Source organism: Bacillus cereus group sp. N31, from assembly GCF_016483245.1.
Lineage (GTDB): Bacteria > Bacillota > Bacilli > Bacillales > Bacillaceae_G > Bacillus_A > Bacillus_A toyonensis.
On sequence record NZ_JAEHCH010000003.1, the window covers coordinates 115,343 to 173,013 of the forward strand.

Genomic DNA, 57,671 nt, shown 5'->3' on the forward strand with positions numbered 1-57,671 from the left:
GCTCAGTATCCTTTGAAATATTTAAAGCAATCTTTCGGTGTAATAGGGGAAGAATTACATTTACATAGTAACGGGATTGATTTTAGCAGAATAGCAGAGAAATACGTTCCAGCGACAACATCTATAGCGAAAAGCCAAATATTATTACGGGATTATTCGATAGGAGAGTTCGTAGTTATTTTATTAGAGCATATAGAAGAAGTTTGTTATAGGTTGAGAAGAGAAAAGAAATATGCACAAACAATTCATTTTTCAATTGGGTATAGCAAGGAATACGGTGGGGGAATAAAAAAGGCGCATACGTTAAATCGGGCAACAAATGTAACGATGGATATTTACAATGTTTGTACATATTTTTTATATGAGCGCTATACAGGAGAACCGATTAGATCGTTAAGTGTCTCATTAACAAATCTTATTAATGAAGGTGAAGAGCAAATTTCGCTTTTCGATAACATTGTACAAAGGGAAAAAGAAATCCGATTAACGAAAGTTATGGATGAAATTCGAACACGGTTTGGTAAGAACAGTATTTTACGTGGGATTTCCTACACAAGCGTCGCAACAGCAAGATATAGAAACACATTATTAGGAGGACATAAATCGTGAAGAATGCTAATATGCCAAAAGGAAGAGGGATGGTAAAGTGGCAACCGTTCGCTAGTATGCCAGAGCAATTCGCAGTTATTAAAGAAATGATACATGCGAAAACGAAAGTCACGCGTCCGATCTTAACAGAGGATGCAAAAGAAGTGCTTGAAAATAAGTTGTTATGTTCCTATTTAGGTGAGGAAGAGATTTTACTTACATATTATAAAGGTGGCTACTTATATAAAAATTACATAACAGTAGTTGATATTAATCCATTAAGAGAGGTGATTGTGTGTACTGATGCTTTTAGTACTAAGCGTACTTTTAAGTTTGTTGATGTAATTGAGATTAATTAAAGTATGTTTCTATGCAGTAGGATTATTTTTTAGCCTACTGCATAGAAAGGTCAGTTACAGTACTACACTTATACTAAAATATCTTATCCTTAACGTCCTACTGCTTTTATCCCGTAAACGCCCGATTGGTGAAGGCTAATAATCAGTGGGGTATGAACAAAACCCCCACTGATTAAAGTTTCACTTTATTACCGTTAAGGATGATACGATAATGTGGAAAAATGATGAACTCTCTAAACGATAGAATTAGTACTACCAGAAGTTAAAGGGTTTCTTGAAATTACGAATACGAGCTGTTAGGTAGTACTATATTCATTTAGAAAAGGCCGTTTTAAATAATAGTAGACATAATCAAGGCAATACTTAATAACTAAAGAAAATAAGTAATTTAAACTTCAATTATGATAGGAAGGATCATTGGCTTTCTTTTTGTATGTGAGTATATAAAATGGCCAAGTGTTTCTCTTATTTCTCTTTTTAGAACATTCCATTGGTAAATATGTGCTTTTTGTAATTTGTTGATAGTTTCCACAACTAATTGATTAATTTTCTTTAAGAAATCTTCTGAATCGCGAACATATACAAACCCACGAGAAATTGTGTCTGGGCCAGAAATTATTTTTTCTTCCGTTTTACTTAAGGTGATAACTATTACAAGCATGCCATCTTCAGAAAGTTGTTTACGATCGCGCAATAAGGCGTTCCCAACATCTCCAATACCTAATCCATCTACATATATATTACCGGCAGGTATACGCCTAGTTTGCATGGCGGTTTGATTTTTAATATCAACAACATCTCCATTGCCGATAACATAAATATTATCTTTCTTGACACCAACGGATTCGGCCAATTGACGGTGATGATGTAGCATTCTAAATTCACCGTGTATTGGAATGAAATATTTAGGTTTCATTAAAGTAAGCATCAATTTTAATTCCTCTTGATATGCATGTCCAGAAACATGCATTCCCGTTGAACTTCCAGATCCATAAATAACATTTGCTCCTAATAGGAATAGGTTATCTATAATACGTGAAACATTACGTTCATTTCCTGGTATAGGGGATGCAGACAAAATGACTGTGTCACCCGGTAAAATATCAACTTGTCGATAATTTCCACTAGCCAACCGGGCCAGAGCGGCCATAGGTTCACCTTGACTACCAGTGCAAAGTATAGCGACTTTCTCGGGCTCTAACTGGTTAATTTCATTTGCTTCGATTAACATTCCTTCAGGGATATTCAAATAGCCTTGTTCTAAGGCAACAGAAACTACATTTACCATGCTTCTTCCAAGGAGGGCAAGCTTTCTATTTGTTTTCAAAGCGGCATCTACTATTTGCTGTACACGATTCACATTAGACGCAAAGGTAGATATAATAACTTTTCTATGAGCCTTGATAAATGCTTCTTCAATTTTTTCACCTACTAATCGCTCTGATGGAGTAAATCCAGAACGTTCGGCATTTGTACTTTCTGAGAGGAGAGCTAAAACACCGTTACTTCCGATATTAGCCATTTTGTGGATGTCTGGATATTGATTGTTTACAGGAGTTAAATCAAATTTAAAATCACCTGTATGGACTACTGTACCCTCTGGTGTATGAAAAGCAATCCCAAGACAATCGGGAATACTATGATTTGTTTTGAAAAAGGATAAATTTATTTGTCCAAACTCAATTAAAGACTCAGAGTCAATAATAGTTAATTGTGTCGAATCTTGAAGTTTATGTTCTTTTAATTTAATACCGATTAAGCCTAAAGTTAATTTTGTTGCGTAAATTGGCACATTCAATTGCTTTAAAAAATACGGAATACCTCCAATGTGATCTTCGTGTCCGTGTGTAACAATTAAGCCTCGAATTTTATCTTTATTTTCTTGCAAATATGTAATGTCAGGAATTATTAAATCTATTCCTAATAAACTCTCATCAGGAAATTTAGAACCACAATCAATGATTACAATGTCATTTGAATATTGTATGACATACATATTCTTACCAATTTCATTAACACCACCTAAAGCAAAAATAGATAGTTTTTCATTTATTGTACTCAAATGAATATCCTCCTTTTTAAAACAAGTTTACTTGAAGCTATGTAAAGGGTTATGACCAACCATTGATAAATAATTGGTCATAATTATCTTAAAGATCCATATCTTTTAATCCGGGACTATGCTCATTTGGCATTTCAGGAAGTTCTGGTACAGGAAAACCTTTTGGTGGGTCAGTTACTGTTAATGTTCCTTTGTTTCTACTTGGTGATTCACCTTGGAAAATTTCTCCCATTCTTGTTGGATCTAATCTAAAATTAAATTGTGCATTATGAAATCCCATATCTACATACTTTCTGCACTCTGGGTACTTATTAATATCATAGTTCGGCACAGGGAAAAGTTTCCCCCACTCAACACCCAATGTCTCTAATGCTTTTGCAAAGGCGTTTTGATGTGCATTATCACGTACAATTAAAAATGCAAGTGTCTCTCTAAAAGTTTGATTTGAACTCATTTCATAAATTCTAGTCTTTTGAAGTACACCTGTTGATTCAAGTACTACATTATCTAGTAAATCACTAATTAAATTTCCATGACTGTATACCCAAGATCCATTCCATGGGTTTCCAGCCGCATCCACTGGCAATTAACTTTGAGCACCTACAATAAAGTGATGTGGGTTTGCGTGCTTAACTGCCTCATCAAGAGGTGCTTTGTCAATACCAGCATTCCCTGGTGTAGGTTCACCAGCTCCATTTAATAGTTGATTAATTGTATTTTGTACAAGTTCTACATGGCTTATTTCTTCTAAAAAAACACCTCGAAGTAAATCACGATATTGCTTCTCTTTACCTCTGAAATTTGAGCTTTGGAAGAAATATTGCATCATTGTACGCATTTCACCATAATGCCCACCTAATATTTCTTGTAGAACTTTTGCAGCAGCTGGATCTGGTTTATCTGGCTTAATAATATTAATAAGTTCTTCTTTATAATAAAACATGAAGTACACCTCTTTTTATGATAGTCAACATTGTTATGATGTCCGCGATGTGGTTATTAAATACTGTAATTCATTTTTTTTCCATATGAGGGCTATCTCAAAATGCGTAGATTTAAAATAATCATTTTAGGTGTGAGAGGAAGGGGGAAGTTATAAAGGAAAGTATGTTGTAATCAAAGTTAACTACTAGAATTTAATAAAAGAGAAGATAATTATTAGGCTAGCCCTGAGAACGTGGATTTGTTAAGTCAAACTGAAATGTATATTTGAAAAATTAAAAAAGATAAGACATGGAATCTTATCTTTATCATTAATAATAATGAATTAAAAAGGATATAGCCTCAAGGCTTCAGAATGACTTTTATACAATCATCTTCACGATTATTAAAAATTTGATAACCGTAGCTCGCTTCTTCAAGGGGAATTTTGTGTGTAATAATCTCTTTTGGATCAAATTCTTTATTTGTTATTTTTTCAAATAGTTCTGGCATAAAATGAATGACAGGTGCTTGTCCCATTTTAAGATTAATATTTCTAACCCAAAATGCACCGAGTGGAAATGCATTATAGTTGCCACCATAAACGCCTGTCATTTGAACCGTTCCATATTTTTTTACTGCTTTCGTAGCGATTTGAATAGGGCCGAGGGTTCCACCTTGTAATTTTAATTTTTGTTCCAAAAACTCTAAAGGTGATTTTTTTCCATCCATTCCTACGCAATCAATGACTACATCGGCACCACCATGTGTAATTTCCTTTAAATGTTCTCCCATATCAGGAAATTTTGTAAACTCAAACACCTCAACATTGTTAATCTTTTTTGCATAATTTATTCGGTAATCTAAGTAATCGACTGCGATTACGCGCTTAGCGCCTTGCATCCAAGCAAATTTTTGTGTCATTAATCCAACAGGTCCACAACCGAGGACGATAACAGTATCACCTCGCTTGACACCTGCATTTATTACACTCCAATAGGCTGTTGGTAAAACATCTGATAAAAACAGTAGGGATTCATCTTCAAGTTCGCAGGATTCTGGTATAACAAATGGAGTGAAATTTCCAAAAGGAACTTTTAAATATTCAGCTTGTCCACCAGGATGGTTACCAAATTTTTCTGTATAACCAAAGTATCCACCAGAATCATAATGAGGATTGGAGTTGTCACATTGGCTTTCCATTTCATGTTGGCAATAGAAACAATGTCCACAAGCAACGTTAAAGGGAATCACAACACGATCGCCTTTTTTCACTTTAGTGACATCTGGCCCGACCTCTTCAACGATTCCCATTGGTTCATGGCCGATAATGTATCCTGGAGGTAAAGGCATGTTACCTTGATATAAATGTAAATCAGAACCACAAATAGCGGTTGAAGTAATTTTTACAATAATATCATCTTTTTTTTCTAATTTTGCATCATCAACTTGTTTAACCTGTACTTGGTTTGGTCCTTGATAGGTCACAGCTTTCATAATTTCATATCTCATTTTGAATCATTTCTCAAAACATACTGTATATGTATCCTTTGGCAAAGCAGAAATCTTTATTAAACGGAGGTCTATACCTAGTGTTGTTATGAAAGTACGTTATAGCAGCTTTTCTTTCTTAAGTCTTTTGTCCTATTTTAAGAAGAAAATCAACATTTATACATAATCTACTTTCCATAAAAAGGATAACTATTATTTCATAGTTCGTAGCATATTAAAAACATCGGAGGTGAAACAATATGGCAAACAATAATAGTGGAAGTCGTAATGAATTATTAGTTCGAGGAGCTGAACAAGCTCTTGATCAAATGAAATATGAAATTGCACAAGAGTTTGGTGTACAACTTGGTGCAGATGCAACAGCTCGTTCAAATGGATCTGTTGGTGGTGAAATTACAAAACGTTTAGTAGCAATGGCTGAACAACAACTTGGTGGTAGAGCTAACCGCTAAGTGAATTAGTGAAAAATATAGCAAATCTTTAAATCAATTTCTTTTGTATATTTATAAAAAATAAACCCATATAGTAAGTGGATTCTCACTCAAAGATTATCGATAATTTTCTTTCATAATCTTTGGGTATTTTATTTGTAAACTACTTTCCTAAACAATAAACACGCAGTGTTGGAAAGGTGTTTTCCATGCATAGTAGAAAATCTTTTGCAGGAAAAAGCATACTTAAAAATTTGATTTCAATATTGAAATCAATATTCATTATGATATTTTCGAAAGGGAGGAATTTAAAAATGGGTATATTAAGTGGAAATCCTCAAAATGAGCCTTTACATTACGGAGAGGTATTTGACATTTGGAGCTATCTTCTTGCTGCACAAGGTGCCATTGCAAGTCATCAAGTATTTATGAATCATACAGGTGATGAAGACTTGAAGAAGTTTTTAGAAAGCCTAATTGAAAATGATATGAATTCGGAAATAGAAGAATTAAAGGCGCTTTTAAAAGTTAATGGGGTCGCTTTACCGCCTGCTCCTCCAGAACGACCAGTTGCATCTATTGAAGACATTCCTCCGGGAGCACGTATTAATGATGTTGAAATTGCAGCTGCTGTTTCTACAGGGTTAGCAGCTGGCCTTGTGACATGTAGTCAAGTAATGGGAAAATGTCTTCGAGAAGATGTAGGCATGCTATTCGGACAATTCCATATGAAAAAAACGCAGGCAGGTGTAACGTTGCTACGTTTAAGTAAGAAAAAAGGCTGGGTAGTTCCACCGCCATTACATGTAAGAAATTCTGATCAAGCTTAATAAACAAAAATAAAAAGTGGCCAACGCCACTTTTTATTTTTGTTTATCAGATTTATCCTCAAGTTTGGATTTATTTATTGTGGAAGAATTTATATATTCATCTGACATCTCCATAGCATATTTATCATGGTGAATAGGATTATGTTCTCTTAATTCATTGTCTTTATGCAGTACTAACTTCTGCATATAAATGTGGAAAAAAACTTCTATTCCGCCAATAATTAAAGCGGCTATAAATGAAGAAAATCCAATGTTACGAGTGGAATCTAAATCAGTAAACAACGATGTTAGCAACCAAATTCCAAAGAAGGTTAAGCCAAAATCTGCAATGGTGGCAATCATATTTCCGTATTTAGGTAAAATAAAGAGATCTCCGATTAAATAGGCAGCTCCTGTAAGAAGAAGAGAAATCAGTAATATTCTAGGAATTGAAATATCTTGAAAAATACCGAGTATGATTAATAATACTGCAGTTATAGCTGTATATTTAATTAATAAAGCAACAATATGTTTCATCATTTTCCTCCATTGTTTAAAGGTATATAGAATAAAATATTTCATTGAAAACGGGTTATGCTTTTATATAGCGTAACCCGTTTCATTTTGTGATGGAGGCATATTTATGATATCCCATGGCACGTATGTTGCATTTCGGTCTCCTACACACTACTATTTTTGGATAAAAGTGCATGAATTATACCTTCGAATGCGTGGTCATAATTACCAGTTAATTAGATATATATTTTGGCATGCAATTTAACATATTAAAGAAAGAAGGGGGTGAAATAACATGTCAAACAATAATAGTGGAAGCAACAATCAATTATTAGTACGTGGCGCTGAGCAAGCTCTTGATCAAATGAAATATGAAATTGCTCAAGAATTTGGTGTACAACTTGGTGCAGATGCAACAGCTCGTGCAAACGGATCTGTCGGTGGTGAAATTACAAAACGCCTAGTATCATTAGCTGAGCAACAACTTGGCGGTGGGGTTACTCGTTAATTTTATATGTTGAATGGATATAGAGGAGAGGCATATGGCCTCTCCTTTTTCATACATTTCTTTTTCAATTTATATTTAATATTTACAACTATAAAATATTAGAATTTGAAAATCTGAAATCTTATTTATATAGGTACTACTTTTAGCTATTGATGCCTTAAATATTTAACTGAAGAGGATTAAATCTTTTATGAAACTAGAAGCTCATTTAAAAAAATGAATTTTTAGTACATGGTTAAAGATATATAGTGTTGTATAAGTTTTAAGAATTATAAATAAAAAGCAGTTAGCAAAAGCTAACTGCAATGAGAAAGTTACATCCATGAATTTAAGGAGTATAACCATTTTATGGGTTAAATATAGTATGAATAAAGAAACTAATTTTATGTAAAAAATTAAAAAAGAGCAGTTATTTATAATGACCGCTCTTTACTGGTAAGAAGTACAACCTGGGTAAGAAGCAGATTATACTCCAGATATTATTTGTAGAGTATCGAGTTTTATTCACAAAGGTAGGATGAGTCAACATCTAAAAATAGGTTGCAATTTTTCAAAGAACAAGATTTTGATTTTTTATTACATTTTAGTTCTTGAATGTGAAAAGTATACAAAATATTTCTTTGTTTAATACATCTTTCGGTCCACATATTTTCCGTAATCAGGTACAGCAATTTTATCAAATTCTTGAACGAGTGTTTTGAGGTTTGTTGATAGCACTTCACCTGACATCGGTAGCCCATGTCCAGTAACAGCGACCAGAGGCTTTAATTCTTCTAATTTAATGACGGATTCTTTAGCAGCTTTCCAGTCTGTTGTTAAATAACGAGGCGGACCGCTTATTTCCTGTTCCTGAGTAATTACCTTATATAGATATTCCTGTTTCACTGTAACAAAAGCATCGCCAGCAATTAAAATTCGGTCTTTTTCGCGGAATAACGAAATATGCCCAGGGGTATGACCTGGTGTATGAATCCATTTAAACCCTGGCATATGTGGAACAGTTCCATCAGCAGGTAGCGTTTTTACGTTATTCCCTAAATCGATTGGTTCGTTAGGGAACAGAGGGGATATTTTCGCTATCATACCACCTTCAACTGTAGGATCTGGTTCAGGGTAGCTTTGTTGTCCAGTCAGGAACGGTATCTCCATTTGATGAGCATAGACTGGAACATCCCAATGTTTGACGAGTTCAATTATTCCTCCAACATGATCAAAATGTCCATGAGTTAAAATAATTACTTTTGGGCGGCTATTTGCACCAAAGCGATCTTCAGCGACAGAGATAATTTCATCTGCAGATTTAGGCATTCCAGCATCTACTAAAACAAAATCATTTGCTTGCGGACTTCCGAATAAGCAGATGTTGACGATTTGAGTAGTGTAACAAAATAAATCAGGTAATACCTCGATGCCATGACCACTTCCAATTGAAGTTGCCGGAATAAACTTGTAATCACTTCCATAATTCATTTCATTATCCAATTGTTATCCCCCTAAAGTTATTTTAATACCACATTATAGTTCCCTAATTTTGAAAATCCATTTGTGGGGATTTGGTAAAAGGGATTTAGTGTTACAAAAGTCAATTATTTTAGTTTTAGAATAAGAGGAGAGACTTTAACAAATATATATCACCTTATATAAAGTAAAAATAAAAGTTTATTGATTTTAAAGTCGCAGTTGCTACTATTTTTTGAGGAAAGCCATAATCAATTCCACTAAAATAAAAGATAACGGCATTTTTATAACGGAAGGAAAAATTTTGGCATGCGCCGAGGCTAATTATGAAAAAATTAAGGCTGGAATGAAATAACTCATCGGATGCTTTAGAACAAAGTAATGTATGTTATACGATTAAGAGTGTGGACTTCAAGAAATAAAAAGAAAAGATCTCATTGACAATGATAATGAAAATCATTATCATTTATTTGAGAGATAATTTATTTGTATAAAGGGAGATATTGCTTTGAAAAAACATAATATGAGAGCGTTAGTAGTAGCTACAACATTAGCTATTCCTTTTGCTGTTTATTCTAGCCCAGTGCAAGCAACGGAAAAAATAGCAGAAAATAAAGCAGGAGTTATGGTAACAGATCGTGTATATAATGTTGAAATCAAAATATATAAAGATCAAAAAGATGAGCCATCCATGGTGTCTCAATACATAAAAGATCCCAAAGTTAAGATTGAAAATGGGAAAAAAGTTGTTACTGCAACAGTACAAGATAGCGATTATTTCCAATATCTTAGAATAGAAGATAGAAATCAACCAGGTGTATTTCACGATGTGAAAGTATTGTCAGAAGATAAGAGGAAAAATGGGACGAAAGTAGTTCAGTTTGAAATAGGAGAATTTTCGAAGAGATATAATATGCAAATGCAAATGCATATTCTCATTCCTGCTATTGGATATGATCATAAATATCAAGTTCAATTTGAAATTTCAGATTCGACAGTAAATAACAAAGAAACTGAGAAACCAGATGATAATTCTAATGCAGGTGATAAGGAAACGGATCATCAAATTGATAGTCAAAATATGATAACGGACAAAAAATTAAGGGAACTTGTTAATAAAAAAGTATTTAATAGAAAAGATTTAAATACACCAATTACGAAAGAAGAGTTATTACAAGTAAAAAACTTATTTTTAAATACGAATGAGATCCTCGACTATAGTGGATTGAAATATATGCCAAATTTAAAGTCTTTAACAGTTGCTAATGCAAAGATAACAGATCCGTCGTTCTTTGCGAACTTAAAACAATTGAACCATTTAGCTTTGCGCGGTAATGAAATTGTAGATGTAACACCGCTTATTAAAATGGATAATTTAGAATCTCTTGATTTAAGTAATAATAAAATTACGAACGTTGCACCACTAACTGAAATGAAGAATGTGAAAAGTTTATATGTAGCAGGCAATCAAATTGAAGATGTAACAGCATTAGCAAAAATGGGACAATTAGATTACTTGAATTTAGCAAATAATAAAATTACGAACGTTGCTCCATTAAGCTCGTTAAAAAATGTAACATACTTAACTTTAGCGGGTAATCAAGTTGAAGATATTACACCGTTATATGCATTACCTTTAAAAGATTTAGTATTAACGCGTAATAAGGTTAAAGATGTATCGGGCATTGACCAATTGAATCAATTAGATGAATTATGGATTGGGAAAAATCAAATTGAAGACGTGACACCACTTACTAAAATGACTCATCTTAAAGTATTAGATGTACCTAATAATGAGTTAAAGGATATTACTCCATTATCAAATTTAGTAAACTTGCAAAAACTTGATTTAGAGGCAAATTATATTTCTGATTTATCACCAATTAGTCAGTTGAAAAAACTAACGTTTTTAAGCCTTGTAGCGAATGAAATTCGTGACGTTAGACCTGTTATCGAATTAAGTAAGCAAGCATACATTAATATTCAAAATCAAAAAGTCTTTTTAGAGGACGTAGAAGTACATAAAGCAGTGAAAGTACCTATTTATGAAAAAGACGGTGAAATCTCTACAAAAATCCGTTTAAAAAGTGATGGCGGCACTTACAATAATGGTGTAATTACATGGAATACGTTAGGTGAGAAAGTATATGAGTTTGGAGTAAAAGATCCATTTGCTGATACAGGCATCTTTTACACTGGTACAGTAATACAAAATATTGTGGATAAAGTATCGGGAGAAGTGCCAGAACCAAAAGGAGAAGTGACAGAACTAAAAGGAGAAGTGACAGAACCAAAAGGAGAAGTGACAGAACCAAAAGGAGAAGTGACAGATCTAAAAGGTGAAGGAATAGATCGAGTGAATTCGCAAATTACTAAAAATAACGCATTGAATAAACAAATTGTTAAGAAGGAACAGATATTACCTGCTACAGGACATGATACGAATTGGTTATCCGTTTTTGGTGGGGGATTAATGTTGATAGGAGCTTATTTATATAGAAGGTTAAAGAGAGTTAACTAAAATAAAAACCTTTTTGCTAACTAATGAATTGAAAAATCGAAGTAATCTGTGCGACACAGTTATTTGAAGGGATTAGCCTAAATATAGGATTCTTTCTTTGAGCAAAATTAGATGTGTTATCCTGAATTTTTAATAATGGTAACAAAAATAAGAACAGCCATTCAACGAAGAAGGCTGTTCTTATTTTTATTTCAATAGATATTTTTACATTATCAATCTGTCTGGATTGTCTTTTTTCTTTTAGTAACTTTATATTTTAATAAGAAGCTTCTTAAATAAATAATAGTAAGTCAGCTTAGGTGAATCCATTTTTATTTTCTATATCTCTTCCTAACTTAATTATATCATGTAATTAACGTTCGAAATAGACTGTTTATTCTTATTGACTACTGCTACAATCAAGAACACATGACTAGTAAGGAGAGATGTTAAATGAGTTCTTTCGTTCTCGATTTTCAGGAAATAGAAAAAACACAGCTTTTTCTCGTTGGTGGAAAAGGATTGAATTTAGGGGAGTTATCAAACATTCAAGGTATACAAGTGCCAGAAGGATTTTGTGTTACAACAGTAGGGTATGAAAAAGCCATTGAACAAATTGAAGTGTTTCATACTTTGTTGAATCAACTAGCCATACTAAAAATTGAGGACCGAGATCAAATTAGTGAAATTAGTAAGAAAATTAGAGAAGCCATTATGACAGTGGAAATTCCAGTTGATGTAGTGGAATCAGTAGCTCATTATCTCTCGCGTTTTGGAAATGAACATGCATATGCAGTGCGTTCTAGTGCTACTGCTGAAGATTTACCGTATGCCTCGTTTGCTGGTCAGCAAGATACGTATTTAAATATCATCGGAAAAGAAGCGGTTTTGCAGCATGTAAGAAAGTGTTGGGCTTCTTTATTTACAGATCGAGCGGTTATATACCGAATGCAAAACGGCTTTGATCATAATCAAGTTTCTATATGTGTTGTCGTTCAAAAAATGGTTTTCCCTGTGGCTTCAGGGATTTTATTTACTGCGGATCCGATTACTTCTAATAGGAAGGTGTTATCAATCGATGCCAGCTTTGGACTTGGCGAGGCGCTAGTATCTGGATTGGTTTCTGCCGATAATTATAAGGTAAAAGAAGACGAAATCGTCGAAAAGGTCATCGCAACGAAAAAATTAGCCATCTATGGACGAAAAGAAGGCGGAACAGAGACAAAGAAAATTCCTCCTAATCAGCAAAAAGTTCAAACACTTATTGAACAACAAATTTTACAACTAGCACGCATCGGAAGACAGATTGAAGCTTATTTTGGTTGTCCGCAAGATATTGAATGGTGTTTAGTTGATGATACATTTTATATTGTTCAAAGTAGGCCGATAACGACTTTGTATCCAATTCCAGAAGCGAATGATCAGGAAAATCATGTGTATGTATCGGTCGGTCACCAGCAAATGATGACGGATCCTTTGAAGCCATTAGGAATGTCTTTATTCCAGTTAACATCCTTTGGACCGAGGTTTCAAGCTGGGGGAAGGCTGTTTGTTGATGTTGCACAAAGATTGGCCTCACCTGCTAGTAGAGAATTTTTATTAAATACAATAGGAGAATCAGAGCCGCTTATTAAAGATGCATTAATGACTGTAATAGAGCGAGATAATTTTATTAAATTGTTACCGGATGAAGAAGAAAAAAGTCTTGGTAAAAGTATGCCACCTGCAAGCTCGCAACCACAAATCGAAAACGACCCAGCAATCGTTACGGATTTAATCAAGAACAGTCAAGCATCGATAGAAGAGTTAAAACAAAGTATTCAAACGAAATCAGGATCAGATGTACTTGATTTTATTTTAGAAGATATTCAGCAATTAAAGAAAATATTATTTCACCCGCAAAGTATGGCTGTCATTATGGCAGGTATGAATGCTTTATCATGGATCAATGAAAAGATGGAGCAATGGCTAGGAGAAAAAAATGCAGCAGACACACTTTCTCAATCTGTACAAAATAATATTACTTCAGAAATGGGTTTAGCATTATTGGATGTCGCAGATGTGATTCGTCCGTATCCAGAAGTCATTGCGTATTTACAGCATATAGAAGATGACAGCTTTTTAGATGAACTAGTTCAGTTTAAAGACGGGGAAAAAGTTCGAGATGCAATCGGGGCGTTTCTAAATAAATACGGAATGAGATGCAGCGGCGAAATCGATATTACGAAAACGCGCTGGAGTGAAAAACCAACTACAATTATCCCGATGATTTTAAATAATATAAGAGATTTTGAAGCTGGTGCTAGTAAGCGGAAGTTTGAAGAAGGGCTGCAGGAGGCTTTAAAAAGAGAAGAAGAGTTATTAGACAAATTGCAGTATTTAGCAGATGGCAAACAAAAAGTAGAAGAGACGAAGCGAATGATCAGTATAATTCGGAATTTCGCTGGCTATCGTGAATACCCAAAATACGGAATGATTAATCGCTATTTCATATATAAGCAGGCATTACTAAAAGAAGCCGAGCAACTCGTGCGAAATAACGTTATTACTGAAATAGAAGATATATACTATCTTACTTTTGAAGAACTTCACGAAGTCGTCCGCACGAATAAACTGGATTATAAGGTTATTCATAAACGAAAAAATGAGTACAAATTATATGAAAAACTAACGCCTCCGCGTGTTATTACTTCTGATGGTGAAATTATTATAGGTAAATATAAACGAGAAAATCTCCCTATCGAAGCAATAGTAGGTTTGCCTGTTTCTTCTGGAGTGGTAGAAGGGAGAGCGCGTGTTATTTTAAACATGGAAGATGCAAGTTTAGAAGATGGAGATATATTAGTTACGGCATTTACTGATCCTGGCTGGACGCCATTGTTTGTGTCTATAAAAGGGTTAGTTACGGAAGTTGGCGGACTCATGACACACGGGGCAGTGATTGCGCGTGAATATGGATTACCAGCAGTCGTCGGGGTAGAGAATGCTACGAAACGAATAAAAGACGGGCAACGAATTCGGGTACATGGAACAGAAGGGTATATTGAGATAGTGTAGTTATATTTTAAATAAAAAAATCGTCCACTAAATATAGCGGACGATTTTTTTATGATTTTAAGCTTGCTGCTATCACCCACCTGAAACTGAAAATTAAAATAAAAATGAGCATATGAATTGGATTTCTTTGAATGCCCCTGTCGTAGAAGGAGACATACATGCTACGATACTCATTCACATGCAAGAAGCAACCATGAACATTGATGAATTAGAATGTACATCAATCTAAAACAAAGAATATTTTCAAAAATATTACAAATTCAGACAACATATTGTAAATTGTCTGAATTTTCATTATTATATAAGCGTTATAACGTATTTAATATTGGGGAGGAATAGGGATGAAGAAAAAGCCTTTTAAAGTGCTGTCTACGCTTGCGGCGGCAGCGGTGCTTAGTTGCACATTTGGGGTAGGTAGTCAATCTGTTTATGCGGCAACGCCGTCTAATGTAGGATCTTTAAGTCCGATTGATGAAAATTTAATTCAAGAGGACCGTCTAGCAGATGCGCTCAAGAAACGCGGTGTAATTAATAATTCTGCGTCGAAAGAAGACACATTAAAAGCTGTTGAAAAATACGTAGAGAAGAAAAAAGGCGAAAATGCTGGGAAAGAACCAGCAACAGGGGATAGTGTCTCGAGAGAAGCGTTTGACTTTTTGAAAAAAGTGAAAGATGCAAAAGCAGATGCGAAAGAAAAAGCTGATCAACCTGCTAGTGGCCCGGTAGTTGGACAAGAGCCGGTTAAAGGGGGATTAAACGGCAAAGTACCAACTACTTCAGCGAAGCAAAAACAATATAATGGTGATGTCCGTAAAGATAAAGTGCTTGTATTGTTGGTGGAGTTTGCTGACTTTAAGCATAACAATATTGATCAAGTACCAGGTTATATGTATTCAAATGATTTTAATCCAGAACATTATCAAAAAATGTTATTTGGTAATGAGCCATTTACACTCTTTGATGGTTCAAAAGTACCAACATTTAAACAATATTATGAAGAGCAATCTGGTGGTAGTTATACAGTAGATGGCACAGTAACAAAGTGGTTGACAGTTCCTGGTAATGCGGCAGATTATGGCGCAGATGCAGGAGATGGCGGCCATGATAATAAAGGACCAAAAGGACCTCGTGATTTTGTAAAAGAAGCATTAAATGCGGCTGTAGAAAGTGGTATTGATTTATCTGAATTTGACGAATACGATCAATATGACAATAATGGTGATGGCAATAAAAATGAACCAGATGGTCTGATTGATCACTTAATGGTCATTCACGCTGGAGTTGGGCAAGATGGAGGCGGTGGTAGACTAGGTGATGATGCGATTTGGTCGCATCGTTGGCACCTTGGAACACCATATCCAATTGAAGGAACAAAAGCAAAAGTTGATAACTGGGGCGGTAAAATGGCAGCGTACGATTACACAATTGAGCCAGAAGACGGAGCAGTTGGTGTATTCGCACATGAATTTGGTCATGATTTAGGCCTTCCGGATGAGTATGATACGAAGTATTCAGGAGCAGGGGAGCCAATTAACTCTTGGTCTGTTATGAGCGGCGGCAGCTGGGCTGGTAAAATTGCAGGTACAACGCCACCGAGTTTCTCTCCACAAAACAAAGAGTTCTTTCAAAAGAACATGGGTGGAAACTGGGCAAATATTGTAGAGGTAGACTATGATAAATTAAATCGTGGTATCGGTTTTGCAACGTACTTAGACCAAAGTGTAACGAAATCAGCTCGTCCTGGTCTAATTCGCGTTAACTTACCAGATAAAGAAGTGAAAGGTATTCAGCCTGCATTCGGTAAGAAATATTACTATAGTACAAAAGGCGATAATCTTCATACAACATTAGAAACACCAGTGTTTGATTTAACAAATGCAACACTGGCGAAGTTTGATTACAAGTCATTGTATGAAATTGAAACAGATTATGACTTCCTTGAAGTATATGCAGTGACAGAGGATAATAAGAAAACGTTAGTCGATCGAATTGGCGAAAAGAATGTGAAAAATGGTCTAGATACAACGGATGGTAAATGGGTAGATAAGTCATATGACTTAAGCAAATTTAAAGGTCAAAAAGTAAAACTAGTATTTGAATACATTACAGATGGTGGCTTAGCACCGAACGGTTTTACTTTTGATAACGCTACATTAACTGTAGATGGAAATGTTGTCTTCTCTGATGATGCAGAAGGCGAATCGAAATTAAAATTAAATGGTTTCGTTGTAGCAAACGGTTTTGATAAGAAGAAACATAACTACTATTTAGAGTGGAGAAACTACGCTGGTGCTGACCAAGCATTAAAATATAGCAGCGGTGTACCGTATAATACAGGTCTTGTTGTATGGTATGCAGACTCTAGCTTTACAGATAATTGGGTTGGTATTCATCCAGGCGAAGGTTTCTTAGGGGTTGTTGACTCTCACCCAGAGGCAATTGTTGGAACGCTAAACGGCAAACCAACTGTTCAAGGTAGTACACGATACCAAATCGCAGATGCTGCATTCTCCTTTAACCAGACGCCAGCATGGAAAGTTGTATCTCCAACACGTGGAACATATGATTACAAAGGATTACCAGGTGTAACGAAGTTTGATGATTCTAAATTGTATATAAATGATTTAATCCCAGATGCAGGACGTAAATTACCGAAGTTTGGATTGAAATTTGAAGTAGTTGGACAAGCAGATGATAATTCTGCAGGTGCAGTTCGTTTATATCGTTAATAATGGAGAAGCTGTTGAAGGGGATTCCTTTCAACAGCTTTTTTCATAGAAACATAAATTTCATTAAGCAATTAGTTGATGTCCAGATTGATTAAAATATATTTCTATGCAGGTTGGCTTACTTCTTTAAACCAGCCGCATAAAACGGGCCGTGAACTGCGATAGTTGATAAAATACGAGCAATTTCCTTAGGTGTTTCTTTTTGGCCATTATTTAGCCATTGCTGAATGACACCTATATGAGCAGATGCCATATAAGAAGTTAGGTATTCGCTTGGAACAAGCAAACTCTCTTTATCAATAAGAGCCCCATTCGTATCTTCAAATAGTGTTTTCCACATAAAGTCTTTCAGTTTTGTTTGGAAAGATAAATCTCCTTTTGGACTTAGCACAGCTTTCATAAAATCACTATTTTCATTTAGAACTTCAAGAATAGAAGCGATAAGTACAAATGGGGTCGTTGGGGAAGGGTTTGAGCCAAGATCGGCAATCACTTCAGGGAATTTTTGTTTGGCAATGCTAGAAAACTCATGCATAATTTCTTCTTGGCATTTCGTCATTAAATCAAATTTATCTTGATAGTGCGCATAAAATGTACCGCGATTTATGTTCGCTTTCGTTGTAATATCTTTTACTGTAATGGCGTCAAAACCTTTTTTTTCAATAAGCTCCACTAGTGCATTTCGTATGGCCGTTTTCGTACGAATAACACGTAAATCTAAATTACTATCACGCAAAGCATGTCCCTCCTTAATTTTACTCAACACATTTAGAAAAAGTGTCTTATAACCGACACATTCACGATTTTTGATTATTGAATAAGATTTAGCTCAAACATATAATTCAAAATATAAATAAACAACACGTTGTTCGTTTATTGTAACGAAAATTAAAGGAGGAGAAAAGAAAATGTTTAAAAACAAACTTTTATTGTTAGCACCAGTTATTGCACTACTTGTTGTTTTTATTTTTTCATTAACATTATTCCCAACTGTTCAACCAAAGCCAAAAAACTTGCCAATAGCAATTGTAAATGAGGATCAAGGTGTAGAAGTTCCAAATCAACCGAAAATGAATATGGGGCAAACAATTGTTGATACGGTGAAAAAAACAGCGAAATCAGATGAAGAACCTGCGGTGAAGTGGGTAGAAGTGAAAAATAAGGAAGCAGTTCAAAAAGGTTTAAATAATCAAGAGTATTATGCAGCATTCGTCATTCCGAAAGAATTTAGTATGAAACAGGCTTCATTACGAACACCGCAGCCATCTTCACCAGAAGTAGAAATATTAATTAATCAAGGAATGAATACAGGTGCATCAACTATGGCAGGGCAAATATTAAATGGTGTAGTGGATAATATAAACAACAATGTCCGTACACAAATATTAGATGGATTGAAAGCAAGGGGAGCTACTTTAACAACAGATCAAGCTTCGAAATTAGTAACACCTATTGTAAAGAACGTGAAAAATGTGAATGAGGTCGGAAAAAATAGTGCGAACGGTAACTCACCAATGGCATTATTCCAGCCGTTATGGATTGCAAGTTTAGCTAGTGCAGCGATTATCTTTATTGCGATTAGTAAAATGCCGGTACGTACAAGAAAAGAAAACTTTGGATTAAAACTAAAACAAATAGTAGCTGGAGCAGTTGCGACACTTGTAATTGGTTTTGGCCTTACGTGGATTGCAGATGGGATGGTAGGGTTAAATATTTCGAATTTCACGGATACAGCGTTGTTCTTATCCATCACATCTTTTAGCTTCTTCTTAATGATATCGGCGGTACTTTCATTAGTTGGGCTAAAAGGTATCGGTTTATTCGCACTCTTACTATTCTTCGGGGCACCGTTATTATCATTAGCGCCTGAAATGTTGTCGCCATTTTATCAAGATTGGGTTTATTCTTGGTTACCAATGAAATTTATGATCGAAGGACTAAGGGAGATCTTCTTCTTCGGAAAAGGGGTAAGCTGGAATACACCTGTTACTGTGCTCGTTTGGATTGGTGTGGTAAGTATAGTTATTGTTTTAGTGACTGCTTTCAAACGTAGTGCAATAAAGGAACATAAAACAGAATTAAACGCTTAGAAAAAAGAACGTTTCACTCGTAGTGAAGCGTTTTTTTGTGGTGAAATGATTATTAGTCTATAGGGAAATGAAAAGTTCGTATTTGTGAGTTCTTTTTGTATACATGCTCCTACTATTTCAAATTGCATAAAATATCATGTGAAATAATGGAGGGGATACGATGTATAATTCGAATTATTATGATTCGTATAGGCAAAATGATAAGTTGATTCGTGATATTGAGAAAGCGATTAATGGAGAATTTAGTGCAATAAGTTGCTATGCGAAATTAGCTAATATGGCTCCAAATGCGGCGGAACGAAATCAAATTCTTGAAATTCGTAACGATGAAATAAAGCATTTTCATCAGTTTGTACAAATCTATACAAATTTAACTGGTCAGCAGCCGAAACCACAAATTACGGAAGAATGCCCGAATACGTACTTACAAGGATTAGAATTCGCTATACAGGATGAGCAAAGGACAGTAGATTTTTATTTGGAAATTTCAGATGAAACATCGGATGCATCTGTGAAAGATTTGTTACGGAGAATAGCTGCAGATGAACAAAATCATGCGGTTTGGTTTTTATATTATTTTGTGAAGTCGAAGTGAGTATAAAGAATGAGTGGCTGATGTGATGAATATATTAGAAATTGTTTTAAAGCGTAGTGCAACAATTGAATGAAAAACTTAAATATAAGCAGAAAGAAACCGTTTCATAAGTAGTGGGACGGTTTTTCGCGGTGAAATACAAGTTACATAGGTATCGACAAAATATAGTAGTTGAATTTGGTATATAATGTATGAAATGAAAGCGAAAATAAATAAGCTAGGAGCAAATAAATGAAAAGAGGAATTATTGTAGATATTCCAAATGAATATGATAATCTACTTTGGAAAGTGTTAAAGCCGATCGATATTACGTTATTTGATTGGCGAGTGGAAAATGAGGAATCTTATTTCAGATTACCTGATGGATTAGGATCAGAATTATTCTCAGAAGATAACAAGGTAATGAGTGGATTAGAATTGAAAAAATTAATAAAAGACAACATATATTATCTCATTTTTGCAGATTTAAAAGCGTATCCAAAAGGAGAAGTATTAGAAGAGATTGAAACATATGAAGAGTTCACAGAGAGCAAGTGTGAAGTAGTCGTATTAGTAGCGGACGGTGATTATATACACATTTACGCTAAAGACCAAAAAGCGATTGAATTGATGTATGAAAACGCACTGAATCAAGGTTTTTATGTTGAATACGTTACAGACGAAAATGACGGTAGAACGCGTTTGTCAGTATAGTAGTAATTTGAAAGGGGAACGGCAATATGGAGAGAAATACAGTTAAAGAATATACAATACGAACTGCTACTGAAGAGGAGAGCGATAGCATTATTACTCTATTAAGAGAAGTAGCAGAGTGGTTACAACATAAAGAAGTAGATCAATGGCAGTATCTGTTAGGAGGAGAGGCTACAGCTGAAATATTAGAATGTATAAGAAATAAATATACGTATATTGTTATGAAAGAAGATGAAATTGTTGGTACGATTACAGCATCTCCTAAACAAAATGAATGGGATGAACATATTTTTGGTAAAGAGGAAGTTTCGGATTCAGTATATATTCATAGATTTGCGGTGAGACGGAAGTATAAGGGGAATGGAATAGGAGAATCGATTTTGCAGTGGGTAGAAGAAAATGTACAGTGTGATAAAGAGTACTTGAAGTTAGATTGTGTGGGACATAATCGTACTTTGAATGATTTTTATAAGAAAAATGATTTTGAGTATGTGGGCAGTACGGATGGGCTTAGTAAGTTTCAAAAGAAAAGGAGAAAATAAATGAATCCAATTAACGTAAGTTTAGTTGAGAAGTTAATACAGAAACAGTTTCCTGAATGGGCACATTTAGAAGTGAAACCTGTAAAGTTTAGTGGACATGATAATAGAACGTTTCATCTAGGGGATGAGATGAGTGTAAGATTGCCAAGTGACGCGGCATATGCGCCGCAAGTAGAGAAAGAAAATAAGTGGCTACCTATATTAAGTAAGGAGCTTTCTTTCCCGATTTCTGCACCAGTTGCGAAAGGAAATCCAACTGAAGAGTATCCGTGGCCTTGGTCTATTAATAAGTGGATAGAAGGAGATACTGTAACGAAACAAAATGTTCGTGACTTACATGAATTCGCAGCGGACTTAGGATCATTTCTACTAGAATTGCAATCTATTGATTCTAGTAACGGACCAATAGCTGGAGCGCATAACTTTTACCGAGGCGGGTTTATATCTGTATACGATGAAGAAGCGAGAGTAGCTATTGAAAACAATAAAGACGCTTTTGATGAGGCATTGTTAAAGCACCTTTGGGATTTAGCGCTCCGATCAAAATGGGAACGCACACCAGTTTGGATTCATGGAGATGTTGCGCCAGGGAATTTACTCGTTAAAGATGGAAAGCTTTGTGCCGTAATTGATTTTGGTATACTAGGAGTAGGTGATCCTTCGTGTGACGCGGCGATGGCATGGACATTTTTTGATGAAAATAGTAGAAATGTATTTAAAGAAGTGTTGAGGATGGATGAGGAAACGTGGGATAGAGCGAGAGGATGGGCGCTTTGGAAGGCGTTAATTACATATGATGCGAATAGAGATAGTAATGAAAAAGTAGCTGAGGAAGCATATCGTGTAATCCAAGTGATTGTGGATGATTATAAAATGAGATGAAAATAGTAATGTGTAGCACAAGTTTTGATTGAAGTTATTTGACGTTTACTATGCAATAAAAAGGAGGGAACATAATTGAAAGTCAGGCAAGGGAAATATGAAGAAATAAAATTGCGTGATAGAATTCCAGGTATGGTTGAATATATAGATAGCACAAGACTTCCGGCTGATTTTCACTACTATATCCCTCCACACTGGCATAGAAGTATTGAAATTAGTTTAGTAATATATGGAGACGTTTTTTTGTATGTAAATGGGCAAAAAAAGAAAGTATCAGCTGGCGAGTTTATTTTTGTAAACAGTGGAGATGTGCACGAATTTGAAAAAGTTGAGAATGCAAGTTGTGCAGTAATGATGTTAATAGTTTCGTATGAATTTCTTAAAGAGCTAAATGCTGATTTTGATAAATATAGATTTACTCTACAAGCATCATTTGTGCAGAAAGAAAAGCTCCAACAAATATTTTATGAATTAAAGGAGTTGGTCACAAATTTTGATGAGTTAAGTTATATAAAAATGAATAGTTTAATTTATGAGATTGTTTATATTCTATTGCGCCACTGTAAAGATAGAAAAAAAGAAGATAATGATTTTCAATTTGGAAATAAACAAAAAGAGATAATTACATATATGTATGAACATTATGATGAAAAGCTTAAAATGAAAGATGTAGCGAAATACTTTTTTGTAAGTGAGGAACATTTTTCTCGGATGTTCAAAAAATCTTTCGGATCAAATTTCACCTCTTTTTTAACGAGATACAGGCTTCATAAAGCGTATGAAGATATTATTAGCAGTACGAATTCTATACAAGATATAGCAGTGAAACATGGATTTCCCAATGTGAAATCATTCATTTCGCAGTTTAAAGGGAAATATGGGTATACACCATTACAGTATAGAAAAAATATCATATCAAAAAATGACAATAATTGAATCAAATATGAACAACAATAAAAATACGTTCCATGTTACATTTTGTACATGGAACGTATTTTTATTTAGTAAATGGAAAGGTATACGGTTATATAATTTTTCGGAAAACGAAAGCGTTAAAAAAGAGATGGGGGAATAGTGAATGTCTAGAAAATATAGCTTAGATTTATTAGAAAAGATTCAAGAAAAACAAGAAACCATCAATGTACAAGGCGCAGAAGTAATAGTGAAAAACATACCAGATTGCGATGAAAAGGGAGCAATGGATCCACGTCTTTATAAAGATATGAAGGTTCAAATGAATATAATGAGGTTTATGCCTAAAAATATGATGAAAATGGACGCTTCTGAAAAATCGGTAAAGAATATGAGAAAGCAGTTTAATGGTATTAAAAGCGTTCCAATCGTAACGAAAGATATAAATATTACGAATGAAACGGTTAAAGCGGAAGATGGATATGACATTCCGATAAGGATTTATAATAGTATTTCAAAACGAGAAAACGCGCCAATTTTATATTTTATTCATGGTGGCGGATTCATGGCAGGATCACCAGATGTGGTAGAAGAACTTGTGAAATTAATAGTAGAAAAAACAGATATACTAGCCTTTTCTGTAGATTATCGATTAGCTCCAGAACATCCTTTTCCAACTGGACATACAGATTGTTACACTACTTTAAAATGGATTTATGAGAATGCTGAAGCATTCGGCGGTAATAAGAATAATATTTTTGTGGCGGGTGATAGTGCTGGAGGGAACTTAACACAGTATTGTACAACGAGAGATATGGAAGATGGTAGAAACTTCGTTAAAGGGCAATTACTTCTGTACCCTACACTTAACATGTGTGACTATGAAGACGAGTTTTATTCTTGGAGTATAGATAAATATGAGATTGCTCCGAAATATAAAAAAGGATTAGAAAAAATGCTTAATATGATGCATGCAATGGTCGGAGGGATGGCAGGAATACTTGGTACGGAAGACATTCATTCGAAGTATTTAAGTCCATACGTTGATGTATCTTCAGATTATCCAAGTACATTTATTACGGTAGGAGAACATGATTTTTTAATGATTGAATGTTTAGCGTATGCAGCTAAATTGAAGAAACAAGGAGTGGATACTGAAACGATTCTCTATCGTGGTTTAGGGCACGCGTATGGAGATAATGTAGGTGTCTATCCTCAAAGTGAAGATTTAGCGATTGAGATGGGGAGTTTTATATTGAAGAATAGTAAGAAAGACTCCTACTTCGAGCAATGATTTTAAACTCTACTTTGTGCTTTAAGTGAGAATATCTAAAAAGTATATAAAAAGCCTAATTTGATCTAAATGTTTCAAATTAGGCTTTTTTATATGATTAAATATTCAAGATCAAAAGAAGGAATAAAACTATATTATGCAGAATATTTAGATAATATGAGGTGTCGAATTTTGAGTGAAATTGAATTAAAAAGTAATGTAATTAAGACAGGAAGAGAGAGGAGTATGATTCTTCGGTTTATACTTGCTAGTCTCGTTGGGATGTTTATGTTTTTCGTACCTGTTACGATAAATGGAGCTTCTTCTATTATGATTGATCATATCGTATCGTGGATCCGTACTTCAGTTCCTGGCGTAGTACCTTATTATGCATTGTTTGTTATGGCGATTGGTGTGATTTATCCATTTTATACGAAGAAATGGAATGCATCTATCGTAGACATTTGCTTTTCTATTTTAAAAGTAGTTGGTGTTGTTTTTGGCGTATTATATTGTTTTAAAGTGGGACCAGCTTGGTTTTTTGCACCAGATGTTGGGCCGTTTTTGTATGAGAAACTAGTTATATCGGTAAGTTTACTCGTTCCAATTGGTTCGGCGTTTTTAGCGTTATTAGTCGGATATGGGTTGCTTGAATTTATCGGTACATTTTGCCGTCCGGTTATGAGGCCTTTATGGAATACGCCGGGACGATCGGCAATTGATGCGGTTGCCTCCTTCGTTGGAAGTTATTCACTAGCCTTATTAATTACGAACCGTGTATATAAAGAAGGAAAGTATACGACAAAAGAAGCAGCCATTATCGCTACAGGATTTTCTACAGTATCCGCAACATTTATGATCATCATTGCAAAAACATTAGACATTATGCATTTATGGAATGTTTATTTTTGGACTACACTTGTAGTAACATTCATCGTGACTGCTATCACCGTAAGAATCCCACCTCTTAGTAGAAAGCCCGATACATATATTACGAAAGAAGGGTTCCCAGAGCCCGTTTATAAGGAAAAAATGTTAGAACGTGCTTGGGAAGATGCATTAGAAGTATCAAGATCTGCACCGAGCATTATGAAAAATATTGCAGTGAACTTAAAAGACGGTTTTATTATGACGATGGGAATTTTACCATCTATTATGTCAGTAGGGTTAATTGGTATCGTCTTAGCGAAGTTCACGCCAATATTTGATTGGATCAGTTATATTTTTTATCCATTTACATGGGTTTTACAATTACCAGAAGCAGACTTAGCTGCTAAAGCGGTATCAGTTGGTATTGCAGAAATGTTTTTACCATCATTATTAGTTGTAAGTGCGCCGCTCGTGACAAAGTTTGTCATTGCGGTTGTTTCGGTATCATCTATTTTGTTTTTCTCCGCTTCAATCCCTTGTATATTATCGACAGATATTCCGTTAAAAGTATCTGAACTTATTATTTTGTACGTGCAGAGAACGATATTAACGTTGCTTATTATTACGCCGATTGCTTATTTGGTGCTTTAATAGGAAACCCTCGCTTTCTATGTGAGCGAGGATTTTTGTTATTAAAATCATTATATATAAATTTTAAGAATTTTATTCCTATGTTATAGTAACAAAAGAAGGGGGCTTACAAATGGAAATCATTCACGAAAGAGCGAAGTTACGGTTAATGGATAGTGGTGATGTCGAAACTTTGTTTTCGATTATAGAGGGAAATAGGCAAATTTGGGCGTATTTAATCTCAAAAATGGAAACTGTTCAAGATATGCAGCAATATGTTCAAAAAGCGATAAAGAGTTATGGAAAGGGTACACAAATCCCTTTCGCTGTAGTGGATCAACAGACGAACAAGATTGTAGGGAGTACACGTTTATATAATATTTCAGTAGAAGATAAAACAGTGGAGTTAGGGCAGACGTGGTACCATCCAAGTGTGCAACGTACGAGTATAAATACAGAATGTAAGTATATGCTTCTCCAGTATGCTTTTGAAAAACTGCATATGCTACGAGTGCAAATTAAGACGGATGTAAGAAATGAAAAAGCACAACGAGCAATTGAAAGGTTAGGCGCGGTAAAAGAAGGTGTGCTAAGAAATGAAAGAAGATTGCCGAGCGGTCATGTGAGAGATGCAGTTGTGTACAGTATTATTGCGAGTGAATGGTCAGGCGTGAAAGGAGAATTGTTAGAAAAATTAGAGTTATACAAAGAAAAGCTATAATTCGTATTTTGTAAGGTATATGATCGTAATTTGCGAATAATATACCTTTTTTTCTTACAAAACACTAACTTATTTAATTTACTTTTGTTTCATCATTCCCTTCTGAGAAAAAATTCGTTACAATGTAGTTGTATGGTAATAAACTAATGAATTAAAATTGTAATGAAAACCGCAAATGAAAAATGAATTGATAATCCTCAATTTTAAATGAAAACCCTTTTATATATAATAAGTAAAATACCTTCTTTTAAACAAACTCAAACAAAACGATTTGATATAAATGTTTTTTTATAGAAGTATGGATGATGTACGGAGGCAATTACAAATGAAAGAAAATAAGAAGAGTAAAAAAAGACGAATCTTTCAAGTGTTTTTATTAATGATTTGTTCTGCTATTTTGTATGTGAGCTATGCAGCTTACGATATTTGGAGTTATCGCTTTAAAACGGATGATGATGTGAAGACAGATGCTGGTATCGTGCTAGGAGCAGCTTCATGGAACGGAAAACCATCTCCTGTATTTAAGGAAAGAATTAATCACGCGATTTCTCTATATAAAAACGGAAACATTAAGAAAATTATTTTTACAGGTGGTACAAAGTTTGAAGCGGAGCTTGAGGAAGCTCGCACTGCTAGAGTATATGCATTGAAACAAGGTGTAAAAGAGGAGGATATTTTAATTGAAACAAAATCCCTTTTCACTGAAGAAAATTTAAAGAATGCGAAGGAAGTTGGAATAGAGAACGGAATACACTCATACACGATTGTAAGTGATCCACTTCATATGAAACGCGCAATGAGAATCGCAAAACATATTAACATTGAGGCATATGCTTCACCGACTCCAACATCAGCATATAAAACGTTAGATACAGAAATTCCATTCTTTTTTAAAGAATTATTCTCGTATATCGGATATGTAACCTCTTTGCCGCTAAAGGCATTGAAGGGGGATTAATATAAGAAAAGGACCTGTTTTTCTATAGGGATTTTTCTTATAATCCAAAAACATTGTATTTTTATCGGAATAGTGAAACAATAGAGAGATAGCTTCATATAATCATAATGACAAAATGAACGGTTTATGAATCGAGCATTTACGGGCAGCCCGACTCCCACTGAACTTCTTTGCTCCACCTGAATTTTGAGGTGGGAGTTTTACTGCCCGCAAATAGCGGGATAAAGGAGATTATAGTATGGCACTCTCATTTGTTGAAACAGAAGAACAATCTTTCATTATTGAACAAATAAATAAATTGATTCCGAAGTTCATGGAAAGGGAGCATCAATTAAGTGAATTAGGATCATTTCCGTATGAAAATATTAATAATTTAAAAGATATCGGATATACGAAAATAACGTTACCGAAGGAATTTGGTGGTAGTGCGATTTCTTTATATGACTTCGTTTTATTTCAAGGGAAAATTGCAGAAGGCTGTGGAGCTACTGCATTATCGATTGGATGGCATATCGGTATTGTAAAAGAGCTAGCTGAAAATCGCTCTTGGAATGATGGAATGTTCAAATGGTTTTGCGAAGAAGTGCGTAATGGTGCACTCTTTAATCGGGCAGCAACAGAACCGAAAACAGGAAGTCCGACGCGTGGTGGTAAACCAGAAACAATCGCGGTGCAACAAGGCGAGAAGTGGATTATAAATGGAAGGAAAACTTTTACAACGATGGCACCAGTACTTGATTATTTTATTATTTCAGCAAGTATGGAAGGCCGAGAAGAAGTTGGTGAGTTTGTCATTCCAAGAAATACGCTCGGTGTATCAATTGAAGAAACATGGGATAGCGTTGCGATGCGAGGAACTGCTAGCCACGACCTTGTCTTACAAAATGTGGAGATAGAAAACCGCTTCTTTACGAATGTATTGGGCGGGAAAGTGAAACAAAAGGGTATTGGCTGGTTGCTACATATACCAGCATGTTATTTAGGAATCGCACAATCAGCAAGAAATTATGCAGTTCATTTTGCGGAATCATACAAGCCAAATAGTTTAAACCATTCTATTAGTTTATTACCGAGTGTTAGAAGATTAGTTGGAGAAATAGAGCTTGAGCTTATGCAAGCTCGCGTCTTTTTATATCAAATTGCGAAAAAGTACGATGAGGCAGAAGATAAACTATCACTACAAGCAGAACTAGCGGCAGTGAAATACGCAGTAACAAATGCGGCGATATCTATAGTAGATAAAGCAATGCGTATCGTAGGGGCAAAAAGTTTATCAGAAAAAAATCCACTTCATCGTTATTACTTAAATGTCAGAGCGGGTTTACACAATCCGCCGATGGATGATGCAACATTGTCTATACTGGCGGATGCAGCATTTCGGTCGTGATGTTTTAGGAGTAGATCTTATGAATTTAAATGTTATTGTTTATGGACAATATAGTTGTTTTGAAAGCACGTGTTTGATTAGTAATCGAACACGTGCTTTTTATTTGTTTGCCATCCTAGTTTGAAATGTAGTGTTTTCATATAAATGATTATCATGATTTGATGAATGTTCCTGGATGAAAAATATTTATTGTAATGCCAGTTTGAATGTAAACGGTGATAAGGTGTTTTTTGTTGGGAAGGGATTTGTAACTTTTAATAGAATAATTTATGAAGATGATTAGATAATAAATGTTTACACATAAGGAGATAAAACTATGGAAAAGAACAAATTACTAAGAATGGACAATGTCAGTATCGTTGTAGAATCTCTTGATGACGCAATCTCTTTCTTCGAGGAGATTGGCTTGAAACTCGAAGGGCGAGCTACTGTCGAAGGTGAATGGGCTGGTCGCGTAACCGGACTGGGCTCCCAGTGCGTAGAGATTGCTATGATGGTTACGCCAGATGGTCACAGCCGAATTGAACTTTCGCGATTTCTCACCCCACCTACTATATCAGATCACCGGACTGCTCCTGTAAACGCCCTCGGTTATTTACGCGTCATGTTCACTGTTGAAGACATTGACGAAATGGTATACAGACTCACGACTAAGTGTGGTGCTCAGCTCGTTGGCGAAGTGGTTCAGTACGAGGACTCGTATCGACTCTGTTACATTCGTGGAACCGAAGGGCTTCTAATCGGTTTGGCGGAACAACTCGGTAACAAATAAGAAAGTGAAGTTTTATAAAAAAACTTTACTGAAATATATTACTGAAGTGAAAATTGAAACAGAATAGTAGTGTGAAAGTAACTTTAAGAAGTATGGTACGTCATGACAGGACTCTCCGAACCACTTGGTCGCCGGGGAAGAAGCAGGGAAGAGATACAGGTAACATCTCTGTGAAAACGTTATATGCTAATTCCTCTCAATTTGAAGAAATTTATTATTCAATAAAAGGGCTCTTCTCCAGAGCGACAAAAAAGCCAATTTCCTTAATTTTAATATTGAGAAATTTGGCTTTTAATTTTGGAATTTCTTTAACGTTGTAAATTCGTATTTTCCTGAGCTACCCTATGCTCATCAAACTAAGAAGAGCAACTACTCCAAAGCGAGAAAATTGACATCTCCAGATGAGGATGTACAATTTTTTGTTTTGAGGATGCTCCAAAATATTAGCTTAATAGCAATGGGCAGCATCCCTTGAATAGCTTCGAAGAACTCAATTCTAAAAAATACATCTGAACGAGAGATAATGGAATGTTCTTTTGTAAGATGTATATCTTTTTCTCTTTTTAGTAGTATTGTTCATGAAAAATAGCACATTACAAATAAGTGTTATCAATTGAAAAAATCTTTCTTTTCATTCTTCTTTTTATAGTTTTATAGGAGAAAGCTAGGCTTCTTATTTTTACTAATGTATAATAAGAAAAAAGCACGAAAAGAGGTTATCTCATGCTAGAGGTTATTGCAACATGTTTAGAAGATGTGAAACGAATTGAAAGCGCGGGTGGGAAGCGGATTGAATTAATTTCATCTTATACAGAAGGTGGATTAACGCCGAGTTATGCATTTATTAAAAAAGCGGTAGAAGCAGTAAATATACCGATTCACGTTATGATTCGTCCGCATGCGAAGTCTTTTACATATACGGAAGAAGAAATTGAAATGATGAAAGAAGACATTAGCGTTGCGCAGAAGTTAGGTGCAGCAGGCGTTGTATTAGGCGTATTAAACGAACAAAAAGAAGTTGATAAAGAGAAGCTAGCAGATTTGTTATCTGTTGTAGATGGAATAAATGTAACGTATCACCGTGCGATAGATGATATAGAAAACCCAGTAGAAGCGATAAGAATTTTAAAGGAATTTCATAAAGTGACTCACGTGTTAACTTCAGGTGGACAAGGAAATATAGTAGATAATATTCCAGTGCTTAAAGATATGCAAAAGGTAAGCGATGGTCAAATTCAACTTGTAGCTGGAAGTGGTGTAACGAAAGAAAATATAAAGCAGTTATTAGATGAAACTGGAATTTCGCAAGCTCATGTCGGTACAGCGGTAAGAGAAGGTAAATCATGTTTTTCTGAAATTGATCGAAGTTTAGTGCGAGAATTAGTTGAAATAATAAAATAATTGCATAAGAAAGAGGAGAAACGATGAAGGAAAATACGAAGAAAGAATTATTCTCATGGGCTAAAACGATAGGATTTACCCTTGTATTAATCGCAATTATTCGCGGTGTTTTATTTACACCTTCTTTAGTACAAGGTGAATCAATGATGCCTACTTTAGAAAATAATGAGCGCGTTCTCGTGAATAAGATTGGTTATAGTATAAGTGGATTAGATCGCTTCGATGTTATCGTCTTCCACGGAAAAGAAGGGTACGACTTAGTAAAACGAGTAATTGGTTTACCAGGTGATACAGTTGAGTATAAAAACGATGTTTTATACGTAAACGGAAAAGTGATGGAAGAACCATATTTAAAAGAGTTTAAAGAAAAAGCAGTAGGCCGTGTATTAACTCCAGACTTTACGTTAGAACAAATCACAGGAAAAACGAAAGTGCCAGAAGGCCAAGTATTTGTTTTAGGAGATAATCGTGAAGTTTCTAAGGACGGTCGCATGTTTGGCTTTATTTCAGAAGATGAAATTGTTGGAAAAGGACAAGCTGTTTTCTGGCCATTGAAACAAGTAAGAGCGTTATAAAGCAAGTATGGGAGAAATGTTCTTCTTGTGGATTTAAATCACATTTTTTGTAAAACTGAATGTTCATTTAAGAAAGACAGAGGTCATTTTGATTATTATTTTTCAAAATGGCCTCTGTTTATTTGAAAATAGTGTTGCAAGGAGGGAATTTAAATGATAACGAAAGAAGCAGAAGTTATCTTAAACAGGAAAGGAGCCAGGAAAGTAAACGAAATTCCTAAAGAGGTCTTACAATTACTACAGCAAGGGAAAGTAGAAAGTGTTAATTTAGCAGAATGGCTAGCTATAAATCATATTGAACTACTCAAAAATGTCTTACCTTCAATAGGACTCAAGAATAGTTTGGAATGTATAGTAGTTGAATTAGAAAAACAGAACGTGGAAACAGGAATGAAAGTCATACGAATAACAGGAACTTTATTGGATGAAATTATACTCAAAGAAAATGAAGGAAACAAGGAAGACGTACTGTTAAAATTATCTAGTCATATTTCAGATAGTGTACGATGTTGGGCAGCGTTTATGAATAAAAAATCAAATAACACATTAAAAGATACATTAACGTACATTCGACCTTTTGCAGCGGATCATCATTTTGGCGTTCGAGAAATTGCTTGGATGTCTATTAGAGAAGATCTTTCACAGAATATAGAAAAAAGTGTGGAGTTGTTAGTAGAATGGGCAAAAAGTGAAGATGAGAATATTCGTAGGTTCTCTGTAGAATCTATTCGTCCTCGAGGTGTATGGAGTAAACATATTGAAATATTAAAACAAGAACCTGAAAAAGCACTTCCTATTCTTAATTTACTTAAATCAGATCCATCAAAATATGTCCAAGATTCGGTTGGAAACTGGTTAAATGATGCAAGTAAAACGAAACCGGATTGGGTAATGGACCTGTGTGAAGAATGGGAAAAGGATACTGACATAAAATCAACTAGTAGAATTATTAAAAAAGCTAAAAGAACGATTTTGAAAAATAAGTAATATGTACCTAATAGACTTGTTAGTTGAACGAAGAAACAATCAATCAAGTTAAAAAAGAATACTGTGAATAACAATGAGAAGAGCATGTTTTGATCAAAAATTGATTCAAACATGCTCTTTATATTTTCTTTTATAGCAGTGTTATTAATGAAAAGTGATCAAATTTTATTTCAAATCTAAACTTCCGTACTTTTTATTGTAACTTTTATTCTAATAGTTCGTTCTTCACGTGTTAAAGTTTTGTCAATCATTCAAGAGCCTTTCATTTTATATAAATCACTTATTATTTGTGTTTTTTTAATAGCGGACAAAATATATCGGATTATGTACGTGAAAAAAATATTGATAGAATTGAAAGAATATTTTATAATTTTAAATTATATCTTTGTTTCGAAAAATGGAATTAAAGTTCCGAAATTCGTAACAAAAAGGAGATAGGATGAGTATAAATAAAACGGCAGTGAAGACAATGGATATTTTAGAGTTATTTTATGAGCATGAAGAGTTAAGTTTAACAGAGATGGTTCAGCTTACAAATATGCCGAAAACATCTGTTTATCGTTTAATCGGTTCGCTAGAAGAAATGGAGCTTTTACAAAAAAATGAGAAGGGGAAATATCGTCTTGGAGTCGTTTTTTTAAGGTTTGGGCAACTTGTTTCACAAAGATTATCAGTAAGAAATATTGCGATTCCATATATGAAAGAGCTTAGAGATAGTTTAGGGCAGGCAGTTAATTTAATTATTCAAGATGGTAATGATGCAATTTACGTTGAAAAGATGGAAGGAGTTCAGCCGGTACGTGTTTATACAGCGGTTGGAAGAAGAGCACCTCTTTATGCGGGGGCATGTCCGAGAATTTTACTATCTTATTTTTCTGAGGAAGAGAAAAGGAAGTACATAGAGGAAACCGATTTAAAACAGTTTGCGGATGGAACAATTGTGAATAAGGAACATTTGCTAGAAGTATTACAACTAGCGAAAAAGGAAGGTTACACAATTAGTTATTCTGAATTAGAAAATCATACAGCGGCTATAGCAGCTCCGATTTTTGCGAATGATGGAACGGTTGTAGCAGGTATTAGTATTTCAGGTTTAGCAATTGAGTATGGCGAAAGTAACATTTCATATTTTACTGCGAAAGTGAAAGAAACAGCATACCGCATTTCGAAAGAACTCGGCTTTTTGTCATAGAAAGAGGGAATGGGATGAAATTTTCTGCGTTAGGGGATCAAGCGATTATTGTTACGTTTGGTGAAGAAATTAGGATGGATATATACGGAAAAGTGCAGCGATTATTTCAAGCGTTGAAACAACATCCATTTACAGGAATGGTTGAATGTGTGCCATCGTTTACTTCATTAGCAATTTACTATAATTTGTACGAAGTATGGATGCAAAATGAGAGAAGTGAAAGGTCATATGATTACGTTTGCCAATATATACAGGAGCTGTGTGATTCATATAAAGAAGAAGTGAACCAGAATGTGAAACATATTTCTATACCAGTTTGCTACGGAGGCGAATATGGGCCGGATTTAGAAGAGGTCGCACATTATCAAGGTTTGCAAGTAGAGGATGTTATTCGTATACATAGCGAAACAACATATTTTGTGTATATGTTAGGTTTCACACCAGGATTCCCATATTTAGGGGGACTATCAAAACAATTAGAAACACCTAGAAAAGAAACACCACGGTTACAAATTGCTCCTGGTTCGGTAGGGATTGGTGGAAATCAAACAGGTATTTATCCACTTGAAACACCGGGTGGATGGAATATTATCGGCCGAACACCGATTTCATTATTTAATCCAAGAGAAGAATCACCTACCTATATTCAAAGTGGTATGTATTTACGTTTTATCCCGGTAACAAAGGAAGAATACGTATCGCTAGAGGGGGCTAAAGAATGGATGTAGAGGTTTTACATGCGGGGATGTTTACAACAGTCCAAGATTTAGGACGATTTCATTATCAACAGTATGGTGTACCAGTTGGCGGTGCGATGGATAAAAATGCACTTAGGCTAATCAATATGTTAGTCGGTAATGAAGAAAATGAAGCAGGTTTAGAAATGACGATAATGGGACCTAAATTGTTACTAAAGAAAACGACTTTGCTCGCGATTGGCGGTGCGGATTTGGAACCGTTATTGAATGGAGAACGAATTCCGTTATGGCGTCCTATTTTAGCAGAAGAAGGCAGCATGCTTTGTTTTGGAAAAGCGAAACGTGGGTGCAGAGCATATGTAACATTTGCTGGTGGTATTCATATTGATCATACAATGGGAAGTAAAAGTACATATATGCGAGCTGCTATTGGCGGGATTGAAGGAAGGATGCTCAAAAAGGGTGACTATTTTCAAATTGGTACGCACGCAGAAATGGCGAGTCGTTTCATTCAGAACTTACAAAAGGAAGAGCGAATAAAAACAAAATGGGCAATTCGAAATAACGTCTTACCAAAATATAAGAAGCATCCTACGCTTCGCGTCATAACAGATTTTGAATATAATCAGTTTACAGAAAAAAGTAAAGAGTCATTTTTTATGAAAGAGTATAAAGTGTCCAATTATGCTGATCGCATGGGATATAGGTTTGATGGGGAAGTTTTAAATAGAGAAATAGAACAAGAAATTCTATCAAGTCCTGTTACATTTGGAACCATTCAAGTTCCAAATGGTGGGCAGCCTATTATATTAATGGCAGATAGGCAAACGACAGGTGGCTATCCGAGAATCGGAAATGTCATTTCAGTAGATTTACCTCTGCTTGCCCAGCTGAAACCAGGGGACTATGTAACTTTTGAAAAAGTTTCTATAGAAGAAGCGGAGCGATTGTACATAGAGCAGGAAGAAAATATGAAACTATTAAAGAAGTTCATCGCTTTACGAAGCTGAGAGTAGGAGGGAAATATCGTGACGACAATCGATTTGAATTGTGATTTAGGAGAAAGTTTTGGAGCTTATAAAATGGGGAATGATGATGAGATTCTTCCGTTCGTTTCCTCTATAAATGTTGCTTGTGGTTTTCATGCGGGTGATCCGATCGTTATGCGTCAAACAGTTGAAAAAGCTTTGAAACATAACGTAGCAATAGGGGCGCATCCTGGATTTCCTGATTTAATTGGATTTGGAAGAAGAAACATGAATGTTTCAGCAAGTGAAGTATATGATTACGTTTTATATCAAATTGGTGCATTAGACGGGTTTGTGAAAGCGGCAGGCGCGAAGATGCATCATGTGAAACCGCACGGTGCCCTATATAATATGGCGGCAACTGACCCAGCAATTGCAGATGCAATCGTAAAGGCAATTTCTCATATGAACCCGGATCTATTACTTTACGGATTAGCAAATAGCGAGGCGTTTATACAAGCTGCAGAAAAATATAAAGTAACATTCATGCAAGAAGTTTTTGCTGATCGTACGTATAAGCAAGATGGGACATTAACAAGTCGTACAGAAAAAAATGCACTTATAACAGATGAAGGCGAAGCGATAAAACAAGTGCTTCAAATGGTAAAAGAAGGATATGTAGAAGCGGTGAATGGAGAGAAAGTAACAGTTCAGGCGCAAACAATTTGTTTGCATGGCGATGGAGAGAAAGCGGTACAATTTGCGGAGAGAATATACAGAACATTCGAACTTAATGGTGTTTCTATATGTGCACCGAAATAAAAAATGAGAGGAAGTGCTGGAAATGATTAAATTAATTGGGATACTACTTGTTGCAGTTGGCTTTCTATTTAGGTTAAATACACTATTAGTAGTAATGGTTGCAGGAATTGTTACTGGTATGGTTTCAGGATTAAGTTTTTATGACGTCATCAGCATGTTCGGTAAATTTTTTATAGAAAATAGATATATGTCTATGCCTATTATACTAACTTTACCTGTAATCGGAATTTTAGAGCGTTATGGTTTAAAAGAAAGGGCAGAAGCACTTATAACGAAATCAAAAGGGGCAACAACTGGAAGAGTATTAATGTCATATTTTACAATAAGAGAATCATCAGCGGCACTAGGGCTGAATATTGGTGGTCATGCGCAAACAGTAAGACCGCTCGTTGCACCAATGGCAGAAGGAGCGGCACAAGGTAAATACGGTAAACTTCCGGAAAAATTAAGAGAAAAGATTAAAGCAAACGCAGCTGCTGCGGAAAATACAGCTTGGTTTTTCGGAGAAGATATTTTTATCGCAACTGGTGCGATTTTATTAATGAAAGGATTCTTCGATTCAGTAGGTATGCATGTCGGAGTATGGGATATGGCGCTTTGGGGTATTCCAACAGCAATATCCGCACTAATCGTAAGCTGGATTAGATTCAGAAGGTTTGATAAATATATAGCGAAAACAATGAAGGCAGAAGGAAAACAAGAGAAGGAGGCTATATAAGATGAACATCATAACTATGGATACAATTTATTATGTATTAGGTATAATCGTTGCCTTTATCGCTGTGCGTATCGCATTCGATCGTGAACATCCAAACCGATTCGGTTCTAGCTTATTTTGGGCATTATTCGCAGTTACATTTTTATTCGGAAATGTAATACCTTCGTTTTACGTTGGGTGTATCGTGCTCGCTATGGTCGTGTTAGCTTCATTGAATAAAGTAACAAAATCTCAGGAGAAAGAAGTACCTGTACAAGAACGTGTGAAACATGCTGAGAAATTAAAAAATAAAATTTTCATGCCTGCACTTTTAATTCCTATTTTTACAATTATCGGTACGTTAACGTTAGGGAAAATCAAATGGGGAAATGTATCCCTTGTAGATCCAGATAAAGTAACGTTAGTTGCATTAGCGTTAGGAGCATTACTCGCATTCGTTGCGGCGATGCGTATTACAAAATCGAAAATAACGACGCCTGTTCAAGAAGGAAGTAGATTATTACAAGCTGTTGGTTGGGCAGTTATTTTACCACAAATGTTAGCAGCACTTGGCGGTATTTTTGCGAAGTCTGGTGTTGGACAAGTCGTTTCTGATTTAGTTGGAAAAGTGTTACCGACAGAGTATCCATTCGTTGCTGTTATGGCGTACTGTTTAGGAATGATGCTTTTCACAGTTGTAATGGGGAATGCATTCGCAGCGTTTGCAGTAATCACTGGCGGAATCGGATTACCTTTAATTGTTCAAATGCACGGTGGGAATCCAGCGATTATGGCCGCACTCGGCATGTTTGCTGGATATTGCGGAACACTGCTTACGCCAATGGCAGCAAACTTTAATATCGTTCCAGCAATGCTTTTAGAGTTAAAAGATAAAAATGCTGTTATTAAAGCGCAAGTACCCATCGCGCTTTCAATCTTTATCATAAATATGTTTATTATGTACGGCTTAGTATATCGTTTCTAATTAGGAGGGAAAACGATGAAAACAGTATTATTAACAGGGTTCGATCCGTTCGGCGGAGAAAGTATCAATCCAGCTTGGGAAGTCGCAAAAAGTTTGCATGAAAAAACAATCGGAGAGTACAAAATTATTAGTAAACAAGTACCAACTGTATTTCATAAATCAATAAAAGTTTTAAAAGAATATATAGAAGAACTGTCGCCGGAAATGATTATATGTATCGGACAAGCTGGGGGTAGACTAGATATTACGATAGAGCGTGTCGCAATTAATATTGATGATGCAAGAATTGCTGACAATGAAGGGAATCAGCCGGTGGATGTACCGGTTGTTGAGGAAGGACCTGCTGCCTATTGGTCCACGCTTCCGATGAAAGCAATCGTAAAAAAACTTCGCGAAGAAGGCATACCGTCATCTGTTTCACAAACGGCAGGTACATTCGTTTGTAATCACTTATTCTATGGACTTATGTATGAACTCGAAAAACATGATATGAAAATAAAAGGCGGATTCATTCACATTCCGTTCTTACCAGAACAAGCGAGTAGCTACCCAGGGCAACCGAGTATGTCACTTTCTACTATTAGTAAAGGGATAGAATTGGCAATCGAAGTAACGGCGGAAGTAGAGGTAGATATTGTAGAAATTGGGGGCGCGACGCATTAAATAAAACGAATCATACAACACCTCCTGTAAACAACTGGTATAATAAGTATAGGAATATACATAGAGGTGATTTTTGTGCAATTTGAAGAAGTTCGTTCAATTTTAGAAAAAGCGAAGAAAATTACTGTGTTAACAGGCGCAGGAGCCAGTACAGAAAGTGGCATCCCAGATTTTCGCTCAGCAAATGGGTTGTATGCTGATGCGAATGTGGAGATGTACTTATCGAGAGGGTACTATAACAGAAGTCCGAAAGAGTTTTGGAAGCATTATAAAGAAATATTTCAAATTAATACGTTTCATCAATATAAAGCTAATCGTGGACATCGCTTTTTAGCTGAGCTAGAAGAACAAGGGAAAGATATAACAATTTTAACGCAAAATATCGACGGTTTACATCAATTAGGTGGTAGTAAACATGTCATTGATTTACACGGAACACTTCAAACAGCACATTGTCCGAAGTGTAAAACGGGTTATGATTTACAATATATGATTGATCATGAAGTACCGCGCTGCGAGAAGTGTAATTTCATTTTAAATCCAGATGTTGTTTTATACGGAGATACACTGCCGCAATATCAAAATGCGATTACACGTTTATATGAAACAGATGTGTTTCTCGTTATGGGAACGTCATTAAAAGTACAGCCTGTCGCATCATTCCCGGAAATTGCAAAGAGGGAAATTGGAGCAACAACCGTTTTAGTAAATGAAGAGTTAACAGGGCAGGAATATAACTTTGATTTTGTTTTTCGACAAAAGATTGGTGAATTTGTTGAAGGGTTATCTTCAAATAAATAAGTTATCGTAAAAAAACTGAGGTGCAATGTATCTACCTCAGTTTTTTGTATTCATGATATTGTATTGTAAGGGGAATGGTAATAAATAGGATGCAAAATCCGAAAACTGAAAATTAAATCTTTTCTTTCTTTTGTAACTAATATAAAATTCTATATATATCATATAAATAAATTTGATACATAATGAGTTATCCCGTTATTTGCGAGCAGTAAGACTCCTATCTGAAAAATTCGGCACAGGAGAAGAAGTTAGGTGGAAGATTACCTGCTTGTAAAAGTCCGATTGGTGTGGGCTAATAAACAGAGGACCACTCTGTTTAAAGTTTCAATTTATGCGTAGAAGTTAATAGAATGAAGCGAGGGAGCGAAATGAGACAGAACAAGGAGAAAAAGAAACAGCCGAAAAAGAAAAAGACTCATATTCCATTTCGGTTAAATGTACTATTTTTTATCGTCTTTCTTTTATTTTCAGCTATTATTATTCAACTAGGTAAAGTGCAAATCATTGATGGAGAAACGTATCGAAATGAAGTGAATAAAAAGGAAGATGTGACGGTGAGCACGCCTGTTCCTAGAGGGAAAATGTTTGATCGAGAAGGCAAAGTGATTGTAAATAACAAACCGCTACGAACCGTTACATATACGAAAATGAAAGGAGTAGACGCGAAAGAAGTTTTAAAAGTAGCGAGAGAGTTAGCAGGGCTAATTGAAATGTCGCAAGAGGATATGGATAAGTTAACAGAGACAGATAAAAAAGATTTTTGGATGCAGTTAAATGAAAAAAGGGCTGCAGAAAAAGTAACGAAAGCAGATGAGAGTAAATTTAGGAAGCAGGAAATAGAAGGGAAAGAATTAGATAAAAAAGTAGAAGAGTTGCGTCGGGAGAGAATTACACAAGAAGAATTAAAGGAGCTTTCAAAAGATGATTTAGAAGTATTAGCAATTAAAAGTAAAATGAATGCGGGATATAAAATGACGCCGCAAATCGTTAAAAAAGATGTAAGTCAAAATGAATATGCAATCGTTAGTGAAAGATTAGCAAGCTTGCCGGGGATAGATACGACAGTAGATTGGGAACGTGAATATCCAAATGATAAAATCCTTCGTTCTATACTTGGTAGCGTTTCTAATGAAAATGAGGGATTGCCAAGAGAACAATTAGAGTATTATTTAGTTCGTGATTACAACCGAAATGATCGTATTGGTAAGAGTTACATCGAAAAGCAATACGAAGATGCATTACATGGAACGAAAGAACAATCTAGAAATATTACAGATAAAGCAGGGAATATTATTCGGACTGAAAAAGTGACTGAAGGAAAAAGTGGAAATAACTTAATGTTAACGGTTGATATGGATTTGCAAAAAAAGGTAGAGGAAAGTCTTGAAAAAAATTTACGAGCGTTTCATTCTTCAGAACCGATGATGGATCGTGCTTTCGTTGTAATGATGAATCCGAAAAACGGTCAAATTTTATCAATGGCAGGAAAGAAAATTGTAAATAAAGATGGCGTGATGCAAATAGAAGACTACGCATTAGGGACGATGACAAGTTCCTATGAGTTAGGATCAACTGTGAAAGGGGCTACTTTATTATCTGGATACCAAGCAGAAGCGATTAAACCGTTTACGCATTTCTTTGATGCGCCAATGTACTTTAAAGGAAGTACTAAGCCGAAAAAATCATGGAAAGATTTTGGTGATATTGATGATTTAAGAGCTTTACAAGTTTCGTCGAACGTTTATATGTTTAATACAGCATTAAAAATGGCGGGGATTAATTATGTGCCAAACAATCCGTTAGATATTAAACAAGAGACATTTAATAAAATGCGTTACTATTTTAGACAATTTGGTTTAGGTGTATCGACTGGTATTGACTTGCCAAATGAATCAATTGGTCAAATGGGTAGAACTGATAATATACCAGGCTTTTTACTTGATTATGCAATTGGACAATATGATACATATACACCGCTACAGCTTGCTCAATATATTTCAACAATTGCAAATGGCGGTTACCGAATGAAACCACAAATTGTGCAAGAAATTAGAGAGCAGCCAAACCGCCCAGAGGATGTCGGAAAAGTTATTCGATCAATTGAACCGGTTGTTTTAAATCGAGTGGATATGGACACGTCATACATTAATCATGTAAAAGAAGGGTTTAGAAGAGTTTTTCAAGAAGCTGACGGAACAGGTACAGGAACGTTTAAAGGCTTACCGTATAAACCAGCTGGAAAAACAGGAACAGCTGAGACGGTATATGGTGGAGAAAGTGATATTGGAAGAGATGAGAACTATAACCGAAAAAAATGTTATAATTTAACTCTTGCCGGCTATGCGCCATATGATGCTGATCCGGAAGTAGCTTTTTCAGTTGTTGTACCATGGGTGAATAATGATAAATCAGGGGTTAATTCCGCGATTGGTAAAGAAATTTTGGATGCGTATTTTGACTTGAAAGCGAAAAGATCAAATGCAAATTCAGTCCCGGTAGAACAGCCGAACAAGGCCCAGTAAAAATAATATCACTGCACAGGAATATATTGTGCAGTGATATATTTTTTGAGTTATTTTATAAGGTGGGAATGGATATGAAAGAGGAGATTAAGAGAGGTTGGGGGAAGTACATACTATTTATACTTGTTATGGTAATAGCCTATCATTCTTTTACGTTATGTAAGGTAGAAGGGAAATCCATGCAGCCGACTTTAAATGAGGAAGACTACGTATTTGTAAATAAAGCAGCAGTACATTTTTCTAACATACAGCACGGGGAAATTGTCATTATTAAAGAAGAGGACGAATCGAAATATTATGTGAAAAGGGTAATAGGGCTACCTGGTGACGTAATTAACATAACGAATGGAACTGTATATGTAAATGATAAAAAACAAGTAGAGCCGTATACAAATAAAGATTTATTCAACAATACACAAGTATTTTACAATTTCCAAAAGACAAAGATTCCACCAAATAAGCTATTTGTCATGGGAGATAACCGTGAACTTAGTAGGGATAGTCGCAATGGCTTAGGATATATTGAAGAAGATAACGTGATAGGAAAAGTAGAATTTGTGTATTATCCTTTTTCAAAAATGAAAATTATAGAATAAGTGGGGAATTCATAAAGCCCCACTTATTAAAGGTTCACTTTATTTTCTTTAAAAAACCTTTTGGATTAAAAGATATGAAAAATTTATGTTTAGATTCATCGATTATGAAATTGTTATTTTTAGCTAAAAACTCTTCCACGGCTTCCATCGGGCCAGGGCCCCAATCTGGAAGGAGAGGATTTCCGTTAATACATGTATCCTCTACAATAATGTAACTACCAGTGGTTACAATAGATTTATAAAGTAAGAGTTCTTTTGATACATGTTCTTTACTATGATCAGAATCTAAAATAACTAAAATCACATCATCAGGTTTGCGCATACTTACTATTGTTTGGACGGCCTGCACAGAAACAGAAGATGCTGTTAAATACGTAATCCGATTATGTGATGGCCGATTTGGCTGCGGAGTTATATCGATAGTAAGTACGTGACCTTTTCCGATTAAATCTAACATAGAAGCTAAATACAGTGCACTACCACCATGAAAAGTCCCGCATTCAATAATTAAATCGGGCTTTAATTCATAAATGATTTCTTGATACAAAAAGAGATCAGAGGGAAGTTTGCAGATGGGAGCACCGAACCAGTAGGTATCTTTTAACCAAACGTGGCTGTCGTAATACTGTTTTAAAAATTCACTGCTTGTAGTATCGATTTTAAATGCTCCTTTCTAAAAAGGATTCTTTCGTTTGACGTAAAGTATTTACGTATGAAAGTTGTACTATATATTATGTGATAAGGAATTGTAAGGCGAGTGTTTTCACTTGAAAATAAGCAAAATAACTCATGTGGAAAATCAATTGCTTACAAAAGAAGGTGTAATTGAAAGGAAATGATAGTATGTATACATACACAATTTGATTCATTAGAAAAGGAAATAAAATACTCTTACTAAATAGAAATAAAAAGCCGAATATGGGAATGTGGAATGGTGTTGGGGGAAAAATTGAAGATAATGAAACGCCATATGAAGGAATAATTAGAGAAACGCTTGAGGAAACGGGCATAGATCTCCAAAGTGTAACGTATAAGGGGAATGTTGGTTTTAAAGATAAAGACGAGCCTCTGGCTAGTGAAGGAATGTATGTATTCCTTGCTGATTTGCCAGAGGGAGTACAAATGGATACACCGTTAAGTACTGATGAAGGTATATTAGAGTGGAAGGAAATTGGATGGATATTAGATGAGAATAATAGAGGTGTAGTTAGTAATTTACCAAAATACTTACCGCTAATATTAACAGATGAAAATATGTTAGAGCATATATTCACGTACGATAACCGGAATATTATTAATTACACAACTGCATTTTTGACAGAAGATGATGCGAACAAACGATATGAAAAACAACTCGTTTCTCAATAGAGGATAGGATGAAAAACTACACTTATACTTTATTTGAAAAAATATATATGTTAGGTGATTACATGCTGAAAAAATATACTTTATTAGCCAAAGTTGTAACACAAACTTTCGTTACTTAAATTAGAACAAAAAAGAGATGGCATATCCATCTCTTTTTTGTTTTCGTATGCTCCATGATTAGTTGCGAATCGCTTTAATGATAAAGCGATGTTGCTTCACATCAAAATAGCCTTTTTGCAACATAATCTTATGTATGCGATATAATTCCTCATAATACCTTTCGACAGTAAAATCAGGAATTTGCCACGGAATCGCTTTTAAATAATAGACGATAGCGCCAATATCATAAAAGCGTTGAAGAGGGAATTCTTCCTTTGCATCTAAAATAGTAAATCCATTTTCCTTTAGCTCATTACAGGCAGTTTCGAGTGACCAACTTGCAAATTCGCTATTTAGTGGTGTGCCAAACTGCTTATTAAGTTCTGCGCAATCAAGACCACCAGCTTGTTGTGTAAGAAATATTCCATTAGGAGAAAGGATTCGGTTTACCTCAGAAGCAGCATAGGATTCATGTTGGTTCACAATTAAATCAAATTGAGCATCTTGAAGCGGTAGGGCATCATCATCCTTTACTTCTACAACAATAACCCCTAAAGGCTCTAATTTCTTTCGGGAAATTGGCACGTTTGGAGCGTAGCCCTCAGTAGCATAAATAGTTGGCGGGAATGGTTGTAACATAGATAAAAACTCTCCACCGCCAGTACCCATATCGAGCATTGATTCTGCATGCTGCATAAGTTGAAAAGCAGTGCTGCCGTACGACCACGATAAAGGCTCGCTCTTCATTCGACCCGTTTCTGAAATGAAAGAAAAATCCCAGCCACTAAAGTTCGTATTTGTACTTTCTAATAAAGTTAAAAATAATGGATCACGTTTCATAATTGTACCCTCCTATTTTGTAAATGAATGATATGATGAGAAAAGTAAAAAGGAGGACCTCTTATAAAAGTGAAACGGATTTACGTTTCGTGTTCGAATAGATGCATATAAATTCGCTCCTTGCGAGAATGATTATTTATATATTCGGGATTTTTGAGTGGAATTCCTTTGAAATATAAAGAGAAGGTAGATATTTAATGAAAAATTGGATTGAGTTTACAGATAAAGAGTACGATCGAATTTGGGATGAAGTATATAGTGACTATGAATTTTCACCAAGTGTTTCAATATTTCCATCGTTTAAAGTACCAGGACCGTTTATCACATATGACATCTCTCATTATTTTGGAGAATCGGTAGATTTAAATGTATATGATGAACTTGAAGAAAAAGCATTAAAAGTTTTCAAAGAGAATACAGCATTGAATGAATATATGATGGCACTAGATTGGCAACATGAGTGTTATTGGGTAAATCCACACTTAGAGTTTGAAAGAAATGAATTTTATGAGTGGCGTATACCAATATTTCCGAATGGTGATTACTATTTCTTTATTCAGAAAGACTTTAAGTGGGGGTATTTAGGCCATCCTTGGGAGAAGAGTATAACGATATTTGGAAAAGAAATAATAGAGAGTTTTAAACAAAATAAACCGGAAATGTTTCAAAATATTTTAAGGCAGGGATAATGTTTTAAAGAGAAAAAACGCTTATACTTCATTCTTGAAGCATAAGCGTTTTTGTTTTGGCCGTTTTCATTTAAAAATACTTAAAAATAAAAATCTTTTGGTAAAGTACCATTTTTTATCACCGTTCTTAACCCATGTTTTATAATCCAAGGGTTAACAGGATGCTGTTTATCACGTAATTGCTGCAACCATTGAAAAACGAGTTCTTTATCTTCCTTCGTAATATCGTTAATATGATTGGCTACAGATTTTTGAACATACTTAGAAGGGTCATTCATTAATGGTTCAAGAAGCTGTAAATTGTTCTTAAAGTTACCTTTTAGAGCTCCTGTTTTTTTTGCCCAAGGAAGTCTTGGTCTTGTACCTTCAGAAACTAGTCTCCTAATGTGGCTGTTTTCGTCATGAATCCACTGTTGTAAAATATTTAGTGTGTCTTCATGGTACGTTTCAAGAAAAGGCCGAATGGCATATTCAGCAGTATTCCTTTTTGTTATTTCATACATTGCATGGAATGAGGAGTCAAAATCGTTAAGCCCATATTTTTCAACGTATTTTGCGATAGGCATGTACATATAGCCGTTTGTAAATGTACCTACTTCTGTTGTATTTTCTGGTCCCAATGTTTTCAGTAATATATGTATTGCTTCATTAAAATCTTTTTGTAAAGCATTGTGTAATTCATCTGCTATTACTTCAATCCGTTGCTTTAACTCTAAACCTTCAACTTTACATGTTACGGAGGCTATAAAGTTTTTTTTAGAGAAAGTAGAATCGTGTTTACAAATAGAATCAGCCATTTTTTCTGCTAATTCATCATTAAATAAAAATTTTAATGGAACGTATTTACCCATTTTTCCACCTCATTGGTCAGTTGAAAATAATTTTTATTTTTTAATCGACAATCCATAAACTAACGTCTCACTAGGAGTCGTAATACTAAAACCAGTCGTCTTATAATCAAGTTTCACTGTATCACCAGTGTAATCTTTCGTGAATGAGTCCATTTGTACAATAAGCATTCCATCCTCATATACAATATCATCTGCATTGTATGTATCCCAAACTAAATCAACATCAACGAAAATGCTACAAGAGTTTGTCATTGTTCCTCTAATGCGAATGATCTTTTTATCTTCACGTTCTAATCTATGTATAGCTGCTTTTGCTTCATCAGTAATACGAATGTTCATTGTATCCCAACCTTTATTTATATTTCCTTTATTATTGCAAAAACAAGAGCAATAGGGAAGCAAAGAGGTTTGCAACAAAAAACGAGCAAACAAATTTGTTTGCTCGCTCTACTTTATTTTAGTTCACATTTATCAAGTGGAATCACTTTTGTTTTCTTTGTAAATTTATATCCTAACCATAGTACTAAGAAGAGTGGTAAACCGATGTAAGAAACGAGTACGCCGTTCCAATCGATTGATTCACCCATAAATGCGCCGTAGTTTTGTCCTAAAATTACGATGACGCAAAGTGTAAATGCGAAGATTGGACCGAACGGGAACCATTTTGCTCTATATGGTAAGTCCTTTAAATCTTTTCCTTGTGCGATATATGCTTTACGGAAGCGGTAATGACTAATTGCAATGCCAACCCATGCGATAAAGCCAGACATACCAGAAGCGTTTAATAACCAAATATATACAACACCGTCACCGAATAAAGAAGCGATGAAAGCGACGCTACCAACTACTGATGTTGCGATTAGAGCGTTAACAGGTACACCACGGCTATCTAATTTGCCTAAAAACTTCGGTGCTTTTCCTTGACGAGCTAAATCCCAAAGCATACGAGTTGATGCGTACATGCCAGAGTTACCAGCAGATAAAACTGCCGTTAAAATAACAGCGTTCATAACAGAAGCAGCAAAGGCAACGCCCGCTTTTTCAAATACAAGTGTAAATGGACTTACTGTAACATCACTTGCTGCAAGACTTTCAGTTGTATAAGGAATTAATAAACCGATAACGAGAATTGCAAGGATATAGAATAAAAGAATGCGCCAAAAGATCGAACGAATTGCTTTTGGGATATTGCGTTCTGGATCAGACGTTTCACCAGCAGCTACACCTAATAATTCAGTTCCTTGGAAGGAGAAACCAGCAGCCATAAATACACCGATAATTGCCATGATACCGCCGTTAAATGGAGCATCTGCAACAGTGAAGTTTTTAAAGCCGACAGATTCGCCGCCCATAATTCCAAAAATCATCATGAAGCCGACAACTAAGAAGATAATAATAGTAACTACTTTAATAAGTGCGAACCAATATTCAGATTCACCAAAACCTTTAACAGATAAATAGTTTAAGAGAAAAATAATAGCTAAGCATAATCCACTCCAAATGAGGGAAGGGGTATCAGGGAACCAAAATTTCATAATTAATGTTACGGCCGCTAGTTCTGCCGCAATTGTAATCGCCCAGTTATACCAATAGTTCCATCCAAGTGCAAAGCCAAGTGATGGATCAACAAATTTTGTTGCATACGTGCTAAAAGATCCAGTAACAGGCATGTAAGCTGCAAGTTCAGCTAAGCTTGTCATTAAGAAATACACCATAATTCCAATTGCGGCGTATGCGATTAGTGCACCGCCAGGACCAGCTGAATGGATTACACCACCGCTGGCAAGAAATAGTCCGGTACCGATTGTACCACCGAGAGAAATCATCGTAAGGTGACGAGATTTTAATCCGCGTTTTAATTCACCTTGTCCTTGTGTAGTTTGCGTTTTAGAGGTAGATTGATTTGTTGCGCTATTCATGTTCAACACTCCTTTTCTTGTAGGTTAGGAAGGAGCGGGGGAGAAAAATACAAAAAACCGCCAAAGGAATTAGGCGGAACGTTTCACAAATAACCACCCCATCATACCCTTCCGTTAAGATAGCACCCCACGTTTACACGGTAATTTTGTAAACGTGACAGTTCTGTTCCTTTCGGAGACAGCCCCAGCTCATACTTCCAGAGAAGAAATACAAACTTCGGCAACTTTTCCTTTCAAACGGAGTCAGTGACATTCTCTGTGTCTCGTCCGTTTTACTTTTAAAAGTCGCAACCTCTACCTCATCGGATTGATGAGGATTTATATATTGCTAAGATATTTAATATATGGCAATTGTAATGAGTTTCTGAATATATTGCAAGGAATTTTGTTAGGAAAAGTCAAAAAATATCGGTTATTGTATAGGAAACGCTTGCATAACTCCACCCGAACCTACTATTATGTAGCAATAAACAAAGAAAAAATTGTTATACAAATGTTTCGCAAAAAATAATGAAAAACCCTTTAAAATTAAAAGAAAATTCAGAAAATATAATTCGACATAACGATTGAAGGGTATCACTTCTTTTATTTTGTTCTAAAGAAAAAACATATGTGTAAATAAAAAGAGTGAATATTCTTTCTTTTTGTAGTAAAATTGAAGTACTGTTTAATTAAAAAGGGGACATCGTTATGAAATTAGAAACAGAAAGATTACATATTATCCCGTGTACGGAAGAATGGGTTCAGATTGCGAAGAATCAAGGATACAATAGCGGCCCACATATTGCAGGGCATGTAGAAAATATAAAACAAGATAAGGATTTATTACCGTGGGGTGCGTGGTATGTCATTCGAAAAGAAGATAACATCGTACTAGGGGATATAGGATTTAAAGGGAAACCGAACGAGAAACGTATAGTAGAAATTGGTTACGGTTTTATTGAGAAATATTGGAATAAAGGGTATGCTACAGAATCTGTAGATGAATTAATAAAGTGGGCTTTCCAGACAGGAAAGGTAGATACAATTATTGCGGAGACACTCCTTGAAAATGGTAGTTCGATTCGTGTATTAGAGAAATTACATGTGAAGAGAGTAGATACAACAGATACGATGATTAATTGGAAAATAGAAAAATAAAAAATACCGCTCGATATAGTTCGAGCGGTATTTTTTATCATTATGGTAGCATTTGTTTTTGATCTTTCGGATAGCCGCCTGTTGATGCGTTAGAACGATTGGAATGATTACGGACAGCAATGAAAATAGAAATAATAACGACAAGACCAACTGCCACGTAAGAAAGTGAAATAATAGTTGGATCCACTTTAAATGTCGTAAGTAGTGTACGAATATTCGTAAAGATAATAAGGCCACCAACTAATACCCCAAGTAAATGAGGTGGAACGATACGTACTAACCATGCGGCAATTGGAGCTGCGACAATACCGCCAAGCATTAAGGCGAATACCCAAACCCAGCTTACTTGTTCCCAGCCAAGTGAGATGAAGAAACCAATTGTTGCAGCGAGCGAAACAGGAAACTCACTCGTATCTACAGATCCAATAACTTTTCTAGCTTCATTTCCTTTTGCTAGCAGTACAGGTGTCGTAATTGGACCCCAGCCACCGCCACCAGTTGAATCGACGAATCCAGCGAATAAGCCGAGTGGCACAAGTTGTTTGGCAGACATGCGCTTTTTGGAAGTAACAATTTGTTTTTGAATAATGAATCGTAATAAAATATAAACGCCTAAAGTGAATAAAAATATTGAAATGTACGGTTTAATTACATCGCCAGGTAAATTACTTAAAAAACATGCCCCAACAAATGCCCCAATTGCTCCGGGTAATGTTAATCTGGAAACTGTATATTTATCAACGTTTCCAAATTTGATGTGCGATGCACCAGAAGCTGCGGTTGTAACGACTTCAGCTAAGTGAACAGATGCGGATGCTACAGCTGGTGCAATACCAAACATTAATAATAGTGAGGTAGATGTTACCCCATACGCCATTCCAAGTGCCCCATCAATCAATTGAGCGAAAAATCCAATAATAGCAAAGACAATTAATTTCTGCATAAATAATCCCCCTGTAATAATAAATGAAAAAAGCACTTTTCCCGTATGAGAAAAGTGCCTTTGGTTTTTCCAATCAGCAATAATTAAATTTGTTTCATTATAATACATATTAATCATATAAATCAACTAGGTTTTGAAGTTTTTTGAATTGAATGAAAGAAAAATAAAATATACAATAAAAGGATGGAGAGAAAGGGGAGAAAGACATGTTACGATTTGATCATCTCGTTCACGCAGTGCCTTGTACACCGGAGGAAGCAGCAAAACAAATGCAAGAGCGTGGATTTCATACTGTATTAGGCGGAGAGCATACTACTTGGGGAACTTGGAATAGTTTATGTTATTTTGATTTATCATACATAGAATTTTTAGCTGTGCAGCATGAAGAAAAAGCGAAAGAAGCAGAAAATCCATTAGTACAAGAAACGGTGGTGAAATTACAAAATGGAGAAGGAATGCTACAAATTGCAATTCGAACAGATGCAATTGAAGAACTAGCAGTTAAGTTTAGTAAGCATGGCTTACATACGATAGGGCCATTTGAAGGGAAACGTATGAGAATAGATGGCCGGCTTTTAGAATGGAAAATGTTATTTGTAAAGCAAGAAGAAAGCGGGCCGAGATTACCTTTCTTTATACAGTGGAATGAAACCGATGAAGAAAGAAGAAACGACTTACGCAACATAGGGACGATCACGGAACATAAAAACAAAGTGCAACACATTGAAGTGATCCATTATGCAGTGAAAAATGTTCGAGACACAGTGCGAAAGTGGAAAGAAGTAATGGGGCTAACTGCAAGTTCAGTCACAAAAAATGAAAAATGGAATGCTGAGTGCCAAAGTGTAGCGTTTGGTGACATTCATGTACAGTTTTGTGAACCGATTGGGGAAGGGCTAGTGAAAGAACACTTGATTAGGAATGGTGAATATCCTTTTGCAGTGGAGTTTAAAGGGGAGAATAAACGAGAGTATGAAGTGTTAGGTAGTTTGTACATATATGAATAGAGGGGATGTTTTGGAAGAAATAGTAAGAGAGATAGAAAGAAAACTAGAGTGGCCCTGTATTGTAAAATGTATAGCCATTACAAAAGGTTTTTCGTATGAGGAGAAATATAAAATTGAACTAGAGAATCGTGAAACGTATTTTGTAAAAGTGTGTGATTCTGCTAATTATGAACGAAAACTAGAAGAATATACGTATATGAAACAAATAGAGTTATTACATATTCCAACGCCCAAGTTAATTCATTTTATAAAACTTGAAGAATTAAATAAATGTGTTCAAGTATTTGAATGGATTGACGGAGTAAATGGTGAAGAGAGCTTACGGAAGTTATCGGTGGAAGAACAGTATGATGTAGGAAGAAAAGCAGGAGAAGTATTAAGGAGAATTCACTCAATTGAAAGAGAAAGTGCAAGTAATAAATGGGAAACATTTAGATGGAATAAATACGAAAAATACATAGAGGCACTAGCAGATTACGAGGTGAATTTTCTGGATTTGAAGCCAGTATTAACCTTTGTAGAAAACCATAAAGACTTATTAAAAAATCGTCCAATTACACTTTTACATGATGACTTCCATCCAGCAAATAGTATGATTCATAACAAGGAGTTTATCGTTATCGATTTTGGAGGATATGATTTTGGTGATCCAATACACGATTTTTATAATGTAGCGATTTTTACTACAAGAATAAGTAAACCATTTGCGGTTGGACAAGTTCACGGTTATTGCGGAGGTAATCCGTCGCTTCATTTTTGGCAACTGTATTCCTTATATGCAGCAATGACATTCCCAGCGGACATCGTTTGGACAAACCGAAGTACACCGCACCTAGTAGATGATATGAAGGAAAGACTAAATGGAATTTTAGAAGAACATAATCATTTTTCGTCCTATGTTCCAAGATGGTATCAATCCTATCAGATGGATATAATGAAAAATAAATAACGGAGGGATTCATTTGGATAAAATAGCGGTAATTTCAGATATTCATGGTAATATTCCGGCATTAGAATCTGTGCTGAAAGATATTAAATTAAGAGGAATCGAGCGCATTATTTGTCTTGGAGATTTAGTAGGAAAAGGTCCTCATTCAAGCGAAGTAATTGAAATCATTCGTAAAGAATGCGAAGGCGTTGTAATGGGGAATTGGGATGATTTCATTACAAAACCGACTGAATTTGAAGCGTTAAAATGGCATCAAAAACAATTATCGGAAGAACAAAATGAATATTTAAGAAGCTTACCATTTTCGATCGAATTTTTTATGAGCGGAAAACTCATTCGTATGTTCCACGCCTCACCAAGAAGTTTATATGAAAGAATTCAACCACACGCTTCAAGAGAAGAACGTATTAGTATGTTCGAAAATAGTGATCTCACAGAGAATATAGAAGGGGAAAGAACACCAGATGTCGTTTGCTATGGTGACGTTCACCAAGCGTTCGTTCAAAATTTCAGAGGGAAAACGTTATGTAACGCTGGTAGTGTAGGAAATCCTCTTGAAATTACACAAGCATCCTATTTAATCTTTGAAGGAACGTACAATGAAAAAGAAGCCGCAAGCTTTTCTATTCAACTCGTACGTGTACCGTATGATATTGAATTAGCTATCAGACTAGCAGAAGAACTCGATATGCCAGACCTTGAAGAATATAAACAGGAGTTACGGACTGCTTTGTATCGAGGGTTTAAGGGAAAGTAAGAAATATGTAAAGCAATAAAACTATATCAACGTTTTGACAAATAGTATCGACTTACCTACAAATAGTGATCAAACGTGTTTAATGTAATTGTATTATGTGAACTGAATTAGGGAGGGAAGATAATGATTCGCCAAAAACGAATGAAAGAAATCGCTAATTATATTTTAAAGTTAAACTTAACGCATCCAATAAGAGTGGGAGTAAGTGGTATTACAGCTTCAGGAAAAACAACATTTGCAAACGAACTAGCGGAAGAAATAAAAAAACGAGGATTACCAGTAACACGCGCCAGCATTGATGATTTTCATAATCCAAGAGTGATTCGCTATGCAAAAGGAAAAGAATCTGCAAGAGGGTATTACGAAGATGCACACGATTATACAGCTTTTAAAGAGAGGTTATTAAAGCCTTTAGGACCAAAAGGGAATTTACAATATGAAACGATTTCTCATAACTTAGTAACGGATATGCCTGTACATAATGAGCCGCTATTGGCCACGCAAAATATGATATTAATAGTAGATGGAACGTTTCTATTGAAAAAAGACGTTGCGCATTTATTTGATTACAAAATATTTATAGATAAAGATTTTGAGATTGCGAGAAAACGTGGTGCAGAGCGCGAGACGGAGGCTTTTGGAAGTTATGAGAAAGCAGAGAAGATGTTTTTGAATAGGTATCATGCGGCCTGTAAGATGTATATAGATGAGCATAATCCGAAAGAGTGTGTAGATGTTGTATTTGAAAATAGTAAATTTGATGATCCGGTAGTTCTATTTAAAAGACATTAATACAGTTTATATAGGAGGAATGAGCATTTGTTTAGATGGTTTCAAAAAAATAATAAAGTGAATGAAGAGGAGGAGGGACAATATTTAGAAATCAAAAATGAACAGATTAATGAACAATTAAAACAAAAAATAATGGAACTAGAGAGTATAAGTGAAGACATTTGCAGTAAGTATCAAAAAATATATGAAGAACGTTTTGCGCAAAATGGTAAATTAAATTTGAAGCTGTCAATTAAAAGAGATATAGACGGTGATGAATTAGAAGAACTAACATCTAATAATTGTTTAGAGTATGAATATAGATCAGAAATTAATTTTGAATATGATGCTTCAAAATTATGGGAAGTCTGTACTATTTCGCTTTGGTACTATTACCAAGGATATCGAAAAAGTAGTAGCATAGGAACACTTTATAGCGGAACGATTAATGAATTAGAAGAAGAAGTTAAAGTAACATTGGAAGAACTGTTACATAGTGAAGATAATTAATGATTCCATTTTATATTGCGTTAAGAATGGGTTTAATTTTATGATACTAATAGGGAATAATTTAGGAAGAGAAATTTAAAGGGGATAAAAAAATGACAGAAGTACTAGAACTAAAAGAAGAACTACTACAAATTAAAAATAATAATTATGCTGTGCCAGAAGACGTAGACGCATATCCATATGCACAGTGGATGCTAGATTATATCGGATCACCTGATGCTGAATTACGTGATGATTTGATTTATAGTACGCTTCACACATGGATTACAAATGATGTATTTAGACAAAAAGAATTACGAGGATTAATGTTACAAGCAATTAGTCCTGATTATTTATTTTATAAAATTGGTGAAAAGGGAACAGACTCTGTTTTTAAACGTGCATTCTCCGTATTAATCCCGCCACTTATTTTATCTGTTCATGAAAGAGACCCATTGTTATCTGAAGAACAACTGTACAGTGTGGCAGAACAAGTACTGGAATATGTATATTTAGAAGAAGATGTAAGAGGCTACGTAGAAGGAAAAGGATGGGCACATTCTACGGCGCATGCGGCTGATGCACTCGATGCATTAGCACGTACAATACAAAATCGTGAGTTTTCATATGCAATACTAGCTGCCGTTCGTCAGAAGGTTCGCTTACATGACTACGTATACACCCACTTTGAAGATGAGAGATTAGTAGCGCCAATTATGTCGTTACGTAACCAAAATCTTTTAACTGAAGAAGAGTGGAGCAATTGGCTACATAGTATAGCAACTGTTGAAGACATCCGACATCCACAGCATGCTATTTTAGTACAAAATATTAGAACTTTCCTAAGAAGTTTTTATTTCAGAGTTTTAGAGACAGAAGGTAGTACAGCCTTTACAGATGATATATTGGAGACTTTGAAGGATTTGCGTAGGTATTAAAAATGGTCCGTCCTTAGAAACAATGAATAGATATTAATTTTGAAAATTTATTAGAAATTTATTTTTATATTGTACCCTTTCAGTATAGGTTGAAAGGGGTGTCAAATGAAAAAATTATTAAAGCCAGTGAAAATAATATTTTTAATGTGTATTAGTATGATTTTCTTTGGAACAGGCGCTGTATTTATATATCATAACTATCAATTAAAAATGGAATCGACATTAATGAACAATGAAGGCGAACTTGTTAATTTCGATAATAAAAAAGTGAATGTTTATAATGAGGGGAGCGGGGAGGATACGTTTGTATTTATGGCCGGATCTGGAATTGCCGCTCCTGTTTATGAATTGAAAGGCTTATATAGTAAATTTTCGAAAGAAAGCAAGATTTCTGTAATTGAGAGAGCTGGTTATGGATACAGTGATGTTTTTCAAGATGATAGAGATATTGATACGATATTAGAACAAACGAGAGAAGCGATTATTCGAAGTGGAAATAAACCACCTTACATTTTAGTACCACACTCTCTATCGGGTATAGAGGCTATTTATTGGGCACAAAAATATCCAAGTGAAGTAAAAGGGATTATTGCGTTAGATATTGGTTTACCTAAACAGTACGTAACTAATAAAATAGGTATGGTTGATTCATTAAAAATAAAAGGGATGAATATTTTAACGAAAATTGGTTTTCAGAGATTAGCTCCCTCTATTACTTATAATCCCGAAGTCATTCGTCAATCCTTTTTAAACGAACAGGAAAAAGATATTTATAAAGCGCTTACGTATAAGAGGGCTTTTAATGATGATATGAAGCAAGAACTTTTACAAAGCTACAATAACGGTAAAAAATCAAATTCTTTATCGATCCCAAAAGAAACACCTATGTTATTTATAGATGCGATTGCTAGGCAATATAAAGATTCGAAGTATACAAAGCAAAAAAACGAAGATTATAAGGAGTTTGCTAGCAAGTTATTAATAGCTGATGTAAAAATAATTGAAGGTACACATAGTATTTATTTATATGCTCCTGATGAAATATACAAAATTGCTATGGATTTTATTAAGAATAAAGTAGTGAAGAACTAAACAATTGTAACTTTAGCGATGAAAGGCTTACATAATGAAAGTATATAACATATTAATTGTTGAAGACGATTTGATTATAGGAGATTTATTACAAAAAATTTTACAGCGTGAGAAGTATAATGTGTGTTGGGAGAAAGAGGGAAGGAAAGTTCTTGATATAATTCATGAAATAGATTTAGTCGTAATGGATGTTATGTTACCAGGCGAAGATGGTTATCAAATTACAAAGAAAATAAAAAATCTAGGATTAAATATTCCAATTATATTTCTATCAGCAAGGAATGATATGGATAGTAAACTAATAGGTTTGACTATTGGAGAAGAATACATGATAAAACCTTTTGACCCTAGAGAGTTGTTGTTAAGGATTCAGAAAATGTTAGATAATCAATATGGTACGTTCACGCAAATTAACCATTTATTTATAGATGCAGAATATAAAAGAGTTTTTATTAATGATTTGCGTAATGAAGTTGCTTTTACAGCAATTGAACGAAAAATATTCTTCTATTTATATGAAAATAGAGATAGAACTTTATCTAAAGAACACTTCTATGATTACCTATGGCAACTCGAAGATAGAAATCAAAATATCATGAACGTACATATAAAGAAAATCAGAACCAAAATTGATGATAAAACAGGTGATATTATTCAGAACATATATGGAGAAGGGTATAGATTAAATACCTATATGAAGAAATGAACTTAAAGAAAAAATATCAGTTACTATTATTCTCCGCTATTATTAGCGTACCACTGTTATTGTTGTCAATTAGTATCTTTGTATCAGTTATTTATAATGTTGTCTTTAAAACTAAAAATCAGAACATTCCTTTTCACGAATCCTATGCATATCCTACGATGTTAATCATATTTTTATTATCACTATTAATATTAGCTTTTGTATTTTCAAAATCGATTAACACAGTATTAAATAAAATTAATGTATTAAATCAAACGATTCGAGATTTAGCTAGTGATAAAAAAATCCCTAATATAATAAATGTTAAAAGCGATGATGAAATGGGAGAGCTGATTAAATCAGTGAACTTGCTTATAGAAAGAACAACTTATCGAGAATTAGAACTACAACAACAGGAACAAATAAAAAAGGAACTATTAAATAAATTACGG

Annotated in this window: 55 protein-coding genes, 3 pseudogenes and 1 riboswitch (2 of these 59 running past the window's edge); of the genes and pseudogenes, 46 read left to right on the forward strand and 12 right to left on the reverse strand. The window is 35.0% G+C overall.

The window, feature by feature from the left end; genetic code table 11:
- Positions 1-609: the 3' portion of a Y-family DNA polymerase gene (locus JDS81_RS07055; protein ID WP_097954356.1), read on the forward strand. The gene continues 657 nt to the left of window position 1, outside the view; only the last 609 of its 1,266 coding nucleotides appear in the window; its start codon lies beyond the left edge, outside the window; its stop codon occupies positions 607-609.
- Entirely contained in the window at positions 606-947 is a 342-nt protein-coding gene (locus tag JDS81_RS07060) for a YolD-like family protein (RefSeq protein ID WP_000786245.1), read from the forward strand. Before JDS81_RS07055 ends, JDS81_RS07060 begins: the two co-directional genes overlap by 4 nt.
- 388 nt (positions 948-1,335) lie before the next feature.
- On the opposite strand, the gene JDS81_RS07065 is transcribed toward JDS81_RS07060, so the two are convergent.
- From JDS81_RS07065 to JDS81_RS07075, 3 genes and pseudogenes are all read right to left on the reverse strand, one after another.
- Positions 1,336-3,009 (reverse strand): ribonuclease J, encoded by a 1,674-nt coding sequence (locus JDS81_RS07065; protein ID WP_097954355.1) that lies wholly within the window; start codon positions 3,007-3,009, stop codon positions 1,336-1,338.
- An 88-nt stretch (positions 3,010-3,097) separates the two neighbouring features.
- Positions 3,098-3,952: pseudogene (locus JDS81_RS07070) on the reverse strand (manganese catalase family protein).
- A 341-nt stretch (positions 3,953-4,293) separates the two neighbouring features.
- The gene (locus tag JDS81_RS07075) at positions 4,294-5,427 is read right to left on the reverse strand and encodes a zinc-dependent alcohol dehydrogenase (RefSeq protein WP_097954354.1); all 1,134 of its coding nucleotides are present in this window, start codon (positions 5,425-5,427) and stop codon (positions 4,294-4,296) included.
- Between the two features lie 254 nt (positions 5,428-5,681).
- Between JDS81_RS07075 and sasP the strand changes: the two genes are divergently transcribed.
- Together sasP and JDS81_RS07085 are read left to right on the forward strand one after the other, a co-directional pair.
- Positions 5,682-5,894 (forward strand): small acid-soluble spore protein, SasP family, encoded by a 213-nt coding sequence (sasP, locus tag JDS81_RS07080; protein WP_000002839.1) that lies wholly within the window; start codon positions 5,682-5,684, stop codon positions 5,892-5,894.
- Between the two features lie 293 nt (positions 5,895-6,187).
- Positions 6,188-6,703 carry a DUF3231 family protein gene (locus JDS81_RS07085; protein WP_097954353.1) on the forward strand — a complete coding sequence of 172 codons (516 nt, stop codon included), beginning with the start codon at positions 6,188-6,190 and terminating at the stop codon, positions 6,701-6,703.
- Positions 6,704-6,736: 33 nt separating this feature from the next.
- Here JDS81_RS07085 and JDS81_RS07090 read toward each other — a convergent pair whose 3' ends face one another.
- A complete protein-coding gene (locus JDS81_RS07090; protein ID WP_141499453.1) occupies positions 6,737-7,219 on the reverse strand; it encodes a YndM family protein in 483 nt (160 codons plus the stop codon).
- Between the two features lie 274 nt (positions 7,220-7,493).
- Between JDS81_RS07090 and JDS81_RS07095 the strand changes: the two genes are divergently transcribed.
- Positions 7,494-7,706, forward strand: coding sequence for an alpha/beta-type small acid-soluble spore protein (locus tag JDS81_RS07095; RefSeq protein WP_000069658.1), 213 nt, complete (start codon positions 7,494-7,496; stop codon positions 7,704-7,706).
- A 624-nt stretch (positions 7,707-8,330) separates the two neighbouring features.
- Here JDS81_RS07095 and JDS81_RS07100 read toward each other — a convergent pair.
- A complete protein-coding gene (locus tag JDS81_RS07100; RefSeq protein WP_097954352.1) occupies positions 8,331-9,188 on the reverse strand; it encodes an MBL fold metallo-hydrolase in 858 nt (285 codons plus the stop codon).
- A gap of 499 nt (positions 9,189-9,687) precedes the next feature.
- Here JDS81_RS07100 and JDS81_RS07105 point away from each other — a divergent pair.
- The 4 genes and pseudogenes from JDS81_RS07105 to JDS81_RS07115 form a co-directional block, all read left to right on the forward strand.
- Positions 9,688-11,475, forward strand: a pseudogene (locus tag JDS81_RS07105) (leucine-rich repeat domain-containing protein); the annotation flags it as partial.
- A 105-nt stretch (positions 11,476-11,580) separates the two neighbouring features.
- Positions 11,581-11,685 (forward strand): annotated as a pseudogene (locus tag JDS81_RS31040) (LPXTG cell wall anchor domain-containing protein); the annotation flags it as partial.
- 432 nt (positions 11,686-12,117) lie between these two features.
- On the forward strand, positions 12,118-14,721 hold the full coding sequence (ppsA, locus tag JDS81_RS07110; RefSeq protein WP_097954350.1) for a phosphoenolpyruvate synthase: 2,604 nt from the start codon (positions 12,118-12,120) through the stop codon (positions 14,719-14,721).
- 341 nt (positions 14,722-15,062) lie between these two features.
- Positions 15,063-17,450, forward strand: a complete 2,388-nt coding sequence (locus JDS81_RS07115; protein WP_000728984.1) for an immune inhibitor A domain-containing protein — start codon at positions 15,063-15,065, stop codon at positions 17,448-17,450.
- 118 nt (positions 17,451-17,568) lie between these two features.
- On the opposite strand, the gene JDS81_RS07120 is transcribed toward JDS81_RS07115, so the two are convergent.
- The gene (locus JDS81_RS07120) at positions 17,569-18,186 is read right to left on the reverse strand and encodes a TetR/AcrR family transcriptional regulator (protein WP_097954349.1); all 618 of its coding nucleotides are present in this window, start codon (positions 18,184-18,186) and stop codon (positions 17,569-17,571) included.
- A 172-nt stretch (positions 18,187-18,358) separates the two neighbouring features.
- Between JDS81_RS07120 and JDS81_RS07125 the strand changes: the two genes are divergently transcribed.
- The 25 genes from JDS81_RS07125 to lepB (JDS81_RS07245) all read left to right on the forward strand — a co-directional run bounded on the left by JDS81_RS07125 (position 18,359) and on the right by lepB (JDS81_RS07245) (position 42,682).
- Complete coding sequence (locus JDS81_RS07125; RefSeq protein ID WP_097954348.1) at positions 18,359-19,540, forward strand: YhgE/Pip domain-containing protein; 1,182 nt, start codon at positions 18,359-18,361, stop codon at positions 19,538-19,540.
- A gap of 160 nt (positions 19,541-19,700) precedes the next feature.
- Positions 19,701-20,135, forward strand: coding sequence for a ferritin-like domain-containing protein (locus tag JDS81_RS07130; protein WP_097954347.1), 435 nt, complete (start codon positions 19,701-19,703; stop codon positions 20,133-20,135).
- A 231-nt stretch (positions 20,136-20,366) separates the two neighbouring features.
- The gene (locus JDS81_RS07135) at positions 20,367-20,828 is read left to right on the forward strand and encodes a DUF2691 family protein (protein ID WP_000820175.1); all 462 of its coding nucleotides are present in this window, start codon (positions 20,367-20,369) and stop codon (positions 20,826-20,828) included.
- Between the two features lie 26 nt (positions 20,829-20,854).
- Positions 20,855-21,370, forward strand: a complete 516-nt coding sequence (locus tag JDS81_RS07140) for a GNAT family N-acetyltransferase (RefSeq protein ID WP_000440853.1) — start codon at positions 20,855-20,857, stop codon at positions 21,368-21,370.
- On the forward strand, positions 21,371-22,252 hold the full coding sequence (locus JDS81_RS07145; RefSeq protein WP_097954346.1) for an aminoglycoside phosphotransferase family protein: 882 nt from the start codon (positions 21,371-21,373) through the stop codon (positions 22,250-22,252).
- A 75-nt stretch (positions 22,253-22,327) separates the two neighbouring features.
- Positions 22,328-23,188, forward strand: coding sequence for an AraC family transcriptional regulator (locus JDS81_RS07150; RefSeq protein ID WP_087949600.1), 861 nt, complete (start codon positions 22,328-22,330; stop codon positions 23,186-23,188).
- Between the two features lie 142 nt (positions 23,189-23,330).
- Positions 23,331-24,458, forward strand: coding sequence for an alpha/beta hydrolase (locus JDS81_RS07155; protein ID WP_097954345.1), 1,128 nt, complete (start codon positions 23,331-23,333; stop codon positions 24,456-24,458).
- Between the two features lie 171 nt (positions 24,459-24,629).
- A complete protein-coding gene (locus tag JDS81_RS07160; RefSeq protein ID WP_097954344.1) occupies positions 24,630-25,958 on the forward strand; it encodes a YjiH family protein in 1,329 nt (442 codons plus the stop codon).
- A gap of 112 nt (positions 25,959-26,070) precedes the next feature.
- The gene (locus JDS81_RS07165; RefSeq protein ID WP_097954343.1) at positions 26,071-26,658 is read left to right on the forward strand and encodes a GNAT family N-acetyltransferase; all 588 of its coding nucleotides are present in this window, start codon (positions 26,071-26,073) and stop codon (positions 26,656-26,658) included.
- A 325-nt stretch (positions 26,659-26,983) separates the two neighbouring features.
- Positions 26,984-27,616, forward strand: a complete 633-nt coding sequence (locus JDS81_RS07170; protein WP_000662220.1) for a YdcF family protein — start codon at positions 26,984-26,986, stop codon at positions 27,614-27,616.
- Between the two features lie 238 nt (positions 27,617-27,854).
- Positions 27,855-29,003 (forward strand): acyl-CoA dehydrogenase family protein, encoded by a 1,149-nt coding sequence (locus tag JDS81_RS07175; protein ID WP_097954342.1) that lies wholly within the window; start codon positions 27,855-27,857, stop codon positions 29,001-29,003.
- A gap of 316 nt (positions 29,004-29,319) precedes the next feature.
- Positions 29,320-29,775 carry a VOC family protein gene (locus tag JDS81_RS07180; RefSeq protein WP_000414361.1) on the forward strand — a complete coding sequence of 152 codons (456 nt, stop codon included), beginning with the start codon at positions 29,320-29,322 and terminating at the stop codon, positions 29,773-29,775.
- A gap of 723 nt (positions 29,776-30,498) precedes the next feature.
- Positions 30,499-31,176 (forward strand): copper homeostasis protein CutC, encoded by a 678-nt coding sequence (locus JDS81_RS07185; protein ID WP_097954341.1) that lies wholly within the window; start codon positions 30,499-30,501, stop codon positions 31,174-31,176.
- A 23-nt stretch (positions 31,177-31,199) separates the two neighbouring features.
- Positions 31,200-31,751, forward strand: a complete 552-nt coding sequence (lepB, locus tag JDS81_RS07190; protein WP_097954340.1) for a signal peptidase I — start codon at positions 31,200-31,202, stop codon at positions 31,749-31,751.
- 153 nt (positions 31,752-31,904) lie between these two features.
- Positions 31,905-32,738, forward strand: a complete 834-nt coding sequence (locus tag JDS81_RS07195) for a DNA alkylation repair protein (RefSeq protein WP_097954339.1) — start codon at positions 31,905-31,907, stop codon at positions 32,736-32,738.
- A gap of 439 nt (positions 32,739-33,177) precedes the next feature.
- Positions 33,178-33,930, forward strand: a complete 753-nt coding sequence (locus tag JDS81_RS07200) for an IclR family transcriptional regulator (protein ID WP_000026375.1) — start codon at positions 33,178-33,180, stop codon at positions 33,928-33,930.
- A gap of 14 nt (positions 33,931-33,944) precedes the next feature.
- Positions 33,945-34,658 carry a 5-oxoprolinase subunit PxpB gene (pxpB, locus tag JDS81_RS07205; RefSeq protein WP_097954337.1) on the forward strand — a complete coding sequence of 238 codons (714 nt, stop codon included), beginning with the start codon at positions 33,945-33,947 and terminating at the stop codon, positions 34,656-34,658.
- The gene (locus JDS81_RS07210; RefSeq protein ID WP_097954336.1) at positions 34,649-35,638 is read left to right on the forward strand and encodes a 5-oxoprolinase subunit C family protein; all 990 of its coding nucleotides are present in this window, start codon (positions 34,649-34,651) and stop codon (positions 35,636-35,638) included. The genes pxpB and JDS81_RS07210 overlap by 10 nt, the downstream gene beginning before the upstream one ends.
- An 18-nt stretch (positions 35,639-35,656) precedes the next feature.
- Positions 35,657-36,418, forward strand: a complete 762-nt coding sequence (pxpA, locus tag JDS81_RS07215) for a 5-oxoprolinase subunit PxpA (RefSeq protein WP_097954335.1) — start codon at positions 35,657-35,659, stop codon at positions 36,416-36,418.
- A 22-nt stretch (positions 36,419-36,440) separates the two neighbouring features.
- Entirely contained in the window at positions 36,441-37,136 is a 696-nt protein-coding gene (locus JDS81_RS07220; RefSeq protein ID WP_000593386.1) for a DUF969 domain-containing protein, read from the forward strand.
- A 1-nt stretch (position 37,137) separates the two neighbouring features.
- The gene (locus JDS81_RS07225) at positions 37,138-38,100 is read left to right on the forward strand and encodes a DUF979 domain-containing protein (protein WP_001021667.1); all 963 of its coding nucleotides are present in this window, start codon (positions 37,138-37,140) and stop codon (positions 38,098-38,100) included.
- A gap of 15 nt (positions 38,101-38,115) precedes the next feature.
- Entirely contained in the window at positions 38,116-38,763 is a 648-nt protein-coding gene (gene pcp / locus JDS81_RS07230) for a pyroglutamyl-peptidase I (RefSeq protein ID WP_000859719.1), read from the forward strand.
- A gap of 75 nt (positions 38,764-38,838) precedes the next feature.
- Positions 38,839-39,564, forward strand: a complete 726-nt coding sequence (locus JDS81_RS07235; protein WP_142312438.1) for an NAD-dependent protein deacylase — start codon at positions 38,839-38,841, stop codon at positions 39,562-39,564.
- 368 nt (positions 39,565-39,932) lie between these two features.
- Positions 39,933-42,086, forward strand: coding sequence for a peptidoglycan D,D-transpeptidase FtsI family protein (locus tag JDS81_RS07240; RefSeq protein WP_097954386.1), 2,154 nt, complete (start codon positions 39,933-39,935; stop codon positions 42,084-42,086).
- A 74-nt stretch (positions 42,087-42,160) separates the two neighbouring features.
- Positions 42,161-42,682 (forward strand): signal peptidase I, encoded by a 522-nt coding sequence (lepB, locus tag JDS81_RS07245; protein ID WP_000656825.1) that lies wholly within the window; start codon positions 42,161-42,163, stop codon positions 42,680-42,682.
- A 34-nt stretch (positions 42,683-42,716) separates the two neighbouring features.
- On the opposite strand, the gene JDS81_RS07250 is transcribed toward lepB (JDS81_RS07245), so the two are convergent.
- Positions 42,717-43,340, reverse strand: coding sequence for a cephalosporin hydroxylase family protein (locus tag JDS81_RS07250; protein ID WP_097954333.1), 624 nt, complete (start codon positions 43,338-43,340; stop codon positions 42,717-42,719).
- 209 nt (positions 43,341-43,549) lie between these two features.
- Between JDS81_RS07250 and JDS81_RS07255 the strand changes: the two genes are divergently transcribed.
- Positions 43,550-44,050 carry an NUDIX hydrolase gene (locus JDS81_RS07255; protein WP_252199182.1) on the forward strand — a complete coding sequence of 167 codons (501 nt, stop codon included), beginning with the start codon at positions 43,550-43,552 and terminating at the stop codon, positions 44,048-44,050.
- A 177-nt stretch (positions 44,051-44,227) separates the two neighbouring features.
- Here the strand turns inward: JDS81_RS07255 and JDS81_RS07260 are convergent, their stop codons facing one another.
- Positions 44,228-44,989: a class I SAM-dependent methyltransferase gene (locus JDS81_RS07260; protein WP_097954332.1), complete on the reverse strand. Its 762-nt coding sequence runs from the start codon at positions 44,987-44,989 to the stop codon at positions 44,228-44,230.
- 197 nt (positions 44,990-45,186) lie between these two features.
- On the opposite strand from JDS81_RS07260, the gene JDS81_RS07265 reads away from it, so the two are divergent.
- Positions 45,187-45,678, forward strand: a complete 492-nt coding sequence (locus JDS81_RS07265; RefSeq protein WP_097954331.1) for a DUF2716 domain-containing protein — start codon at positions 45,187-45,189, stop codon at positions 45,676-45,678.
- An 80-nt stretch (positions 45,679-45,758) separates the two neighbouring features.
- On the opposite strand, the gene JDS81_RS07270 is transcribed toward JDS81_RS07265, so the two are convergent.
- From JDS81_RS07270 to JDS81_RS07280, 3 genes are all read right to left on the reverse strand, one after another.
- On the reverse strand, positions 45,759-46,529 hold the full coding sequence (locus JDS81_RS07270; protein ID WP_000521687.1) for a DNA alkylation repair protein: 771 nt from the start codon (positions 46,527-46,529) through the stop codon (positions 45,759-45,761).
- Between the two features lie 33 nt (positions 46,530-46,562).
- The gene (locus JDS81_RS07275) at positions 46,563-46,868 is read right to left on the reverse strand and encodes an iron-sulfur cluster biosynthesis family protein (RefSeq protein ID WP_140158613.1); all 306 of its coding nucleotides are present in this window, start codon (positions 46,866-46,868) and stop codon (positions 46,563-46,565) included.
- A gap of 113 nt (positions 46,869-46,981) precedes the next feature.
- A complete protein-coding gene (locus JDS81_RS07280; RefSeq protein ID WP_001083390.1) occupies positions 46,982-48,448 on the reverse strand; it encodes an amino acid permease in 1,467 nt (488 codons plus the stop codon).
- Between the two features lie 112 nt (positions 48,449-48,560).
- Positions 48,561-48,753: riboswitch (Lysine riboswitch) on the reverse strand.
- A gap of 385 nt (positions 48,754-49,138) precedes the next feature.
- Between JDS81_RS07280 and JDS81_RS07285 the strand changes: the two genes are divergently transcribed.
- A complete protein-coding gene (locus JDS81_RS07285; protein ID WP_097954330.1) occupies positions 49,139-49,588 on the forward strand; it encodes a GNAT family N-acetyltransferase in 450 nt (149 codons plus the stop codon).
- Between the two features lie 40 nt (positions 49,589-49,628).
- Here JDS81_RS07285 and JDS81_RS07290 read toward each other — a convergent pair whose 3' ends face one another.
- Positions 49,629-50,531, reverse strand: coding sequence for a sulfite exporter TauE/SafE family protein (locus tag JDS81_RS07290; protein ID WP_097954329.1), 903 nt, complete (start codon positions 50,529-50,531; stop codon positions 49,629-49,631).
- Positions 50,532-50,737: 206 nt separating this feature from the next.
- Between JDS81_RS07290 and JDS81_RS07295 the strand changes: the two genes are divergently transcribed.
- From JDS81_RS07295 to JDS81_RS07335, 9 genes are all read left to right on the forward strand, one after another.
- Positions 50,738-51,538, forward strand: a complete 801-nt coding sequence (locus JDS81_RS07295; protein WP_097954328.1) for a VOC family protein — start codon at positions 50,738-50,740, stop codon at positions 51,536-51,538.
- 10 nt (positions 51,539-51,548) lie between these two features.
- Entirely contained in the window at positions 51,549-52,487 is a 939-nt protein-coding gene (locus JDS81_RS07300) for an aminoglycoside phosphotransferase family protein (RefSeq protein WP_097954385.1), read from the forward strand.
- Positions 52,488-52,500: 13 nt separating this feature from the next.
- Positions 52,501-53,244, forward strand: a complete 744-nt coding sequence (locus JDS81_RS07305; RefSeq protein ID WP_097954327.1) for a metallophosphoesterase family protein — start codon at positions 52,501-52,503, stop codon at positions 53,242-53,244.
- 123 nt (positions 53,245-53,367) lie between these two features.
- On the forward strand, positions 53,368-54,036 hold the full coding sequence (locus JDS81_RS07310; protein WP_097954326.1) for a nucleoside/nucleotide kinase family protein: 669 nt from the start codon (positions 53,368-53,370) through the stop codon (positions 54,034-54,036).
- Between the two features lie 27 nt (positions 54,037-54,063).
- Positions 54,064-54,525, forward strand: coding sequence for a hypothetical protein (locus JDS81_RS07315; RefSeq protein ID WP_097954325.1), 462 nt, complete (start codon positions 54,064-54,066; stop codon positions 54,523-54,525).
- A gap of 92 nt (positions 54,526-54,617) precedes the next feature.
- Positions 54,618-55,442, forward strand: a complete 825-nt coding sequence (locus JDS81_RS07320) for a DUF2785 domain-containing protein (protein ID WP_097954324.1) — start codon at positions 54,618-54,620, stop codon at positions 55,440-55,442.
- A gap of 105 nt (positions 55,443-55,547) precedes the next feature.
- Positions 55,548-56,534: an alpha/beta fold hydrolase gene (locus JDS81_RS07325; RefSeq protein ID WP_097954323.1), complete on the forward strand. Its 987-nt coding sequence runs from the start codon at positions 55,548-55,550 to the stop codon at positions 56,532-56,534.
- Positions 56,535-56,568: 34 nt separating this feature from the next.
- Complete coding sequence (locus tag JDS81_RS07330) at positions 56,569-57,240, forward strand: response regulator transcription factor (RefSeq protein ID WP_097954322.1); 672 nt, start codon at positions 56,569-56,571, stop codon at positions 57,238-57,240.
- Positions 57,237-57,671: the start of a sensor histidine kinase gene (locus JDS81_RS07335; protein WP_097954321.1), read on the forward strand. 561 nt of this gene lie beyond the right edge of the window; the window shows 435 of its 996 coding nt (coding positions 1-435); its start codon is at positions 57,237-57,239; its stop codon lies off the right edge, out of view. Before JDS81_RS07330 ends, JDS81_RS07335 begins: the two co-directional genes overlap by 4 nt.

Bases quoted from the DNA above. Each gene is read 5' to 3' on its own strand.
- JDS81_RS07320 (WP_097954324.1), top strand. From the start codon at position 54,618: ATGACAGAAGTACTAGAACTAAAAGAAGAACTACTACAAATTAAAAAT.
- JDS81_RS07240 (WP_097954386.1), top strand. From the start codon at position 39,933: ATGAGACAGAACAAGGAGAAAAAGAAACAGCCGAAAAAGAAAAAGACT.
- JDS81_RS07275 (WP_140158613.1), bottom strand. From the start codon at position 46,868: ATGAACATTCGTATTACTGATGAAGCAAAAGCAGCTATACATAGATTA.
- JDS81_RS07290 (WP_097954329.1), bottom strand. From the start codon at position 50,531: ATGCAGAAATTAATTGTCTTTGCTATTATTGGATTTTTCGCTCAATTG.
- JDS81_RS07325 (WP_097954323.1), top strand. From the start codon at position 55,548: ATGAAAAAATTATTAAAGCCAGTGAAAATAATATTTTTAATGTGTATT.
- JDS81_RS07185 (WP_097954341.1), top strand. From the start codon at position 30,499: ATGCTAGAGGTTATTGCAACATGTTTAGAAGATGTGAAACGAATTGAA.
- JDS81_RS07200 (WP_000026375.1), top strand. From the start codon at position 33,178: ATGAGTATAAATAAAACGGCAGTGAAGACAATGGATATTTTAGAGTTA.
- ppsA (WP_097954350.1), top strand. From the start codon at position 12,118: ATGAGTTCTTTCGTTCTCGATTTTCAGGAAATAGAAAAAACACAGCTT.
- JDS81_RS07095 (WP_000069658.1), top strand. From the start codon at position 7,494: ATGTCAAACAATAATAGTGGAAGCAACAATCAATTATTAGTACGTGGC.
- JDS81_RS07175 (WP_097954342.1), top strand. From the start codon at position 27,855: ATGGCACTCTCATTTGTTGAAACAGAAGAACAATCTTTCATTATTGAA.
- JDS81_RS07295 (WP_097954328.1), top strand. From the start codon at position 50,738: ATGTTACGATTTGATCATCTCGTTCACGCAGTGCCTTGTACACCGGAG.
- JDS81_RS07270 (WP_000521687.1), bottom strand. From the start codon at position 46,529: ATGGGTAAATACGTTCCATTAAAATTTTTATTTAATGATGAATTAGCA.
- JDS81_RS07260 (WP_097954332.1), bottom strand. From the start codon at position 44,989: ATGAAACGTGATCCATTATTTTTAACTTTATTAGAAAGTACAAATACG.
- JDS81_RS07195 (WP_097954339.1), top strand. From the start codon at position 31,905: ATGATAACGAAAGAAGCAGAAGTTATCTTAAACAGGAAAGGAGCCAGG.
- JDS81_RS07090 (WP_141499453.1), bottom strand. From the start codon at position 7,219: ATGAAACATATTGTTGCTTTATTAATTAAATATACAGCTATAACTGCA.
- JDS81_RS07330 (WP_097954322.1), top strand. From the start codon at position 56,569: ATGAAAGTATATAACATATTAATTGTTGAAGACGATTTGATTATAGGA.
- JDS81_RS07155 (WP_097954345.1), top strand. From the start codon at position 23,331: ATGTCTAGAAAATATAGCTTAGATTTATTAGAAAAGATTCAAGAAAAA.
- JDS81_RS07210 (WP_097954336.1), top strand. From the start codon at position 34,649: ATGGATGTAGAGGTTTTACATGCGGGGATGTTTACAACAGTCCAAGAT.
- JDS81_RS07280 (WP_001083390.1), bottom strand. From the start codon at position 48,448: ATGAATAGCGCAACAAATCAATCTACCTCTAAAACGCAAACTACACAA.
- JDS81_RS07310 (WP_097954326.1), top strand. From the start codon at position 53,368: ATGATTCGCCAAAAACGAATGAAAGAAATCGCTAATTATATTTTAAAG.
- JDS81_RS07085 (WP_097954353.1), top strand. From the start codon at position 6,188: ATGGGTATATTAAGTGGAAATCCTCAAAATGAGCCTTTACATTACGGA.
- JDS81_RS07220 (WP_000593386.1), top strand. From the start codon at position 36,441: ATGATTAAATTAATTGGGATACTACTTGTTGCAGTTGGCTTTCTATTT.
- JDS81_RS07180 (WP_000414361.1), top strand. From the start codon at position 29,320: ATGGAAAAGAACAAATTACTAAGAATGGACAATGTCAGTATCGTTGTA.
- JDS81_RS07225 (WP_001021667.1), top strand. From the start codon at position 37,138: ATGAACATCATAACTATGGATACAATTTATTATGTATTAGGTATAATC.
- JDS81_RS07170 (WP_000662220.1), top strand. From the start codon at position 26,984: ATGAAAGAAAATAAGAAGAGTAAAAAAAGACGAATCTTTCAAGTGTTT.
- JDS81_RS07135 (WP_000820175.1), top strand. From the start codon at position 20,367: ATGAAAAGAGGAATTATTGTAGATATTCCAAATGAATATGATAATCTA.
- JDS81_RS07075 (WP_097954354.1), bottom strand. From the start codon at position 5,427: ATGAAAGCTGTGACCTATCAAGGACCAAACCAAGTACAGGTTAAACAA.
- lepB (WP_000656825.1), top strand. From the start codon at position 42,161: ATGAAAGAGGAGATTAAGAGAGGTTGGGGGAAGTACATACTATTTATA.
- JDS81_RS07165 (WP_097954343.1), top strand. From the start codon at position 26,071: ATGGAAATCATTCACGAAAGAGCGAAGTTACGGTTAATGGATAGTGGT.
- JDS81_RS07125 (WP_097954348.1), top strand. From the start codon at position 18,359: ATGTTTAAAAACAAACTTTTATTGTTAGCACCAGTTATTGCACTACTT.
- sasP (WP_000002839.1), top strand. From the start codon at position 5,682: ATGGCAAACAATAATAGTGGAAGTCGTAATGAATTATTAGTTCGAGGA.
- lepB (WP_097954340.1), top strand. From the start codon at position 31,200: ATGAAGGAAAATACGAAGAAAGAATTATTCTCATGGGCTAAAACGATA.
- JDS81_RS07140 (WP_000440853.1), top strand. From the start codon at position 20,855: ATGGAGAGAAATACAGTTAAAGAATATACAATACGAACTGCTACTGAA.
- pcp (WP_000859719.1), top strand. From the start codon at position 38,116: ATGAAAACAGTATTATTAACAGGGTTCGATCCGTTCGGCGGAGAAAGT.
- JDS81_RS07130 (WP_097954347.1), top strand. From the start codon at position 19,701: ATGTATAATTCGAATTATTATGATTCGTATAGGCAAAATGATAAGTTG.
- JDS81_RS07265 (WP_097954331.1), top strand. From the start codon at position 45,187: ATGAAAAATTGGATTGAGTTTACAGATAAAGAGTACGATCGAATTTGG.
- JDS81_RS07115 (WP_000728984.1), top strand. From the start codon at position 15,063: ATGAAGAAAAAGCCTTTTAAAGTGCTGTCTACGCTTGCGGCGGCAGCG.
- pxpB (WP_097954337.1), top strand. From the start codon at position 33,945: ATGAAATTTTCTGCGTTAGGGGATCAAGCGATTATTGTTACGTTTGGT.
- JDS81_RS07285 (WP_097954330.1), top strand. From the start codon at position 49,139: ATGAAATTAGAAACAGAAAGATTACATATTATCCCGTGTACGGAAGAA.
- JDS81_RS07145 (WP_097954346.1), top strand. From the start codon at position 21,371: ATGAATCCAATTAACGTAAGTTTAGTTGAGAAGTTAATACAGAAACAG.